Source organism: Haloechinothrix alba, assembly GCF_900188115.1.
Taxonomy (GTDB): domain Bacteria; phylum Actinomycetota; class Actinomycetes; order Mycobacteriales; family Pseudonocardiaceae; genus Haloechinothrix; species Haloechinothrix alba.
The window spans coordinates 112,261-158,210 of the sequence record NZ_FZNW01000014.1; the positions used below are offsets into that span (position 1 = coordinate 112,261).

40 protein-coding genes, 2 tRNA genes, 2 pseudogenes and 1 riboswitch (1 of these 45 running past the window's edge) are annotated in these 45,950 nt (G+C 69.0%); of the genes and pseudogenes, 27 read left to right on the top strand and 17 right to left on the bottom strand.

All coding sequences use genetic code 11. From position 1 onward, the window contains the following. From purM to CHB84_RS14810, 3 genes are all read left to right on the top strand, one after another. Positions 1 to 272, top strand: the 3' end of a protein-coding gene (gene purM, locus CHB84_RS14800) for a phosphoribosylformylglycinamidine cyclo-ligase (RefSeq protein WP_089302195.1). 802 nt of this gene lie to the left of the window's left edge; only the last 272 of its 1,074 coding nucleotides appear in the window; its start codon lies beyond the left edge, outside the window; its stop codon occupies positions 270 to 272. Between the two features lie 172 nt (positions 273 to 444). Then, positions 445 to 1,290, top strand: coding sequence for a M24 family metallopeptidase (locus tag CHB84_RS14805; RefSeq protein WP_217898567.1), 846 nt, complete (start codon positions 445 to 447; stop codon positions 1,288 to 1,290). After that, positions 1,287 to 3,059 (top strand): SDR family oxidoreductase, encoded by a 1,773-nt coding sequence (locus CHB84_RS14810; protein ID WP_089302197.1) that lies wholly within the window; start codon positions 1,287 to 1,289, stop codon positions 3,057 to 3,059. Before CHB84_RS14805 ends, CHB84_RS14810 begins: the two co-directional genes overlap by 4 nt. 97 nt (positions 3,060 to 3,156) lie before the next feature. Here the strand turns inward: CHB84_RS14810 and CHB84_RS14815 are convergent, their stop codons facing one another. Next, positions 3,157 to 4,518: a TrpB-like pyridoxal phosphate-dependent enzyme gene (locus tag CHB84_RS14815; protein WP_089302198.1), complete on the bottom strand. Its 1,362-nt coding sequence runs from the start codon at positions 4,516 to 4,518 to the stop codon at positions 3,157 to 3,159. 158 nt (positions 4,519 to 4,676) lie between these two features. On the opposite strand from CHB84_RS14815, the gene CHB84_RS14820 reads away from it, so the two are divergent. Together CHB84_RS14820 and CHB84_RS14825 are read left to right on the top strand one after the other, a co-directional pair. Next, positions 4,677 to 5,987, top strand: coding sequence for an alginate O-acetyltransferase AlgX-related protein (locus CHB84_RS14820; protein ID WP_089302199.1), 1,311 nt, complete (start codon positions 4,677 to 4,679; stop codon positions 5,985 to 5,987). Between the two features lie 340 nt (positions 5,988 to 6,327). Next, positions 6,328 to 7,086: a hypothetical protein gene (locus tag CHB84_RS14825; protein ID WP_089302200.1), complete on the top strand. Its 759-nt coding sequence runs from the start codon at positions 6,328 to 6,330 to the stop codon at positions 7,084 to 7,086. An 88-nt stretch (positions 7,087 to 7,174) separates the two neighbouring features. Here CHB84_RS14825 and CHB84_RS14830 read toward each other — a convergent pair whose 3' ends face one another. The 5 genes from CHB84_RS14830 to CHB84_RS14845 are packed head-to-tail and all read right to left on the bottom strand — an operon-like array spanning position 7,175 to position 15,001. Next, positions 7,175 to 8,275, bottom strand: a complete 1,101-nt coding sequence (locus tag CHB84_RS14830) for an acyltransferase family protein (protein WP_176439975.1) — start codon at positions 8,273 to 8,275, stop codon at positions 7,175 to 7,177. Continuing rightward, positions 8,272 to 9,336, bottom strand: coding sequence for a hypothetical protein (locus CHB84_RS22970; protein WP_176439976.1), 1,065 nt, complete (start codon positions 9,334 to 9,336; stop codon positions 8,272 to 8,274). The genes CHB84_RS14830 and CHB84_RS22970 overlap by 4 nt, the downstream gene beginning before the upstream one ends. Then, positions 9,326 to 10,006: a hypothetical protein gene (locus CHB84_RS14835; protein WP_089302202.1), complete on the bottom strand. Its 681-nt coding sequence runs from the start codon at positions 10,004 to 10,006 to the stop codon at positions 9,326 to 9,328. The genes CHB84_RS22970 and CHB84_RS14835 overlap by 11 nt, the downstream gene beginning before the upstream one ends. Next, positions 9,988 to 13,794: an FkbM family methyltransferase gene (locus tag CHB84_RS14840; protein WP_089302203.1), complete on the bottom strand. Its 3,807-nt coding sequence runs from the start codon at positions 13,792 to 13,794 to the stop codon at positions 9,988 to 9,990. Before CHB84_RS14840 ends, CHB84_RS14835 begins: the two co-directional genes overlap by 19 nt. Beyond that, positions 13,787 to 15,001, bottom strand: coding sequence for a hypothetical protein (locus CHB84_RS14845; RefSeq protein ID WP_089302204.1), 1,215 nt, complete (start codon positions 14,999 to 15,001; stop codon positions 13,787 to 13,789). The genes CHB84_RS14840 and CHB84_RS14845 overlap by 8 nt, the downstream gene beginning before the upstream one ends. Before the next feature lie 636 nt (positions 15,002 to 15,637). Between CHB84_RS14845 and CHB84_RS14850 the strand changes: the two genes are divergently transcribed. Continuing rightward, on the top strand, positions 15,638 to 16,930 hold the full coding sequence (locus CHB84_RS14850; protein ID WP_089302205.1) for an acyltransferase family protein: 1,293 nt from the start codon (positions 15,638 to 15,640) through the stop codon (positions 16,928 to 16,930). Between the two features lie 15 nt (positions 16,931 to 16,945). Here the strand turns inward: CHB84_RS14850 and CHB84_RS14855 are convergent, their stop codons facing one another. Beyond that, positions 16,946 to 19,324: a Tex family protein gene (locus tag CHB84_RS14855; RefSeq protein ID WP_089302206.1), complete on the bottom strand. Its 2,379-nt coding sequence runs from the start codon at positions 19,322 to 19,324 to the stop codon at positions 16,946 to 16,948. A gap of 162 nt (positions 19,325 to 19,486) precedes the next feature. Here CHB84_RS14855 and CHB84_RS14860 point away from each other — a divergent pair, with 162 nt between their 5' ends. Then, positions 19,487 to 20,347, top strand: a complete 861-nt coding sequence (locus CHB84_RS14860) for an enoyl-CoA hydratase-related protein (RefSeq protein ID WP_089302207.1) — start codon at positions 19,487 to 19,489, stop codon at positions 20,345 to 20,347. Between the two features lie 28 nt (positions 20,348 to 20,375). Beyond that, positions 20,376 to 20,999, top strand: coding sequence for a TetR/AcrR family transcriptional regulator (locus CHB84_RS14865; protein ID WP_089302208.1), 624 nt, complete (start codon positions 20,376 to 20,378; stop codon positions 20,997 to 20,999). A gap of 10 nt (positions 21,000 to 21,009) precedes the next feature. On the opposite strand, the gene CHB84_RS14870 is transcribed toward CHB84_RS14865, so the two are convergent. Next, entirely contained in the window at positions 21,010 to 21,459 is a 450-nt protein-coding gene (locus CHB84_RS14870; RefSeq protein WP_089302209.1) for an SRPBCC family protein, read from the bottom strand. A 131-nt stretch (positions 21,460 to 21,590) separates the two neighbouring features. On the opposite strand from CHB84_RS14870, the gene CHB84_RS14875 reads away from it, so the two are divergent. Next, the gene (locus CHB84_RS14875) at positions 21,591 to 23,510 is read left to right on the top strand and encodes an FUSC family protein (protein ID WP_176439977.1); all 1,920 of its coding nucleotides are present in this window, start codon (positions 21,591 to 21,593) and stop codon (positions 23,508 to 23,510) included. 42 nt (positions 23,511 to 23,552) lie between these two features. On the opposite strand, the gene CHB84_RS14880 is transcribed toward CHB84_RS14875, so the two are convergent. Together CHB84_RS14880 and CHB84_RS14885 are read right to left on the bottom strand one after the other, a co-directional pair. Continuing rightward, a complete protein-coding gene (locus CHB84_RS14880) occupies positions 23,553 to 24,524 on the bottom strand; it encodes a prephenate dehydrogenase (RefSeq protein ID WP_089302211.1) in 972 nt (323 codons plus the stop codon). A 6-nt stretch (positions 24,525 to 24,530) separates the two neighbouring features. After that, the gene (locus CHB84_RS14885; protein WP_089302212.1) at positions 24,531 to 25,766 is read right to left on the bottom strand and encodes a M20 metallopeptidase family protein; all 1,236 of its coding nucleotides are present in this window, start codon (positions 25,764 to 25,766) and stop codon (positions 24,531 to 24,533) included. Positions 25,767 to 25,837: 71 nt separating this feature from the next. Here CHB84_RS14885 and CHB84_RS14890 point away from each other — a divergent pair, with 71 nt between their 5' ends. The 12 genes from CHB84_RS14890 (at position 25,838) to CHB84_RS14945 (ending at position 35,061) form a co-directional block, all read left to right on the top strand. Beyond that, positions 25,838 to 26,320, top strand: a complete 483-nt coding sequence (locus tag CHB84_RS14890; protein ID WP_089302213.1) for a tRNA adenosine deaminase-associated protein — start codon at positions 25,838 to 25,840, stop codon at positions 26,318 to 26,320. 5 nt (positions 26,321 to 26,325) lie between these two features. Beyond that, positions 26,326 to 26,805 (top strand): nucleoside deaminase, encoded by a 480-nt coding sequence (locus tag CHB84_RS14895; protein WP_089302214.1) that lies wholly within the window; start codon positions 26,326 to 26,328, stop codon positions 26,803 to 26,805. Between the two features lie 100 nt (positions 26,806 to 26,905). Continuing rightward, positions 26,906 to 27,163 carry a CsbD family protein gene (locus tag CHB84_RS14900; protein WP_089302215.1) on the top strand — a complete coding sequence of 86 codons (258 nt, stop codon included), beginning with the start codon at positions 26,906 to 26,908 and terminating at the stop codon, positions 27,161 to 27,163. Between the two features lie 83 nt (positions 27,164 to 27,246). Further along, a tRNA-Ser gene (locus CHB84_RS14905) sits at positions 27,247 to 27,333 on the top strand. Between the two features lie 201 nt (positions 27,334 to 27,534). Further along, on the top strand, positions 27,535 to 29,235 hold the full coding sequence (gene ilvD / locus CHB84_RS14910; RefSeq protein WP_089302216.1) for a dihydroxy-acid dehydratase: 1,701 nt from the start codon (positions 27,535 to 27,537) through the stop codon (positions 29,233 to 29,235). A 191-nt stretch (positions 29,236 to 29,426) separates the two neighbouring features. Then, complete coding sequence (locus tag CHB84_RS14915; RefSeq protein ID WP_089302217.1) at positions 29,427 to 29,870, top strand: DoxX family protein; 444 nt, start codon at positions 29,427 to 29,429, stop codon at positions 29,868 to 29,870. A gap of 101 nt (positions 29,871 to 29,971) precedes the next feature. Next, a complete protein-coding gene (locus CHB84_RS14920) occupies positions 29,972 to 30,424 on the top strand; it encodes a limonene-1,2-epoxide hydrolase family protein (RefSeq protein ID WP_089302218.1) in 453 nt (150 codons plus the stop codon). A gap of 81 nt (positions 30,425 to 30,505) precedes the next feature. After that, a complete protein-coding gene (locus CHB84_RS14925; RefSeq protein WP_089302219.1) occupies positions 30,506 to 32,395 on the top strand; it encodes an endonuclease/exonuclease/phosphatase family protein in 1,890 nt (629 codons plus the stop codon). A gap of 45 nt (positions 32,396 to 32,440) precedes the next feature. Next, positions 32,441 to 33,253 (top strand): ESX secretion-associated protein EspG, encoded by an 813-nt coding sequence (locus CHB84_RS14930; protein ID WP_141134704.1) that lies wholly within the window; start codon positions 32,441 to 32,443, stop codon positions 33,251 to 33,253. 92 nt (positions 33,254 to 33,345) lie between these two features. Continuing rightward, the gene (locus CHB84_RS14935; protein ID WP_089302221.1) at positions 33,346 to 33,843 is read left to right on the top strand and encodes a hypothetical protein; all 498 of its coding nucleotides are present in this window, start codon (positions 33,346 to 33,348) and stop codon (positions 33,841 to 33,843) included. Next, complete coding sequence (locus CHB84_RS14940; RefSeq protein WP_089302222.1) at positions 33,843 to 34,409, top strand: DUF3558 family protein; 567 nt, start codon at positions 33,843 to 33,845, stop codon at positions 34,407 to 34,409. The genes CHB84_RS14935 and CHB84_RS14940 overlap by 1 nt, the downstream gene beginning before the upstream one ends. Before the next feature lie 82 nt (positions 34,410 to 34,491). Continuing rightward, positions 34,492 to 35,061, top strand: a complete 570-nt coding sequence (locus tag CHB84_RS14945) for a DUF3558 family protein (protein WP_089302223.1) — start codon at positions 34,492 to 34,494, stop codon at positions 35,059 to 35,061. 66 nt (positions 35,062 to 35,127) lie between these two features. Here CHB84_RS14945 and CHB84_RS14950 read toward each other — a convergent pair whose 3' ends face one another. Then, on the bottom strand, positions 35,128 to 35,433 hold the full coding sequence (locus CHB84_RS14950; protein WP_089302224.1) for a hypothetical protein: 306 nt from the start codon (positions 35,431 to 35,433) through the stop codon (positions 35,128 to 35,130). A gap of 80 nt (positions 35,434 to 35,513) precedes the next feature. Between CHB84_RS14950 and CHB84_RS14955 the strand changes: the two genes are divergently transcribed. Further along, positions 35,514 to 35,894, top strand: coding sequence for a MerR family transcriptional regulator (locus CHB84_RS14955; protein ID WP_089302225.1), 381 nt, complete (start codon positions 35,514 to 35,516; stop codon positions 35,892 to 35,894). A gap of 235 nt (positions 35,895 to 36,129) precedes the next feature. Next, the gene (locus tag CHB84_RS14960; protein ID WP_089302226.1) at positions 36,130 to 36,777 is read left to right on the top strand and encodes a class I SAM-dependent methyltransferase; all 648 of its coding nucleotides are present in this window, start codon (positions 36,130 to 36,132) and stop codon (positions 36,775 to 36,777) included. Positions 36,778 to 36,881: 104 nt separating this feature from the next. On the opposite strand, the gene CHB84_RS14965 is transcribed toward CHB84_RS14960, so the two are convergent. The 4 genes from CHB84_RS14965 to CHB84_RS14980 form a co-directional block, all read right to left on the bottom strand. Beyond that, positions 36,882 to 36,969, bottom strand: a tRNA-Ser gene (locus CHB84_RS14965). Between the two features lie 457 nt (positions 36,970 to 37,426). Then, complete coding sequence (locus tag CHB84_RS14970; protein WP_089302227.1) at positions 37,427 to 38,245, bottom strand: ABC transporter ATP-binding protein; 819 nt, start codon at positions 38,243 to 38,245, stop codon at positions 37,427 to 37,429. Further along, on the bottom strand, positions 38,242 to 39,276 hold the full coding sequence (locus CHB84_RS14975) for a FecCD family ABC transporter permease (RefSeq protein ID WP_089302228.1): 1,035 nt from the start codon (positions 39,274 to 39,276) through the stop codon (positions 38,242 to 38,244). The genes CHB84_RS14970 and CHB84_RS14975 overlap by 4 nt, the downstream gene beginning before the upstream one ends. A 15-nt stretch (positions 39,277 to 39,291) precedes the next feature. Next, positions 39,292 to 40,350, bottom strand: coding sequence for an ABC transporter substrate-binding protein (locus CHB84_RS14980; RefSeq protein WP_245818763.1), 1,059 nt, complete (start codon positions 40,348 to 40,350; stop codon positions 39,292 to 39,294). A 61-nt stretch (positions 40,351 to 40,411) separates the two neighbouring features. Then, positions 40,412 to 40,609, bottom strand: a riboswitch (cobalamin riboswitch). A 146-nt stretch (positions 40,610 to 40,755) separates the two neighbouring features. Here CHB84_RS14980 and CHB84_RS14985 point away from each other — a divergent pair. The 3 genes and pseudogenes from CHB84_RS14985 to lpdA all read left to right on the top strand — a co-directional run. Continuing rightward, a pseudogene (locus CHB84_RS14985) lies at positions 40,756 to 41,275 on the top strand (ABC transporter ATP-binding protein); the annotation flags it as partial. A 184-nt stretch (positions 41,276 to 41,459) separates the two neighbouring features. Then, a complete protein-coding gene (locus tag CHB84_RS14990) occupies positions 41,460 to 42,221 on the top strand; it encodes an ABC transporter permease (protein WP_089302229.1) in 762 nt (253 codons plus the stop codon). A gap of 63 nt (positions 42,222 to 42,284) precedes the next feature. Further along, positions 42,285 to 43,685, top strand: a complete 1,401-nt coding sequence (gene lpdA / locus CHB84_RS14995; RefSeq protein WP_089302230.1) for a dihydrolipoyl dehydrogenase — start codon at positions 42,285 to 42,287, stop codon at positions 43,683 to 43,685. 33 nt (positions 43,686 to 43,718) lie between these two features. On the opposite strand, the gene CHB84_RS15000 is transcribed toward lpdA, so the two are convergent. Together CHB84_RS15000 and CHB84_RS15005 are read right to left on the bottom strand one after the other, a co-directional pair. Continuing rightward, on the bottom strand, positions 43,719 to 44,636 hold the full coding sequence (locus CHB84_RS15000; RefSeq protein ID WP_176439978.1) for an alpha/beta hydrolase: 918 nt from the start codon (positions 44,634 to 44,636) through the stop codon (positions 43,719 to 43,721). A gap of 392 nt (positions 44,637 to 45,028) precedes the next feature. Beyond that, positions 45,029 to 45,325 (bottom strand): hypothetical protein, encoded by a 297-nt coding sequence (locus tag CHB84_RS15005; RefSeq protein ID WP_089302232.1) that lies wholly within the window; start codon positions 45,323 to 45,325, stop codon positions 45,029 to 45,031. 464 nt (positions 45,326 to 45,789) lie between these two features. Between CHB84_RS15005 and CHB84_RS22450 the strand changes: the two are divergent. Next, a pseudogene (locus tag CHB84_RS22450) lies at positions 45,790 to 45,950 on the top strand (IS3-like element IS987 family transposase); the annotation flags it as partial.

Consider the following 45,950-nt stretch of genomic DNA (forward strand, 5'->3'; position numbering starts at 1 on the left):
GCCTGGTCGCCATCCTGGAGAGGGACAGCTGGACCCCGCAGCCGGTCTTCGGGATGATCGCGCAGCGTGGCCGCATCGAGCCCGACGAGATGGAGCGCACCTTCAACATGGGGGTGGGGATGGTCGCGGTGATCGCCGCCGAGGACGTCGACCGCGCCCTCGCCGTGCTCACCGCGCGGCACATCCCGGCGTGGGTGCTCGGCGACATCCGCCCCACCGAGGAGTCCGACAGCGACCGCGCGGTTCTCCGCGGCGACCACCCCCGCTTCTGACCCGCCAGGGTGGGAGCCGAATGTCACGTTCGGCTCCTTCTATGGAACGGAGGTCACCTTCGGCTCGCACATCGGTGGCGGATTTCTCGACATCACACGTGTTCCGGGGCTAACCTACTATCAGTATGTTACTGATGGTTAGCCCGATGAGTCCCTGATGAGCGGAGCGCCGATGCCGAGTACGCAACTGGACTTCTCGGAGCGTGATCTCGAGCGGTTTCGCGAGGTGCAGCAGCTGGCGTACCGGTGTGCTGAGGAGACCGCCGCCTGGCTCGAGCCCGGTGTCACCGAGCGGCAGGCCGCCGCGGAACTGCGCCGCAGGCTGGTCGCAGGCGGCGTCGAGGACTTCTTCCATGTCCCGTTCGCGTGGTTCGGCGACCGCACCGCGTTCCGCGGCTTCCGGGTGCCGTTCCAGTTCTTTCCCAGCAACAGGGTGCTGCGCGAGGGTATGGCGTTCGTCCTCGACTGTGCGCCCATCATCGACGGCTACACCGCCGACATCGGCTACGGGGGCAGGGTCGGCGAGAACCGGATCTGGGACCGGCTCTGCGCCGACCTGCGTGAGTACCGCGAGCTCATCCTGCGGCTGGTGCGGGAGGGTCACGCGCTCGACGAGATCTACAAGCAGGTCGACGCCCTGATCGCACGGCACGGTTTCGACAACCGTCACCAGGTCTACCCGGGCCGGGTGATCGGCCATCAGGTCACCCGGCAGCACGCCATCGGCCCGAAGGGCGTCACCCTGTTCGGTTTCGGTATCCGGACGCTGCAGACGCTCGGACGCGAGCTGATCTCCGAGCGGCTGCACGGCCGGTCGCCGCTGTGGGCGGACAAGCACGCCTCGGCACACGCACCCACGCCAGGGCTGTGGGCGGTCGAGCCGCACATCGGCTTCCGGGATGTCGGGATCAAGTACGAGGAGTTGCTCGTGGTCACGGGAGACCCCGGCAACCCGGCCTACTGGCTCGACGACGATCTGCCGCACGTGCGGCGCTGGCAGGCGATGGAGGTCGCATGAGTACAGCGGAACCGGGCCGTACGGAGGTGAGCTGGATCGTCGAGTCGGCCGGCGCCCGGCTCGCGGTGTACGAGCACGGCGACCCCGGCAACGAGACGGTGCTGCTCGTGCACGGCTACCCGGACACGCACTCGGTGTGGGACGGGGTGGCGGCGCTGCTCGCGGAGTCGTTCCACGTGGTCACCTACGACGTGCGCGGAGCGGGGCGGTCCTCTGCGCCGCGCGCGAGTCGCGACTACCGGCTGGACCTGCTTGCCGCCGACCTGTTCGCGGTGGCCGACGCGGTGTGCCCTGACGAGCCGGTGCATGTCGTCGCGCACGACTGGGGGTCGATCCAGTCCTGGGAGGCGGTCACCGATCCCGGTGCCGAACGGCGCATCGCCTCGTTCACCTCGATCTCCGGTCCGTGCCTCGACCACGTGGGTCACCAGGTGCGGCAGCGGCTGTCCCGTCCGACCCCGCGGAACCTGGGCAAGCTGGTGAGCCAGCTACTCCACTCCTGGTACATCCTGCTCTTCCAGCTACCGCTGCTGGCACCTGCCGTGTGGCGGCTGTGGCTGGCGCGCCGCTGGGCAAGCGTGCTGGAGAGAGTGGAGGGAGTTCCGCCGACGGCCGGGCATCCGGCACCGACGCTGCGCTCGGACGCGGTTCGCGGCATCGCGCTGTACCGGGCGAACATGCTGGGTCGGGTCGGACGCGGTCCACGGGAGCGCTCGACCGGGATTCCCGTGCAGCTCATCCAGCCGTCCGGGGATCACTACGTCACCGAGGCGCTCACGGAAGGTGTCGAGCGCTGGGCACCCCGGCTGTGGCGGCGCACGGTGCAGGCCGGGCACTGGGTCCCGCTGACGCATCCCGAGGCGGTCGCACGGATGGCCACCGAGTTCATCAGGCACATCGGCGGCGAGCCCGCATCCCGGACGGTGCGGCGCGCCCGGGTCGGGGTACGCCGGGCACCGTTCGCCGACCATCTCGTCGTGGTGACCGGAGCGGGTAGCGGCATCGGCAGGGAAACCGCGCTGACCTTCGCGGAGGCCGGTGCCGAGGTCGTCGCCTCCGACATCGACAAGGGAGCGGCGCGGCGCACGGCCGAGCTGGTCGAGGTGCTCGGTTCCCGCGGCTACGGATACGGCCTCGACGTGACGGACGAGAGCGCGGTGCGGGACTTCGCGGGCGAGGTAGCAGCGCGGCACGGCGTTCCCGACATCGTGGTGAACAACGCCGGTATCGGGCACGGCGGCCCGTTCATGGCGACCACCACGAAGGACTGGCACCGCGTGCTCGACGTGAACCTGTGGGGTGTGATCCACGGCTGCCGGGCGTTCGGGGAACGGATGGTCGAGCGTGCCGAGGGCGGCTACATCGTCAACGTCGCATCGATGGCCGCCTACCTGCCGACACGGGACCTGCCCGCCTACGCGACCAGCAAGGCAGCCGTGTACATGCTGTCCGACTGCCTGCGCGCCGAACTGGACGGGCACGCCATCGGGGTGTCCACCATCTGCCCAGGCGTGGTCAGCACCAACATCACCCGTACAGCCACGTTCGCCGGAGTCGGCGAGGCGGAGCAGGGGCGCAAGCGCGACCGTGCCACCGGCCTGTACGCGCGGCGGAACTACACACCGCGGCGGGTCGCCGCCGAGATCGTGCGCGCTGTGCAGCGCGGCAAGCCGATCGTGCCGGTTACCCCGGAGGCGAAGGTGACGTACCTGCTGTCACGGGTCTCGCCCGCGACGCTGCGCGCCGCAGCCAAGCTCGAGGTCTCGTAGCCGGACGACAGCACCGGAAGCCACGAAGCGGCAGCCGCCGCCTGCGTGGGACCCGCGCGGGAGACGGCCGCGCGGGTCCCACGTGAGCGGAACCGGGTCAGCCGCCGGCAGGGAGCCCGGCCAGCGACCGTTCGAGGTCGGACTCGGACAGCTCGTTGTCGGTCATCGCGCCGGACAGGTACGCACCGTAGGCAGGCAGGTCCAGGTGCGCGTGCCCGCACAACGCGGTGAGAATGGCCTTGGACTCGCCGGTCTCCTTGCAGCGCAGGGCTTCCTGGACGGACGCGGCGAGTGCGTGTGTGGGTTCCGGAGCGGGGATGACCCCCTCGGTTCTGGCGAACTGCACGCCCGCCGCGAAGCACTCCTGCTGGCCGATCGCTTGCGCGCCGATCAGCCCGAGCTCGTAGATGTGCGAGAGCAGGGGGGCCATGCCGTGGTAGCGCAGGCCACCGGCGTGGATCGGGTCCGGGATGAACTCGTGACCGAGGGTGTGCATCTTGAGCAACGGCGTGAGCCCCGCCGTGTCGCCGAAGTCATAGGCGTACCTTCCCCTGGTCAACGTCGGGCAGGCCGCGGGCTCGACGGCACGGATGTCGACACCGGACCGCCCGGCGAGCTTCTCGCGCAGGAACGGGAACGCCAGCCCGCCGAAGTTGGAGCCGCCGCCGGTGCAGCCGATGAGCACATCAGGGGTGTCCTCGGCGAGCTCGAACTGCCGCAGCGCCTCCTCGCCGATCACCGTCTGGTGCATCAGTACATGGTTGAGCACGCTGCCGAGCGCGTAGCGGGCGCCCTGGTCGGCGGCTGCCATCTCCACCGCCTCGCTGATCGCGATCCCGAGACTGCCCGTGGAGTCGGGATGCTCAGCGAGCACGGCACGCCCCGCCTCGGTCAGCTCGGAGGGGCTGGGGTGCAGTGTCGCGCCGTAGGTTTCCATCATCAGCTTGCGGTACGGCTTCTGGTCGTAGGACGCCCGTACCTGCCACACCTCGCAGTCCAGCCCGTATGTGGCACAGGCGAAAGCGAGCGCGCTGCCCCACTGCCCGGCGCCGGTCTCGGTGGTGAGCCGCGTGATGCCCTCTGCGGCGTTGTAGTACGCCTGCGGGACAGCCGTGTTGGGTTTGTGCGACCCGACGGGGCTGACACCCTCGTACTTGTAGTAGATCCTGGCGGGCGTGCCGAGCGCCTTCTCCAGCCTGCGGGCACGGAAGAGCGGGGAGGGGCGCCACAGCCGGTACACGTCGAGCACCGCACCCGGGATGTCGACATAGCTCTGGTCGCTGACCTCCTGGGCGATGAGCTCCTGCGGGAACAGGGGCGCCAGGTCGTCCGGCCCGGCAGGCTCACCGGTCCCCGGGTGCAACGGGGGTGGCGGAGGCTCCGGCAGATCCGGGGCGATGTTGTACCACTGGGTCGGCATGTCGCTCTCGTCCAGCAGGTACTTCGTGCGACCAGGCATCGGACCTCCTCCAAACTCCGCGGTCGGGTGCGAACAATGTAGCGCGTGGGGCCGTGCCGCCCCGCGAACAGTGCCGGTTCGGTTCGCAAGGGGATGCGGCGGGCCGTTCCGTGCCGACCCCGCCCGCCCTGGCCGGTCCCACGCTACGCTGTACCTCGATGAACAGGGGGGCGAACGGGACGCTGCCACCGGTCCACGAATCCTGGCTGCCGCGCCAGCACGTCCTGTACCGGCCACGGCATGCGACAAGGCAGTGGCTGGCGCTTGCCTGCGCAGCCGTGTTCTTCGCTGCCCCGGTACTGACCTACGGGCTCGGCGCCCGTGCCGCCGAGATCGAGAACCGGGAGCTGACCGAGTTTCCGAGCCCGTCGGCCGGGTGGGGGTTCTTCACCGGTATGGCGCCGTGGGCGGTCGACCACCTGCCGTTCCGGGACGAGGCCATCACGGTGGCCGATACGGTCAGCAGGGGGCTGTTCCGGGAACCGCCCCCGCTCGGCGACGGTTCGCAGGGCGTGCCGCTGCCCGGCGACCAGCAGCCGGAAGAGGACGCGCCCGATGAGGACGCGGCCGGGAACGAAACCGGTGGTCACGCCGCGCCCCGGGTTGTGGAAGGCACGGACGGTTGGCTCTACCTGGGCGTCGAGATCGACAGCAGGTGCGATGCGCAGCACGATTTCGACGAGATGCGCGCGCGGTTGCACCAGCTCCGCGAGGGGGTCGAGGCGAGCGGCCGTGACTTCGCGCTCGTGGTTGCCCCGGACAAGCTCACCGTCGTGCCCGACCACCTGCCGGAACCGTACGCGGGGCGGGACTGTGTCACCGACGTGAACCAGGAGTTCTGGCGCCGGATCGAGGCCGAGGACTATCTTCTCGACCTGCGTGCGGAACTCGAACGGTGGGGGAAGGTTCTCGGCGTGCCGGTATACCCGCACCTGGACTCGCACTGGGGCGACGAAGGTGGTGTGGCTATGGCGCGGGCGCTGGCCGAGGCCGTCGAACCGGGCATCAGCAGGCAATGGGGGATCGAGATCGACGGGCGCTGGAGCGGCCCTGCCGACCTGCCCCCGATGATCGGCCGTAGTGGTGAGGTGGATGGTCGCAGCTACCGTCTCGAGCCGGACGGCGAGCGTGACCGTACCCGCGACGTCGACGAGGATTTCCGCACGCCTCTCGATATCAGCTCCACTGCCCTGCCGGGAATGGTCGACCGGCCCGCGATGCTGCTCGGCGACTCCTTCACCATCCGTGCCCTGCCCTACCTGGCGGCCTCTTTCGCGGACCTGACCGTGCTCCATCACGACAACCTGCGCGAGGACGGCGGGCAGGCCGTCGCCGACATGCTGGTGGACAAGGAGATCGTCGCCGTGCAGGTTGCCGAACGCACGCTGGTCCCGGATGATCACGCGATCGTCGATCCCGACATCATCGATACCGTCACGAGGACGCTCGCGGCCAACCCGATCGAATGAGGCACGCTGTACCGGCCGCCGGCCCCGGATCCGGCGATTTTGGTCCCGTACGCTGCAGATCTCGCGCGAGCATCGGTCACGGTAGCGACTTCTACGGCGCGCAAACCCCATTCCTTGCTATTACGATACGTTGTCTTTTCTGCCGGGAGTGTCACCTGATTGGGTGGGGCAAATACGTGCATATATCCGTTCTGTTAGTGTGCGCTCGTGCTTGCGGACCCTGGGGTGTAGTGCACACTTTCACGGCTATCTGGGGATATCGCGAGGGCGCTTCAGCGAAGTGCGAAACGGGGACGTTCGTCTTCGAGGATCAGCGATGACCACGAGAGGATCAGCATCAATGAGAAAGCGAACGATCGCGGGTGGCAGCGCGTTGGGCGCGTCGGTCGCCGTGGCGGCGCTCGTCGTAGGCGCTGCGACGGGGTCAGCTGCTGTGGGCAGGGGGACCTCGCTGGCTTTCGGCGTGCACGCGGCGCTGTCCGGCATCGATGAGCCGAGCCCGCTTGTCATGTCCACTGACGGCGAGGAGGACTCGGCGGGTGCTGGGGAGTTCTCGCTGGGCGATGGCGGCGAGGTCCACGTCGAAGGCGTCATGGCCGGCGACGACCACGCCTCTGCCGAGGTGAGCTACGCCGAGTACGACGTCGGCGAGTCCGGCTCCATCTCCGTGACGAACCTCGAGGTCGAGTGTGTCGGTCCGGACAGCACAGCGACGGCCGACAGCTTGACGATCAATGGCGAGGACGTCGCCCTTCCCGCCCCGGGTGAGGTGAAGTACTTCACCGATCTGGAGCCGGAGTACGGGGTCGTCTTCCACGAGCAGGGCGAGGTCGCTGAAGGCGTCGATGCCGCCAACGGGCTGGCCGTCTACGACTCCGAGATGAACTACGTGTTCGCGATCGGCGGTGTCGCGTGCGGTGGACCTGCCGAGGAGGATGGGTCGGACGAGTCCGATGAGCCGGAGGACGTGGTCGACCCGGAGAAGCCGCTGGACCCGAACAAGCCGGATCCCGAGGACTCCGAGAAGCCTGAGAACACCGAGAAGCCGACGGCTACCCAGCCGGTCCCGACCGAGACGAAGCTGCCTGTGACGGGCTGACGACTCGGCACGTTCACGACTCGGGCCTGGCCGATGGATATGGCGGCCGGGCCCGAGTCGTGTCGCCGGCCGTGCCGGGACCAGCCGGTCAGCCGGGACCGGAACCGGCTCCTGCCCTGTCGGGCGCGCGCGGCTTCTCCCGTGCGCGCACCCACCGGTCGACGGGCACCTCGAACCACCTGTGCGCCGCTTCGACGACTGCCACGAGCACGACCAACGCGATGACAAGCGCGGCTTCGGTGCCGATCACGGGAACCAGCTGGTCGAGCACCGGGTACAGGCACAGCGGGTGGAGCAGGTAGATCGCGTAGGTGCGCCGTGCCCAGCCCTTGATCACAGGTGAGGTGCTGAGCCGGTCGCGGACTCCGAGCACGAGCACGACGATCGTGATCATCAGCGCGACCAGTCTCGGGTGCGCGTCGCCGGTGTGCAGGTGTTCGCCGATTCGGTCTGCCCAGACGAAGAGCATGAAGTGCACCGCGCCGAGCGCGGTTCCCGCCCCCGGATGCACCTTGCCCTGGTGAACGAGTGCGATCAGCGCCCCGATGCACAGTATCGGCAGGTACGCGGCGATCAGGCCGAGCCGGTGGACCGCGACGTCTTCCGAACCGGTCCCCAGGGACAACCCTGCGGTCGTGATGGCTGCTGCGATCGCGAACGGCATCCATGGATGCGTGCGAAGCAGCGTGGCCGTGACTCCTATGTAGAGATAGAAGACCACCTGGATCAGCAGTGTCCACGCCAGACCGAGCAGCACGACCTCGGGTGTGGTGAAGAAACCGAACAGGGTCGCGGCGAGGATCAGATCGGCGAGGTTCACGCTGTCCTGCCCGCTCTCTGGAACGTACAGGCCGAGGTTGATCAAGCACCATACGGCGAACGTGGTGGCGAACAGGAGCGGTAGGATCCGGCTCGCCCTGCGGCGGAGGAACAGCGGACCGGACTCCCTGCCCGCGACATGCGTGATGACGAGTCCGCTGATCAGGAAGAACGCGGCGACTCCGACGAAGGACAGCCGAGGGTTGAGGTTCAGCGGTGCGGTGACGTACCGGTCCACCCCTGTCGAGAGCCACCAGTCGTGGCCCCGGGTGGCGAACCAGTTCGCGGAATGCGTGTAGACCACCACGAGGGACGCGAGGACACGCAGCAGGTCCAGACCGTACATACGGCCGCGATCGGCACCGTTCATGTTCGCACCGCCGTCATCAGCCGGAACAGTCCTTCGGCCGTTACCACGGTGCCCCCGACCGCCAGCGGGAGTGCCACAGCGAAGGCGACATCGTCGAAGGCGAACAGGATCGGGTACCCGACCACGCCGATCAGCAGGAAGAGCGGGTATGTGCGGTCGGCTGCCCAGCCGACGATCGTGGAACGTCCCAGCCTGGATCCCCTTGCCAGGGACAGCAGCAGGATCAGAACCGCGTACACGATGGTCAGCGCGTACAGCCAGCCGGCAAGCTCCGGGTAGATGCGCTCGCCTGCGATGACGACGGCGAGGCAGCCGAGGCCGGCAGGGGCGGCGGCCCATCCCGGTACGCCGCGTTCACGGACGGTCCAGATCAGCTCGCCGAGCAGCGGGACCGACAGGTAGACGGACAGCAGCCCCAGCTCGGCGACCCGGCCCCCGGCCGCCCAGCCTGAGACGACCGCAGTGACGACCACCGCGAGCTGGACCGCGACGGATGCCAGCGGCACCCGGGTCGACAACGCAGCCGTGGCCAGAACCAGCAGGCAGAACAGGGCCCCGACCACGATGACCCAGCTGAGCCCGAACAGCGTCTGCTCGGCGACCAGGCCGTCGACCAGGGCCAGGTTACTCAGATACGCGCTTATAGCGGGATCCCCCGGCGCGCCGTCCGTGAACGGCCGCGCACCCGCCAGGAGCAACAGCCAACTCAGCGTCACGACGAGCGCGAAGGGAAGGTAGCCGCGCACGAGTAGCGTGGCACACGCGCGTCCTGTGCCGAGCCGCGAAACCGTGTCGGCGGCCGTGTAGCCCAACGACAGCAGCAGTAACGCGACGCCGAGCATGCCGAAGTCCTCGCCGATGCCGAGCGGGAAGTTCAGCCATTCACGAGCCAGCACGACCGGCCGGGGCGTCGCCTGGTACCGGGACGGCCAGAGCGCGACAAGATAGCTGTAGCCGACCAGCACGATCCCGAGCGCCAGCGTCAGCCGGATTCCCGGCATCGTGGTGGGCGAACCGGAAACGGCCGTGCCGGAGCGAGGCGCTGCTGTGTCACTGGGCATGGGGTGGCAGCACCTCCATCTGGGCCGTCAACACCTCGATGAACTTCTCCCGCGTGGCCTCGCTGTCATCACCGCGAAAGCCCACCCGTACGAGCGCGTTCCCGCTGGCGTAGTGCGCGCGACCGCCCGGCCGGGCATCGGCCGACTCCGGTAACACGCCTGCCGTCACCTCGGCCCCGGCGTCGACGGGTACGTCGAAACCGTAGCCGCGCTGCAGTTCTGCCAGGGCGTGCGCGCCCTCGCCCGCGCGTGCCGCGTCCGGCGTCCTCGCGAGCAGAATGGTTGCCTTGCCCTGGTCGAAATTCGCCACGAGCAGCCTGACCCGCTCGGTACTCGCGCGCACGTACTCGCGCTCTTCCTCGTCGGTGAGCATGCCGACCCCGTGCAAGTCCTCGACGGTTCGCACGCGTTCGAGGTTCTCCTGTGCGCCGCCGATCTCGGCAACCGCGAGCGGGTCGGACGGGTAGCGTCCCGCCTCCCCTGAGGACTGCGTGCCGACGCTGCCCGCGAGCGGCAAGTGCCGCCCGGAGACCCACCACGAACCGAGCCCGAACACGACGATCGTGACGAGCACGAGAACGTGCGTCAGCACTGTCCGCGTCCTGCCGAGCCTGTCCCCCGGTACCGGCACCGTCGCCCCCATCGTCGGCATCAGCTCGGTCTCAACCACAGGGTGTGGAATCCGGTGGCCGATGTCCGCGCTGTTCGGATCAGCTCCTCGTCGCTTGAGTCGACAGCAGCCGGCCCGGCGTCGCTGACCACGAGCGGTGTGTACCCGAGCTCGCGGTACCCGGTGAGCACTGTGGCCGGGTCGTCGCCGAGCTCGACGATCTCTTCGGGGCTGAACTCGCACACGATGTTCGGACGGTCCCTGCGCACGATGCCGGCCAGCCCGGCGATCGCGCGGTGGTCCCGGCCTTGCAGGTCGAGCTTGACCAGGCTGACGGTCGCGCCGTCCACATCAGCCATGCCGTCGAGTCGGGCGGCGGGTACGCGCGGCCGCTCCCGGCCGCCCGGCTCCTGGCTGAGAGGGTGAACCCGGTGGTCGCCACTGTTGGCTTCCGCCGCACGTACCAGCTCGACCTCCCCGTCGGCGTTCCATGCTGCGAGGTGCAGCGCCTGTACCCGTGCGGCTGCCGTCTCGGGGAGGTTGACCGCGATGTTGCGCCTGAGCAATGCGAAGTTGTCCCGGTCTGCCTCGACGGCGACGACGCCGACCCCGTCGGAGCAGCTCTGCAGGAGCTTGAGCGTGTGATATCCGACATGCGCGCCGATGTCCAGGAAGGCACCGGGCCGTTCACGGATGAGCCGAGCCATCAGCTCGGCTTCACGGACTTCCCAACTGCGGTGATGGGTGATCCATTCCCACATCACCTCGTCTCGGGGTAGCAGCAGCGCACCGGCGTCGCACAACACGACGTCTGCATCGTCCGGCACGGGCGCGTGTAGCGATCTGGCGGCATCGTGTACGGCGGCGACATCCTGCTCGACCCGCGCGAGCGCGTGTTCGTCCCGGTCCGCGCGGCTGTCGCGTTCCTGGAACATCCGGTGGGTGAGTCGCTCGTGGTCTTCCAGCCGGGCAGCGAGGCCGGAGATCGCCGGGCTCGGCGGAAGCCGGTCCAGTGTGGAGCGCAGTTCCGCGAGGCCCGACCGGAGGTCGGCGAGCGCTCGTTCCGTGTGCGGGCGCCATTCCTCGACGGCACGACGGAGCGAGCCCAGCTCCGCACGGGTGCGCTCGGAGTGCTGCAGCGCCGGCCGCATCGCCCGGGCGACCTCGTCACGGACAAGGGCCGTGAGGTCGCCGGTCCGAGTCTGGCTGGCCTCGATGGCTTCGATCCTCGCCAGCAGCTCTGTGGCGGTGTTCTCGACGCCGTCGGCGAGTGCGGACATCACGGTTCGCTGGTGCACATCGTAGTGATCGATCGCGCGGATGACGGCCTTGCGCATGGCTGGTGCCAGCGGTGTGCGGGAGGGGGCCGATGTGTCCGGCCGCCAGTGCAGCGCTGCCTTGCCCGCACGGAGCGGATGGATCGGGTCGGACGGCGCGGTGGGTAGCGTGCCGCGCTTCCGCTCGCGCCACGTCTCGTACGCGCGCTCGAGCTCGGTGCGCAGCCACTCCGCAGCGGCAGCCGGTGGGCGGGAACGCAGGATGTGCTCGCGGGCGACCTGCCCCTTCTTCCGTGCCGTAGCGGGGTCGTCGGCGACCGAGCGCATCGCCGTTGCCGCGGCGTCGATATCGGGTTCGGCCCAGAGGGCATCGGCATGGTAAGGAAAGTTGCCCTCCCCGACAGCCACCAGGCGGTACGGGACCAGCCACCCCGAGCTCTCGTCGACGAACTCGGACGTTCCCGAGTAATCGGTCGAGATCACCGGCAGACCGTGTGCCATCGACTCGGCGAGCGTGAGCCCGAACCCTTCACTGCGGTGCAGCGAGACATAGCAGTCGCAGGCGCGGTACAGCTCGTCCAGCTCGGCCCTGCTGAGGTAGCGCTCGATCAGGTCGATCCGGTCGTCCTCGGCGGTCAGGACGCGAAGCCGTTCGGCGCTGTGCGGGTTGATGTCCCCGTTGATCGCCTTGATGACCAGGCGAACATCGTCGCGGTCACCGAATGCGCCGGTGAATGCCGACACTACGCCCCAAGGGTTCTTCCGCTCCCCGACGCTGTTGAAGTCGAACGTGAACAGGAATGTGGTCGGCTGCCCGGGCGCCCCCTCTTTCCTGGCCGGTGTGCCCGGGTCGCGTACCGGGACGGGAATCGTCTTGACCGGTACGGGTGAGTGTGCCGCGATCGCGTCCGCGCAGAACCGGCTGATCGTCCAGACTTCGTCGACCCGTTCGAAGGCGGAGTGTTGCCAGGCCGGGAAGTCCTCGAGCTCCCATGCCCAGAGACCGATGGTGTAGCGGTCGTGCTCGAGCTCGGGGTGGTTGTTCAGTAGCACCGATGTCTGGTCCGCGTTCACCGCGAGCAGGCTGACCGGGAAGCGTGGGTGGTCGACCGTGCCGGTGTGCGTTGCCTGCGTCCGGTTCGACAGGGAGCGCTCCTCGACGACGGAGACGGACTCGACACCCGCAGCGGTGATGGCGTCGTGCACGATCCGGCCCATCTCGCCGAGGCCGAGCTCCGCCGTAAGGTAACCGGCGATGTTCACCCCGAACGTGTCCTCCGGCGCGGCGAGGTCTCGCGGTTCACCGGGTGTTGCCCACTCGGGTAGCTCGTTCTCGGCGACCCCGGACGTGGCGCACCAGGAACGGAACGCCTCCGCATCCTGCCCGCTCGGATGCGGGAACGCCAGCTGGAGATCCGTTCGGGACCGCCAGACGGACAGCGCGAGCCGGTGTATACCGGCGGCGGCTTGCGCGTTGTCCTCCGGTGAGGTCAGCCAGTGACGTAGCGCGGAGCCGGAGTCGTTGTCGAAGGCGTGCGGTGGGGGCTTGTCACCGGTGCGTTCCGCCGCTATCCAACCCGCGCGGAAGAGCCTGCGTACTTCAGGGGTGATCGCAGTACCGTCGGCGAACTCCGCGAAGCCGTACGGGACGGCTTCGCCGTTCGCCGCGTACCCGGCCAGGCGCAGCGCCCGGGCGTAACCGTCGCACAGTTTCCGCACCAGCGGGTGTTCGGAGAGCAGGACCCGTGGCCTGCGCGCGCAGTGGGCGGACAGTTGCCACGGTCGTTCCGGCCGGTACCCGCTGAAGTGGAAGAACCGCAGCGGGCTTCCGCCCGCTGTGATGATGCCCTCCCGGGAACGCGTCAGCGGCCGTTCGTGCAGGTTCCAGTACGCGACGTTGAATCCGGGGTCGCGAAGCACGGTGTGCGGGAACAGGGCGGGTACCTGGTCCACCCAACGCTGGTCGGTGAACAGCTGGCGCTCGGGAGCGACGATGGCGTCGTGCCGCAGCCGCTCGGCCCAGAAGTCGAGGAATTCCTCCGATCCCTTTCCGGTCGCGATGAAGCCGAGGTTGAACACGCCCGTACCCATGATGACGGTCTCGTCCGGTTCCTTACCGTCCCTGGGAAGCGGGTTGATGAAGTGCGGCGTGAGCACCAGCTGGTGCTCGGTGGCGAGCCCGGCGACCTCCGGCATCGGCGCGTACACCTCGATGTCAGGGTCGAGGTAGATCACCACATCGGTCGCGCGGCACGCGCCGCGCAGCTCGCGGAGGAAGAACGGCTTCACTGCCGTGGCGAGCTCGGTCACCGAGTAGGCCGTGGCCATCCTCAGGTAGTCCTGCTCGTCGATGCCCAGGGCTCCCGGCCCGACTACCCGGTAGCCGTCCTCGCTGCGCTCGCCGGCGGCCGGGTCGTGGGGCGCGAACCGGTCGATGACGGCGATGACGAACTCGTGTCCGGGATGGTGAGCCAGGTAGGAGCGCGCGAGAACCCGGGCCGCGGGAAGGTAGTTCCGGGCCACCACGGTGCATGCCGTGACCCGGGGCGAGTGGTCCGGTGGTTCAGGCATCGGCGGGCATGGCTTCCAGGGCCGCGTCCAGCGCGTCCTCGTAGTCGTCGCGTGCGGTGGACGCGCCTTCCGAGGTCACGATCTCCAGCCGGACGATGACGTCCTCACTGGCATAGTGGGCACGGATCTGGTTCTTGTCGTCGTCTCCGTACTCGGTGGCCAGGATGCCTTCCGGCTGGTCGTCCACCTCCTCGGCGCCGTTGCCGAGCTGGATCTCGCGCAGGCCCTCGGCCGCTTCGGCCGCGTCCTCCTCGCCGGACGACTCCACGAGCAGCATGATCGCCGTACTGTCGCTCGGAAGGTGCTGGACGTTGAACCGGACGTCGCGCGCGCCCGCTTCCTCGTAGACTTCGAGCTCGTCGTCGAGCAGGTAGTTCAGCTCGGGGAGGTCGTCGAATCCTTCGATATGGGAGTGATCCTCCGCGGAGCCGGCCAGCTCGGGCAGGGCGAGCTTCTCCGGTTCGGCAGGCGGCTCCTCGTCAGGCGGTTCCGGGTTGGCGGTTCCTGTCGGACCGTCCTCGTCGCCGCCGTTACCGAGGAGGAAGAACGCGCCGAGCCCGATGCCTGCGAGCACGAGCAGCGCAAGTGCGCCGGCGAGGACCGTGCCGGTGCGACCCTTACCGTTGCCTTTGCCCGAGCCCTGGAACAGCTCGGGTCCTTGCCGGACCCAGTCGGCTTCCGACGAGGGCGCCACGGGCGGGAACTCCGAGCCACCCCACGGCGGGCTGGAGTCGTCGTCCGGCGCGTTCCAGGGCGGCTGCTGGGGTGCGTACTGCTGCTGGGCGAAACCACCGGGCGGTTGCTGCAGGTGCCCCTGCGAGACGAACTGGGTGCGCTCGGCACCGCTGTCCGGCGGCGGTACCGCCCGGGTTGCCTCCTGCGAGGATTCCTGGTCCGGCTGCCGGGTCTGACCCTGTTGCTGGGGTGTGCCTTGCGGGGACGACGACGGCGCCTGGAACACCTGGGTGGCGTCGGACGGCGTGCCGGTGCCTGCCTGAGCCTGGTCGGTGCCGGACGGGTTGGTCCCGGCCTGCTGCCCACCGCTCGCGTGCTCCTCTTCCGGGGACTGCGCGGTCTGCTGCTCCCCGGTGCCGCGTGTGACCGCGGAGTACAGGACCTGTTCGCGCCGTTTGGTGTAGTCGTCGGCCGAGAGTTTGCCCGACGAGTAGTCCTCGTCGAGTTTGCGCAGCTCCTCCTGCCAGGTCACGCCCTGGCACCCCCCTTCGGGATACGTTGTCCGCAGCGAAGCTCCGCTCCGGCGTCACGGCGCGAGCTCTCGCCATTGCTCATGGCGCGGCTTCGCAGGGGATCATGCATTCGGCCCCCACGCACGGCGTCATGAGCGGGCCCAGCACATTGTGCACCGTACGCTCCCCGGTCGTGTCGCGGAGTACCAGCTCGTAGCACGTCGGGTATCGACCCTCCTGCGCGGCATAGGACTTTCGCGTATGTTATCGGCGTACTCGACATGGGCGACCTTCGGTGCGTCCCTCGGGGCATACCTGCGGGAAGCTCCAGCGATAAGCCCCGGCGGAAAGCCCCAGTCTGCATGGGGAGCCGGAGCACGGCGATAACGTGGCCGTAACGGTCGCCGTGCCGGTCGGGCCGGTACTACCTGCCGGGGTGGCTGTCACGCACCACGGCGCTGCCGTCCCGGACGGTCGCCGGGTGCCGCGCGAGCCGTCCCTCCGCCCGCCGGTATCATCGCCGATCTGGATTCGAGGGTTCGCGACGACTCTCCGCCGCCGGCGACGAGCGTGCCGGGTTCGTTGCGGTGCCTGCGGTCACGTGGCGAGGGAGGGCACGGCGTGAACGGCACGATGACCCGTGGGGGAGATCGGGTATGAGTGGGCGGTTACCTGACGCCAGGGGACGCATCGCGTTCATCGACATCGGCCGGACGATCGCGGCGTTGCTGATCTTCTACGTGCATGTCGACGGCTTCTACGTTCGCGAGGTGTACGGTTCGACGCTGCTCGATCGGGCCTTGCAAAGCACGTTCGCGGAGCCGTTCGGCTTCGAGGAGTACGACTTCGCCGCGGCGGGCCTGGGGTTTTTCTTCCTGGCCAGCGGGTTCGTGGTTACTCCGATCGTGCTGAAGATGGGTGCGCCGCGGTTCGTGTTGAATCGCTTCTTCCGCCTCTACCCGCTCATCGTCGTCACGGTCCTGCTGAGTGCAGCACTGACCGCGGTCGGCATCCGCGTCATGCTGACGGGCTCGGTACCCGACGTCACCGTGGGAACGGTTCTCAGCAATATCGCGCTCGTCAACTTCTCGACAGCACCGTACGAGCCGCTGGTCGCCGTCGCCTGGTCGCTCGCGATCGAGATCCTCTTCTACGCGACTCTCGTGCTCGTGCTTCCCGTACTGCGGCGGTGGCTCTGGCTGGCGATCGCGGTGCAGCTCGAGCTGGTGTTCATTGCCGTCCTGCTGCACAACCAGCTCGGGGAAGGCTACGTGTACTTCGCCTCGCAGATGGCCTACGTGCTTGTGCCGATCATGGGACAGATCATCTGGGCCGGGTGGACCCGGAAGATCCCGGCCTGGGGCGCGCTCGCGTATCTGGGCGTGTCGTGGGTCCTGTACGTATGGGCGGACCCTGTCGGGACGATGCACATGAACTACGGCCTCCGTACCGAGCCGGTCGCCATCGCTGTTCTGGCGTTCCTGGTCGGGCTCGGGTTCGAGAGGCACCTGCGGCAACGCCGGTTCTGGGCCGAAGGGTCCGAGCGCGTCTACTCGCTGTACCTGATTCACGGAGTCGTCGCGATATCGGTGATGCACACCCTGCACGGGGCCATGCCGGTGTGGCTGGTCTTTCTGGTGGGCGTGCTGGTGACGTTCGCCGCTGTCGAGGTCTCGCACAGGCTTGTCGAGCAACCCAGCCACAACCTGGGGCGCAGGCTGTCCGGCAGGCCGACGTACGGCGACCGGCGAGTCTGTGGTGACCGCAACCGTGTGACCGGTCGGCATTCGGCAGGCGAGGTGGAGCCGGCGCGGTCACCGGAACCCACGGTAGCCGCGGAGTCCTTGCCGGGTGCGTCGGCGAGCGCGACCCAGCCGGAGTCACCCGGGACATCGGAGTCGCCGGAGGCGGCGCACCGCGGTCACGAGGTGGACCCGACGCGCGGGTGACCGCGGCTCGTCGCCCTACCCGAACCCCGCCTGGCGCAGGGCGTCGGCCATGCTTCCCTTGGGCGTGTCGTCGCGCCGGCCGCCCCCGCGTTGCTTGCCCCGCTGCCCGTTCTTCCCGGAACCGCCCTGCTTACCGCCGCCCTGCTTGCCGCCGCTCTGCTTGCCGCCCTGCTTGCCGCCGCCTCGGGGTGCGGGCTTGCCGCCTGCCTCGTCGTCGAGTCGCATGGTCAGCGAGATGCGGTTGCGCGTGGTATCCACCTCGGTCACCTTGACCCGGACGACATCGCCGGACTTGACGACATCGCGTGGGTCGGAGACGAACTCGGTGGACATCGCCGAGATGTGTACCAGCCCGTCCTGGTGCACGCCGACGTCGACGAAAGCACCGAACTTGGCGACGTTGGTGACGGCACCCTCCAGGACCATGCCCGGCTCGAGGTCGGAGATCTTCTCGATCCCCTCGGCGAACCGGGCAGTGGTGAACGCGGGCCGGGGGTCACGTCCCGGCTTGTTCAGCTCGGCCAGGATGTCGGTGACGGTTGGCAGTCCGAACCGCTCGTCGACGAACCGGTTCGGGTCCAGGGAGTTCACTGTGGACTCGTCCCCGATCAGCTCCTGGATACCGACGCCGACGGCGTCCAGGATGCGGTGGACGACCGGGTAGGCCTCGGGGTGCACGCTCGACGCGTCCAGCGGGTCGTCGCCGCCGGAGATGCGCAGGAAGCCCGCGCACTGCTCGAAGGCCTTCGGCCCGAGGCGGGGAACGTCGGTCAGCTCCTTCCGGGAGCGGAACCGCCCTTGCTGGTTGCGGTGCTCGACGATGTTCTCGGCCAGCGAGGACCCGATTCCCGAGACGCGGGCCAGCAGCGGGGCCGAAGCGGTGTTGAGGTCGACTCCCACCGCGTTCACGCAGTCCTCCACCACGGCGTCCAGCGACCGCGACAGCGACGACTCCGGCAGGTCGTGCTGGTACTGGCCGACGCCGATGGACTTCGGTTCGATCTTGACCAGCTCGGCGAGGGGGTCCTGCAGCCTGCGCGCGATGGATGCCGCTCCGCGCAGCGAGACGTCCAGCTCACCGAGCTCGGCGGCGGCGATCGCTGATGCCGAGTACACCGAAGCCCCTGCCTCGGAGACCATCGCCTTCGTGAGCCCGCGCTCGGGGTGGCGCTTGATCAGGTCAGCGGCCAGGCGATCGGTCTCGCGGGAGGCGGTGCCGTTGCCGATGGCGACCAGCTCCACCTCGTGTGCCCGTGCCAGGCGTTCCAGCGTGGCGATCGCCTCGTCCCAGTTGTTCTGCGGCTGGTGCGGGTAGATCGTGTCGGTGTCGACGACCTTGCCCGTCGGGTCGATCACCGCGACTTTCACGCCGGTGCGGTACCCGGGGTCGAGGCCGATGGTGGCGCGGGTGCCGGCGGGTGCGGCGAGCAGCAGGTCACGCAGGTTGCCCGCGAAGACCCGCACGGCCTCCTCCTCGGCAGCCTGCCGCAGCCGCGCGCGCAGGTCGATACCGAGGTGCAGCAGGATCTTGGTGCGCCACGCCCAGCGCACCGTCTCGGTCAACCACCGGTCGGCGGGCCGCCCGCGGTCGTCGATGCCCGCGTGGGCGGCGATGCGCAGCTCGTAGTCACTCGGGCCGTCCGGTTGTTCGCCGGGCGCCTGTGGCGCCATGGTGAGATCGAGAACGTCCTCCTTCTCCCCGCGCAGCAGCGCGAGGGTCCGGTGTGACGGAAGCTTGGTGAAGGCCTCGGAGTACTCGAAGTAGTCGGCGAACTTCGCGCCGGACTCCTGCTTGCCCTCGCGCACCCGCGAGACCAGGTAACCGTTCGCCCACATGCGCTCGCGCAGCTCGCCGATCAGGTCGGCGTCCTCGGCGAAGCGCTCGACCAGGATCGCCCGCGCGCCGTCGAGCGCGGCCTTGGTGTCGGCGACACCCGCCTCGGCGTCCACGTAGTCCTGCGCGGTGCCCTCGGGGTCGTGGCTCGGGTCACCGAGCAGGGTGTCGGCGAGGGGTTCCAGGCCCGCTTCCCGTGCGATCTGCCCCTTCGTGCGGCGCTTGGGCTTGTACGGCAGGTAGATGTCCTCGAGCCGAGCCTTGGTCTCGGCCGCGCGGATGCGCGCTTCCAGCTCGTCGTCGAGCTTGCCCTGCTCACGGATGGAGTCGAGGATCGTCGTTCGCCGGTCTTCCAGCTCACGCAGGTAACGCAGCCGCTCGTCGAGGGTGCGCAGCTGGGTGTCATCCAGCGACCCGGTGACCTCTTTGCGGTAGCGGGCGACGAACGGGACGGTCGCCCCGTCGTCGAGCAACCCGGCCGCCGCGGCGACCTGGCGCTCGGCCACCCCCAGTTCCTCGGCGATCCGCTGGTGTATCGACGGTGTGCCCACGGTCGTCATCGATCCTCTCGCAGTCCTTCTCGCGGTCCGGCTTGCACAGGCGCGCGTTCGCGGCCGGGAACGGTATTCTCGCCGAGACCCGCACCGCCCTGTCACCTGGCCCGGCGATTGGCAGGCCGGATGCAATTGACTTAGTGACAATAGGTCGGCATGGTGTGTGTCATGAGCTACACCGAAGTCGCGTACTCCGTCGCGGACCGGATCGCCACCATCGCGCTGAACCGTCCACAGGCACGCAACGGGTACACGATCACGATGTCCGACGAGCTGGAGGACGCCTTCAGCCGTGCCGACTCCGACCCTGACGTGCGTGTCGTCGTGTTCACCGGGGAAGGTACCGACTTCTGTGTCGGTGCCGACCTGTCCGCGGGCTCGCTCGAGGTCGCCGGCGATGACACCGGCGGCGGCGGTGAAGCGGGTGGTGAGCAGTCCTGGCAGGAACCGGCAGGGCGCTGCTCGAGACGGATCTTCGCGAGCAACAAGCCGGTCATCGCCGCCATCCGGGGTGCGGCGGTCGGAGCGGGCTCGACGATCATCCTGCCCGCCGACTATCGCCTGGCCGCGACGGACGCGCGGTTCGGCTTCGTGTTCTCCCGCAGGGGTATCTACCCGGAAGGCGCATCGACCTGGTTCCTGCCCCGGCTCGTCGGGCTCGGCACCGCGCTCGACTGGATGGTCTCGGGCCGGGTGTTCGGCGCGGAGGAGGCCGCCCGCGCGGGGCTGGTGCACCAGCTGCACGAACCGGAGGACGTGCTCGACAAGGCCTACGAGCTGGCACGTGACCTCGCGGACAACACGGCCCCGGTATCGGTCGCCGTGATCAGGCAGATGCTGTACCGGATGAGCCCGCTGGACTCCCCTGACCCGGTGCACGAGGTCGACTCCCGGCTGATTGCCGAGTGCGCTAGTGACCCGGACGCCGTGGAGGGGATCATGGCGTTCTTGCAGCGGAGGGCCCCCGAGTTCAGCGGGACCGTGGACAAGGACATCCCGGCGTGGCTGCCCTGGCGCGAGAAGCCCTGAGGTCGACGATGCGGCAAAATGGCACCTCATGAGTACCGAGACGGTCCCACGGTGGCGGCGGCTCGAGCCGGACGAGCGGCGCGAGCAGATCCTCGAGTGCGCTATCCGCCAATTCGGGGAGCGACCGTACGCGGCGGTGTCCACCAGTGACGTCGCCCGTGAAGCAGGCGTGGCGCGCGGGTTGATCAACCACTACTTCGGCTCCAAGCGCGGCCTCTACCTGGAGGTGGTGCGCCGGATGGTGATCGTCTCCGATGAGCACGTGCCGAAGCTGCCTGCGGGCTCGTTGGAGGAGCAGGTCGACGCGGCCGTGGACTGGCTGCTCGGGGCGATCGGCGTGCACGGCAAGACATGGATCGCCGTGATCGGCGCGGAAGGGGTCGGGGACGACCCCGAGGTCGAGCGCATCCTGGCCGAGGCCGACGAGCGCGCGGCGGAGTACGTGGTGCAGGTGGTCGGGCTGGACGACGTGGCTTCGCACGGCGCGGAGCTACGCGCGCTGATCCGTGCCTTCGGCGGGATGGTCAAGGCGGCGGGCAGGGAGTGGATCAGCAAGGGCACGTTGAGCAGGGAGCAGGTACACTTCCTGCTCAGCCAGCAGCTCATCCACCTGACACGGGAGATCTTCCCGCGTCTGCGTCAGCTGGGCTGACCGCGCGGCCCTACAGCCGTTCGGCCGCGCGAGCCAGCTTGCCTGCCAGGCTCGCGATCATCGCGCGTAGCAGGCGTGCCGTCAGCGCACCGGTACCCGGCAGGCGTTCGGTGAAGCTGCCGCTCCACGTGATGTCGGTTCCACCGTCGGCGCGCGGGGACAGCTGTACGTCACCGCGGTAGTCGCGCATCGGGGACGGGGTGAGGAGCACGTACCCGTGCAGCTTGTCCTGCTCGTGCGCGACGGTCTGCTCCCGCAGGCCGAGCGGCCCCAGCCCGACCTTGCGGATGGCGCCGACTCCGCCGGGCTCCGGGTCGCCCTTGGTGATCAACGATGACGTCGGGACGATCGGCTTGGCCCACTCCGACCACCGGGAACCGTCGCTGAGCAGGTCGAACAGGGTGGCGGGATCGGCACCGCTCGTCCGCTGCACCTCGTAGGTGAATGTTCGCCCAGCCATCGGGATCCTCCCGTGCTCGAATCGTGCCGTGCTTCTCACCGGCCAGCCTACGGTGTACGCGCGCCGGGGTCGCCGGCAGCCGGGTCCCAGCGTGCTGCCGAGGTGCGCGACTGCCGTGTGAGGATGGCATGGTGCCCACCCCACGCGACCCAGCCGCCCCGCTGTGGCTGGTGCAGTTGCTCCGTGGGAGCTCGGTTCCTGTGCCGTGGGGCCGCGCGTTACGGGCGGTGCTGGCGCTCGCCGTTCCGCTGGCCGTCGCGTTCCCGGCGGAGCGGCCCGAGTACGGGGTGCTCGTCTCGGTGGGCGCGCTACCGGCCGTGCTCGCCGACCGGGGCGGCTCGTACCGGCAGCGCGCGTTCCGGCTCGGATCGTCGTCGCTCGCGGCCACGTTCGGTTTCGCTGTCGGGCTGCTGACCAAGGACGCCCCGCTGGTCTCCGCGGGGGTGGTCGTGCTGGTGGCCATGCTGTCGGTGCTGGTCAGCTCGGTCGGCGACACCGTGTCCATCGCGGGTCTGATGATGCTCGTGTTCACGGTGCTCGGCGCGGGGCAGTACCTGGTGGGAGTGGGGATACCGGCGATACTCGGCTCCTTCCTGGTGGGCATCGCCTGGAGCCTGGTGGTCGGGCTGGCGGGTTGGGCGGTGCGCGGAACCAGCCCGGAACGGGCTGCGGTCGCGCAGGTGTTCGTGGAGCTGTCCGTGTTGCTGTCCGTGCGGGACGCGGACACGGCACGGGCGGCGCGGCACCAGCTCACGATCGCCATGAACAGCGCGTACGACCAGCTGCTGTCCGCGAGGGCCCGGCTACCGCGAAGGGACGCGGCCTACCGCAGGCTGCTGACGCTGCTGTCCGAGGCGACGCCGCTGGTGGAGGCCGCGGTGGCGATGGTCAACTCGGGCCGGCGCGCGCCTCGCCCGGTGATCGATCATCTGATGCACGTCGCGGCAGCGGTACTCGGCGGCACCCGGCTGCCCGAGCGCCCTCCCGTCGAGGAGGGCCCGAGCTCCTCGGTCGCGGACGGCGCGCTGTACGCGGGCCTGGCGCGGCTGGGGCACGGTGACGAGCGCGCACCCCGCCCGCCCGCCTCGCCGCGCGTGTGGCTGCGCGAGCAGCTGGCCGGTCTCACCGCCGACAGGGCCACGTGGCTCGGCGTAGCGCGGCTGGCGCTGTGCATGGCCATCGCCGAAGCACTGAGCCTCGTCATGCCGCTCGGGCATGCGCACTGGATCCCACTGACCGTCGCGCTGGTGCTCAAGCCGGAACTGGGGTCGGTGTTCGGGCGGGCGGTGCTGCGCGGGATCGGCACGGTCGGCGGCGTCGGCCTCGGCGCGCTCGTGCTGCTCGCCTACCCGCACGGCTGGGTGCTCGCGGCGCTGGCGGCGATGTTCGCCGCGGGCGTGGCCATCGGCAAGGCGTTCAACTACGGCATCCTCAGCGCGTGCATCACGCCGCTGATCATCATCCAGATGGACGTGCAGAACCTGGGTGAGCCCTCACTGCTCGTCGAGCGGCTGACGCACACCTTGCTCGGCTGCGCGGTGGTACTGGTGTTCGGGTACTGGCTGTGGCCGGGGGCGCGGCACCGGCACCCCGGGCCCGCGGCCGCCGACGCGATCGATGCGGTGTGCCGTTATGTCGACATCGGCCTGCGCAACGTGGGGCCGGACGCCGACCGGGTGGAGCGCAGGCGCGCGAGGCGGCGGGCCTACCGGGCGCTGGCGAACCTCCGCGCGGCGCTCGCACACGTCCTTGTGGAACCGTCCCCGGCCGGTCGCAGGGCGATCGAGCTGTGGTCGGTGACCGTGGGGCTCGAGCGGGTGAGCGACGCCGTGACCGAGGTGTGTGTCAGCGCCGACCACGGCGGCGCGCGCCCGACCGAGGTCGAGATCGGCCGGTTGACCGCGGCGATCGCCGAGCTCGCCGCCGCTGTACGGCAGGGGCGGGAACCGGAACGGACGCCGTTGCCGGAGGCGCGGGACGGCACCGCGCTCGCCGCGCTGAACCAGCAGGTCGACGCGGTACTGGACACGTTGCGGGGCGCTCACACGTGAGCAGGGGCATCCCGCGCGGTTCGCGCCCGTCCCCGGGACGCGCTACACGGCAGCCGTGGCGACGGTGCCGTCCAGCGCGGTGACCCTGCCACCTTGCGCGCCGAGCGTGCGCAGGGCATGGGCGGCCTCGGGTCCGGCGAGGTCGATCCGCACCTCGGCTCGCTCGCGGGTCCGGCTCTGGGCCAGCTCGGTCGCGCCCCGGTGCCCGCTCATGATCGTCGCGCGCAACGACCCTGTGGAGGCAAGCGCCCCGCGCGCCGCGCCGAGCATTCCGAGCGCCTCGTCGATGGCCGGTAGCAGGGCCTCCCGGTTGCCTTCGGTCATCGCCGTGGTCAGCTCGGGCCGACCGCCCGCGACCCGGGTGCCGTCGGTGAACGACCCCGCGGCCAGCGCCATCGCCAGTGGCCCGCCTTGCGCGCCGACGCTGGCCAGCACCGCGGACAGGATGTGTGGCAGGTGCGAGATGCGCGCCACCGCCGCGTCGTGCTCTGCCGCCGAGGTGGGGACCACGTGTGCCCCCGCGTCGAGGGCGAGCCGGGCGATCTCGGCCCACGGTGTGAGGTCGCCGTCCTCGGCGCAGATCACCCACGCTGCGCCGTCGAACAGCGCGGCGTCACCGGCCGCCCAGCCGGAACGGGTGGACCCGGTCATCGGGTGGCCGCCGACGAACGCCGCGTTCGGCACCAGGCGGCCGACCCGCTCGGACACCGGTCGCTTGACGCTTGTGACGTCGGTGAGCACACAGCGTGGGGCATGCTCGGCCACCGCGCCCAGTACCGCGTCGATCGCTGTCAGCGGGACCGCGAGCACGACGATCGCGTCCTGCTCCGCGGCTCGCCGCAACGCCGCGCCGACATCGGTGTGCACGTCGAACCCGTCGGCGGTGGCGGCCGCGACGTCCTCGGGGGCCTCGGCCGCACCCCACACCTTCCGGCCCGCCCGGGCTGCCGCGCGCAACACCGACCCGCCGATCAGCCCGAGCCCGACCACGCATACGTCTCGCACGCGCGCCATCCTGCCTCATGCACGCGCGTCGAGCGCGAACGCCGCGTACATCGCCACGCCGTGCGGTAGCGCGGCCTCGTCGAACACCACCCGGTTGGAGTGGTTCGCCGGAGCGGTGTCGAGGTCCGTTCCCGGTGGGCAGGCGCCGAGGAACGCGAACGAGCCGGGTACGCGTTCCAGCACGTAGGAGAAGTCCTCCGCGCCCATCAGCGGCTGGGCCATCGGTTCGGCGTGCTTCTCGCCGAGCACCGCCTTCGCCAGCTCGAGTGTCCGGTCCGACTCGCCTGAGGAGGTGACCGTCGGCGGGTAACCGGTCTCCAGCCTGACCTCGACCTCGCAGCCGTGCGCGGCGCCGACGTGCTCGCACACCCGGGCAAGCGTGTCGTGCAGCAGCTTCCTGTTGTCCGCCGAGAGGGTGCGGATCGTGCCCTCCAGCTCGGCGGACTCCGGGATGATGTTGGACGTGGTGCCTGCGGACATGCGCGTCACCGTCAGCACGGCGGGGTCGAACGGGTCGATCTTCCTGGTCACGTTCGCCTGTAGTGCGCCGACCATCTCGGCCGCCGCTGGTATCGGGTCACACGCGCCGTGCGGCGCCGAACCGTGCCCGCCCCTTCCTCTGACCAGCACCCGGAACTGGTCTGCCGCGGCGAGGATCGGGCCGGGCCGGGTGGATACCTGCCCTGACGGGGTATTGCCCTGGATGTGCAGGGCGAAGGCGCGTGTCACACGTCCTCCGGCGGCGTCGAGCACCCCGTCGTCGAGCATGTACCGCGCCCCGTGGTGCCCTTCCTCGCCCGGCTGGAACATCAGCACCACCGAGCCGGGCAGCTCGTCGGTGTGCGCGGCGAGCAACCGGGCCGCCGAGCTGAGCATCGCTACGTGGGTGTCGTGCCCGCAGGCGTGCATGACCCCGTCGACCGTGGAGGCGAAGTCCAGGCCGGTGTCCTCCCGCAGGGGTAGGGCGTCCATATCGGCACGCAGCAGGATCGTGGGCCCGGGGCGAGCTCCGCGTAGTACGGCTGTCACCCCGCTTGTGCTGTCGGCGCAGGTGATCTCCAGCGGGAGATCGGCAAGCTCGTCGAGCAGGGTCTGCCGCGTGCGGGGGAGGTCGAGTCCCAGTTCGGGTCTGCGGTGTATCGCGCGCCGTACCGCGATCGTGCGGTCCTGTAGTTCCACGGCTTCGCTGAGTAACCAGGCGAGGTCGCGCGGAGGGTGGGCACGGTCGCCTTCGGAGTCCGCTCGGTCCATACGGAGTGATCTTGGCACGATTCTTGGTATTCCGGTATGCGTTCCGGCCGTGAGGGGAATACCGTGTGCGCATGGCGGAGCGAGAGTCGATCGCGGGGTTCGCGATCGCTGCCGTGCGGGAAGACGGTAACTGGCAGTGCAGCACGCTCGATCCGAGCGCACTGACCGAGCTGGACGCGGCGCTGACAGAGCTGCGCAAGGTCAGAACCAGCGGTGCCGTGCTCGGGCTGCTCGCCGTCGATGACGAGTTCTTCGTCGTGATCCGCCCGTCGCCGAGCAAGATATCCCTGCTGCTGTCCGACGCGGCTGCCGCGCTCGACTACGACATCGCCGCCGACGTGCTCGACGTGCTCCGCGTCCCGACGCCGGGGGAGGACGACGACGAGGTGTGGTCCGAGGGGGATCTGGATATCCTGGCGGACTTCGGCCTGCCTGCCGACGAGTTGGAGATGATCGCCGCCGAGATCGAGCTGTACCCGGACGAGCAGCTGCAGATGATCGCCCAGCGGTGCGGGTTCGCCGAGGCCCTCGGCGAGGTACTCGACCAGGACTGATTCGGGTGCGTGAGCGCGAGCACGCCGAGCTGGTGCGCGTGGCCATCGATGCCGCTCGCCCGGCTCGTGAGGAGGCCGACGTGCCGGTCGGGGCCGCGGTGTTCGCCCCGGACGGCACCGAGCTCGCTCGCGCTTGCAACGCCCGTGAGGCGCTCGGCGACCCCACGGCGCATGCCGAGGTACTCGCGCTCCGCTCGGCGGCGGCGCGGTGGGGCGACGGGTGGCGGCTGAGCGGCTGCACGCTCGCGGTGACGGTCGAGCCCTGCACGATGTGCGCCGGTGCACTGGTGCTCGCGCGGGTCTCGCGGCTGGTCTTCGGGGCGTGGGAGCCGCGGACCGGGGCGGTCGGCTCGTTGTGGGACGTGGTGCGTGACCGGCGCCTCAATCACCGGCCCGAGGTCATCGGCGGGGTGCTCGCCGGGGAGTGCTCGGCGTTGCTCGACGAGTTCTTCGCTGCTCATCGCGGCGATCCCCCCACGGAGTGAAGATGTCCGTCGCGCCGTGAAAACCGCCGCTCGAGGCGCAATCGTGGAGGAGGACCCGAGCGGCAAGGACGCGGGTCCGTCCCGACAACAGGGAGACGCCATGGGCATCCTCGACAAGATCAGGAACAGGGCCGGGCAGGCCGCGGGCAGCGCCAAGGAGAAGGCGGGCGAGGTCGCGGGCGACGACGAGCTCGCCGACTCCGGCAAGGCGGACCGCCTCGAGGGGCAGGCGAAGGAAGCAGGCAACGAGTTGACGGACAAGGCCGAGGACGCGGCCGAGCAAGCCAGGGACAAGGCAGGCGGAGCGATCTCGGACGCCAAGGGCAAGCGGGACGACAGGTTCGACGACGAGGACTGAACGCATGCCGGGGGATGCCGTTCACGCGCGAGGGGAGCCCCCCTTTCCGGATCCGGCTGAGGCGGGCAGGTAGCCTTGTCGGCGGTAGCGTGTCCGAGCGGCCTAAGGAGCTCGCCTCGAAAGCGAGTGACGGTTGACCCCGTCCGTGGGTTCGAATCCCACCGCTACCGCACGGTGAAACGCCGCCGCTTCGCACTCGTGGAGCGGCGGCGTTTTCTGCTGAGTAGGTGTGGCGTTGGTCGCATCCGCCACCGGATCGCCATCGCGCCTGCGCGCCGGATGTAGAACGACGTTACGATCACAGGGTTATGTCGTTCGAGTGGTGAAAGCCCTCACACGCCATCGCGATACACACCGGAGTCGATGATCTGATGGAAAACAGCGAAGAAGCTCGGGTCGCGCGTGGGCGTAAACCCCGGAGCACGGAAGTGACGGGTGGTTACGAGCGCACGCCCGCGCGAGCGATGCTGCGTGCGGTCGGCATGACCGACTCCGACTTCGAGAAGTCGCAGATCGGTATCGCGTCCTCGTGGAACCAGATCACCCCGTGCAACCTCTCGCTCGCCCGGCTGGCCGACGAGTCCAAGATCGGGGTGCGGGACGCGGGCGGCTTCCCGATGGAGTTCGGCACCATCTCCGTCTCCGACGGCATCTCGATGGGGCACGAGGGAATGCGCGCCTCGCTGGTGAGCCGGGAGGTGATCGCCGACTCCGTGGAGTGCGTGGTGCATGCCGAGCGGCTGGACGGCACGATCCTGCTCGCCGGGTGCGACAAGTCGTTGCCCGGCATGCTGATGGCTGCCGCGCGGCTGGACCTGGCCTCGGTGTTCCTCTACGCCGGTTCGACGTTGCCCGGGCACCTGGGGGACAACGACATCACCATCCAGGACGCGTTCGAAGGTGTCGGGGCCTGCGCGCTGGGCCGGATCAGCACCGATGAGCTGGAGGAGATCGAGCGGCACGCCTGCCCGGGCGAGGGAGCCTGTGGCGGGATGTTCACCGCGAACACCATGGCGGCCGCAGCAGAGGCGCTCGGCATGTCGCTGCCCGGCAGCGCGTCGCCGCCTGCCCCGGACAAGCGGCGGGACAGCTACGCGCAGAAGTCCGGCGAGGCCGTCATCGAGCTCATCAACAAGGGCATCACCGCCCGCCAGGTGCTCACCAGGGAGGCCTTCGAGAACGCGATCACCGTGGTGACCGCGCTCGGTGGGTCCACGAACGCGGTACTGCACCTGCTGGCGATCGCGCGCGAGGCGCGTGTGGACCTGGACATCGACGAGTTCAACCGGATCGGCGAGCGTACCCCGCTGCTGGCGGACGTGAAGCCCTTCGGGCGCTACGTGATGAGCGACATCGACAGCATCGGCGGAGTGCCGGTGGTGATGAAGGCGCTGCTGGACGCGGGCCTGCTGCACGGGAACGTGCGCACCGTGACCGGCAGGACGATGGCCGAGAACCTCGCGGAGATCGCCCCGCCCGACCCGGACGGCAAGATCATCGCCGCGGCGTCGTCCCCGCTGGCCGAGACGGGCGGGCTCACGATCCTGCGTGGCAGCCTCGCTCCGGAGGGGGCTGTGGTCAAGAGCGCCTCGCTGACCCAGGCTGTCACGGAGGGGACCGCGCGGGTCTTCGACGACGAGCAGGACGCGATGGCAGCGGTCACCTCGGGACGGATCAACCCCGGCGACGCGGTCGTGATCCGCTACGAGGGGCCTGCGGGCGGTCCCGGGATGCGGGAGATGCTCGCGGTGACCGCGGCGATCAAGGGTGCCGGGCTGGGCTCGGACGTGCTGCTGATGACCGACGGCCGGTTCTCCGGAGCGACGCACGGGCCGTGCATCGGGCACGTGGCTCCCGAGGCTGCGCACGGTGGGCCGATCGCGCTGGTCGAGGACGGGGACCGCGTCCGGCTCGACCTGAACGAGCGCACGCTGGACGTGTTGGTCGACCCGGACGAGCTGGCGCGGCGCAAGGAGAACTGGAAGCCGCGCGAGCCCCGCTACACGTCGGGAGTGCTCGCCAAGTACGCCAAGCTCGTTGGCTCGGCCGAGGACGGAGCCGTCTGCGGCTGACCCCGCCGTGTCGGCCGTCCCGACCCACTGTGTCGGTCCCCTCGACACCCCGAGTTGGGTCTCCCGGCACCGTGCGTGCGTTGGGCAGGCACCCTGCTTCGGGCTCCCGGCACGGCCGATGAGTTTCGTACGGGTCGCCGGTCTATCCCTGCGAGCAAGCCACCACGGGCTTACCGCACGGGAGGATCGAGATGACCGGGAGATACGACGGGGGTGGCGCCGTGCGGACGCCGCTGCTCGGCAAGCGCGCCAACGTCGCGCTGTGGACCCTGCAAGTTCTCGCAGCGGCATTCTTCGCGCTGGCCAGCGCCTTGCCCAAGCTCATCGCGCATTCCTCGGCAGTCGAGATCTTCGACCGGATCGGCCACGGTACGTGGTTCATGTACCTGGTCGGTGCCCTGGAGCTGGCCGGTGCCGTCGCCCTGCTGATCCCACTGCTGTGCGGGGTCGCAGCGCTGGCGTTCATCGGCCTGATGATCGGCGCGTTCACGTACGAACTGGCCGTGTTGGGCGGGGAGAACGCCGCCACGCCGCTCATCGTGATCGTTGTGATGGCGGTCATCGCGTGGTGGCGCCGGGATCGCACGGCACGGTTGTTCGGCTTGCTCGCCGGGAGGGAAAGGGGACGGGCGTAGCCGTCCGGTTCCCGGAGTGGCCGCCGCGATACCGCAGCGGCACACCGTGCGACGCGGTACGGTCGGCACGGTTGTCCAGTCACGAGCCGCGGGAGGTCAGCATGCCCGAACCGGTCGCTGCGGAGAGGACGCGCGAGATCGCCACGGTCGAGGAGTTCCTCGGTGCGCTCGAGGACTTCGACCTGGAGCGTGCGCTGTCGTACCTTGCCGAGGACGTGGTGTACCAGAACGTGCCGCTGCCGCCGGCAAGAGGTATCGGCGCCGTGAGCAAGCAGCTGCGGCTGATGGTCCGGTACGGCACCGGTTTCGAGGCGCACACGCACCGCATCGCCGCCAACGGCGACACGGTGCTGACCGAGCGCACCGACGTGCTCATCGCGGGAAGCTGGCGTGCGCGGTTCTGGGTGTGCGGCACGTTCGAGTTGCGTGACGGGAAGATCGTGCTGTGGCGCGACTACTTCGACTGGGCCACGGTGCTGGCGTCCAGCGCGCGTGGCTGGGTCGGGGTGCTCGCGAACGCGATCCGTCGACGGGTGGCCGGCAGCCGTTCCTGAGGTGTCGCTCCGGCTTCTTCCCTCGTTCACCGGGGTAGGCGAGGGTGCGTCCAGGACGGTTGTCGAGGAAGGGACCGGGGTGTGAGCACACGAGGTCGGCGCCTGCTGCTCGGCGGTATCGCGGTGGCCGTGCTCGCCGGTGGTGCGATCGCCCCCGCGTCCGGCGGCGTGGCTCGAGCGGGGCTGCTGACCGCCTGCACCTCCGGTGACGCGGGTGTCGATCCCGGGCAGGCGCGAATCGGCGACATCCAGGGAACTACCCGCCTCTCCCCGCTCGACGGTGAGCGGGTCGAGGACGTGCCCGGCATCGTGACCGCACGGCGATCGTTCGGCTCCAAGCGCGGGTTCTGGTTCCAGGACCCGGACGGCAGCGACGACCCCCGCGCCAGCGCGGGGCTGTTCGTGTTCACCGGTGACACCACTCCAGAGGTGGAGCCCGGTGACGAGGTCGCGGTCACCGGCACCGTGCAGGAGTACTACCCGCGGGGTGAGGACGGCGGGCCGTACCCGTCGACGACGGAGCTGATCGACGCGGAATGGACGGTCGCCTCGTCCGGCAACGCAGTTCCCGAACCGGAGCTTGTCAAACCCGACACGGTTCCCGGGGAACTGGCTCCGGCGCCGGGCGGCAACATCGAGGAACTGGAGCTGGAACCGGGCACCTACGCGCTGGACTTCTGGGAGTCCCGCGAGGGCATGCTCGGCGCCGTGCGGGACGTGCCGGTCGTCGGGCCGACGACCGAGTACGACGAGCTGTACGTCACCACGAAGCCCGAGCAGTACCCCAGCCCGCGCGGCGGGACCGTCTACACCGGATACGACAACGACAACACGGGCGTGCTCAAGATCAAGCAGTTGATCCCGTTCAGCGAGCGGCCGTTCCCCGAGGTCGATACGGGCGACACGCTCGCCGGGGTCACCGCGGGCCCGGTCAGTTACGACCGTTTCGGCGGCTACACGCTGCAGGCCACCGAGCTCGGCGAGGTGCGGTCCGGAGGGCTGGAACGGGAGGTCGCCGGCGAGCATGATGCCGATGAACTGGCTGTGGTCAACTACAACGTCGAGAACTTGTCCGGAGTGGACTCTCAGAAACGCTTCGACGCCCTCGCGCGGAGTGTGGTGGACAACCTCGCGACCCCTGACATCCTGACCCTCGAGGAGGTGCAGGACAACACCGGCGCGGAGGGTGAGGGGGACGGCGTTGTGGACGCGGACGTGACGCTCGACCGGCTCGCCGGCGCGATCGTCGATGCGGGTGGTCCCCGGTACGAGTGGCGGCAGATCAGCCCCGAGGAGGGGAAGGACGGTGGTCAACCGGGCGGCAACATCCGGGTCGCATTCCTGTACGACCCGGACCGGGTGACGTTCGTGGACCGTCCCGGCGGGGACGCGACCACTGCGGTCGAGGTGGAGTCGAGTGAGGGGTCCCCGCGGCTGTCGGTGTCGCCGGGCCGGATCGACCCGGAGCACCAGGCATGGCGGGACAGCCGCAAGCCGCTGGTCGGCGAGTTCGATGTGGACGGTCGGAGAGTATTCGTGATCGGAAACCACTTCAACTCCAAACGTGGCGACCAGCCGGTCCACGGGCGGTTCCAGCCTCCGGAGCGGGTATCGGAGGAGCAGCGGATCCAGCAGGCCGAGCTGGTTCGGGGTTTCGTCGACGCGGTGCTCGACGTGGACGCGGAGGCGAACGTGCTGGTCGCGGGTGACTTGAACGATTACGCGTTCTCCCCGGCCGTTGGTGCGCTGACCTCCGACGGCGCGTTGGACGCCCTGATCGAGAAGCTGCCCGAGAACGAGCGCTACACCACCGTATTCGAGGGACGCTCCCAGGCGCTTGATCACATGCTCGTCACGCGTGCGGCGCGCGATGTGGAGTTCGAGGTGATCCACATCAACGCGGAGTTCCACGAACGGACCAGCGACCACGACCCCACGCTCGTGCGGTTCCGGCCGGCGGGCGGCGACTGACGGCGGGCCCATGCGGCACGCGGTACCGTGGCTGCCGGTGGCGAGGTGGTTTCTGACCGTGAGGAGTGGGCGGGAATGCCGGACGAGTTCTCGCTGGAGGCGGCCGCTGTCGAGGTGATCGCCGAGTGGCTCGGAGTGCCGCGTAGCTGGCAACCGTTCGACATACCGCATCGTGGCGTGACGGTGGAGGAACGGCGTGCCTATGTCGGCAGGGTGTGGCAGCGGCTGCGCGAGGACGGGCTGACCGACGGTACGCGGGTCGACGGCGACGTCGAGGCCGCCCTGCGCGTGTGGACCGCGCCGGACCTGCTCGTCGTGGTGCGAGCGGAGCAGGACTTCGACCCGCCGCAGGTGCTCTACCGGGCGGTCGCGGGGCGCGAGCTGGGTGTGTTCTCCGAGCAGGTGGCTGAGTCGATCCGGTTCGCGCTGGTTCCTGCCGAACGGGTGATCGATCACGTGACGGGCATGCTGCCGCCGCACAGGGCGCTGCCGGTCGAGCCGTGTTCGGTGCTGGTGGAGTCTGGTCGGCGGGTCACCGACACCGAGGAAGGCGCCGGGATGCCCACGGTGGCCGAGCAGGCCAGGCGGTACGAGCGGCGGGACAAGGAAGGTGTGCGGGCGTTCTCCCAGTGGCCCGTGGTCCTGTGCGGCGGGTTCGAGCTGTACCTGCGGGACCGCGGCAACCTCGGCCACGTCGGGACGATGCAGTTCTTCGACACCGACCGCGGCCGGTACGTGGTCGGTGTGCAACAGGCCGGGGACGGCAAGACACGGCTGAACTTCATCCCTTCGGACGGTTCGCACGTGGCGCGCTGGTTGCACGAGGAGGTCTCGTTCGCGCGGCGCGCCACGGGTTGACGTGGGGCGTGAGGCTCGTTGGCCGAATCACCCCACGGCGATCCCGGTACCCATTACAGTAGTGACCGGTTCTGTGCGGAGGGTGATATGTCATGGCAGGTGGTGCGAGCTTCAGCGAGGACTCGTTGGCCGGTGACGGGGGTGACAACTCTGGTGCCGGTGCGGGTGCCGAGTTCCTGACGTCGGGATTCACCGCGGATGTCACCGACAGCGAGCAGGTGGAACGTTTCCAATCGGGTGCGGCCCGGTTGAAGGAGATGGCGAGCAACGGTCAGTTCGCGATCAACGAGGAAGGTATGCGGCGCTACCTCAAGGCGATCGACCTGTTCCTGGATGGCTACAAGGATCAGGAGCTCAATCTCCGGCAGCTCACACAACGGGCGAAGCTCGGTTCGAGCCCGTTCGCGATGGAGGTAGCGGATCACAATGTCAAGGTGATCGACGGTGACGAGCAGTCGTTGATCCCGAACCTCGAGAAGATGAAGGCGGCGTTCGAGGATGCCAGGGAGGCGTTGCTCGCCGCCCGGCGGAACTACGACGAGACCGAGGAAGCGTACAGCATGACGTTCCGGAACATGGGGCTCGACTGATGTGCGGCTCACGGACGCGGTTTGCGCAATTGTTCGTTGGGGCGACCGCATTCGTTCTCCTGGTTGCTTGCGCACAGTCAAGTGACGGTAACCCGTCCGCAGAACCGGCGGGCGATGAGAATAGGGAGCAGAACCGGCCGTCTGAGCCGGACAAGGCTGCCGAAGTGTTCGCCGGGGTCGAATCATGCGATCTCTTGGATGACGTGTTGCGCGGCGAAGATTTCCCACCAGGCGAGGAATCGACTGCTGGCGGAGAGAACGCATGTCAGTCCAGCAAGTCCGAATTTGCCGCAGTAGGTCTAAACCTGCAGTCTGACTATGCTTACGACGAGCTGAGTTACGCGCCGGAGAAGATCTTTCCTGGCGATGTTAACGATAGACCTGCCAATCAGGTCAGGGAAGCCATCGGTGCCGAGGGGTCGTGCGATGTGTCGCTTCATGTCGAGCCGAACTCGCGTGCGATTGTGTCGGTCTCATTGCGCGAGAGCGACACCGATGAGGCGTGTGCGTTCGTCGAGGAGCTGGCGGAGCGGTTGGAGCCGATGCTGCCCGGCGACGCTGGCTGAGAGCGGGTTGTGCCGCCCGGCGGAACTACGACGAGACCGAGGAAGCGCACAGCATGACGTTCCGGAACATGGGGCTCGACTGATGCGAGCATCATGGGGACCGGTCGGCTGGTTCGTGGCGGCATCGGCATCGCTGCTGATCCTGGCCGGTTTCACGCAGGAAAGTAGTGGCGATCCGGGCCCGACCTCGGCTGGAGACCACTCCAGTCAGGGTTCGGACGGCGCGGACTCGGATGCCACGAGCGGTGATCCTCTCGACGGGCTGGAAGCGTGTGATTTGCTCGACGATGCGCTGGAGGGTGAAGGCTTCCCGCCGGGTGAGGTGGAGACCGCCGGCGGGGAGAACGGTTGCATGTCCAGTAAGTCGGGCACGGGTACTGCCGGACTGGACCTGCAGCCGGGGTACGTCTATGACGAGTTTGTGTTCGACAAGGAGAAGCTTCACCTGGGAACTGTGAACCAGCGGCATGCGATGCAGATTCGTGATGCCATCGGCGCCGGGGGTAGCTGCAACGTCTCCATGGAGGTGCGTCCCGACTCGCGTGCCGTTGTCGGGGTGAATATGCGGCACGGCGACACCGACGAGGCGTGTGCGTTCGTCGAGGAGCTGGCGGAGCGGTTGGAGCCGATGCTGCCCGGCGGCCCCGGCTGAGAGCACGGTCTGCCGCGGTGCGTCGGGTGGCCCGCTCCCGTGCTCACTGTGGTGCCCCGGTGGTCCTCACCCCTGAAAAGCGCTGACCAGGGCTTGCAGCATCTGCTCGGCGCCGTGTGGTGCGGATACACGCAACCGTACGGCATCGCCCGTGTCGCGGATGTCGAAGTCGAAGAACGAGCAGCACCCCGACTCCTCCCGGACGAACTCGCGCACCAGGTGATCACTCCGGGACGCGAATGTCAGTACCGCGTGGCGGTCGTCTTCCCACTCGTATCCAGCCAGCTCGGCCGCCAGCGCGCGGTCGTTCTCGTCGCGGCGCCTGACGTCCTGCTCGCTCAGCTGGCAGGTGAACGCCTCATCGTCGGTCATCCGGTGCCCCCTGTGTTGTCGTGGCGTTCGCTGATGCCGTGACGGTATTGTTTGAAGTGGACTTCAAGTCAAGGAGCGACATGAGCGGGACATTGTCGATCGGTGAGGTCGCCCGCCGCACGGGTGTCGCGGGTTCTGCGCTGCGGTACTACGAGCGGATCGGGCTCATCGTCTCGGAGGGCCGCGACGGCAGGGGCCGCTTCTACCGGCCCGAGGTGCTCGTTCGCCTGCGGGTCATCGGGTACTTCCGGCAGGCAGGCTGCACGCTCGAGGAGATCGCCGAGCTGCTGTCCAGCGGTGAAGGCTGGCATGCGCTCGCGCACCGCAAGCGCGCCGACCTCGAAGCCGGAATCCGCGCGTTGCGGCAGGCGCAAGAGCTGATCGACGCGGCCCTGGCGTGTGGCTGCGCGGACCTCGAGGGCTGCCCCGTGCATCACGAGTCGGCTGCCGACCCCGCATGACATGATGCCGCGGGCACGTTGCCGTGCGCCTGGTTTGCCGAACCCGCAACGAGAATTGCGCCCGTTGCCGGTGCTCCCGCATGGTTCACGTGCAGGTTGTCGCGATGCCCGGTCAATGGCGGGAGGGCTGGAAGCTGGTGGTGCGCGGCGCTGGCGGTGCGGGGGTTGACCGGGGCGCCGATGCGCGCACCGGCGATCGTCGCCGCGGCCCGCGACCCCACGGGAAGGAGTCCTTGTGTCCGAAGAGTTCGATCAGGCGTTCTGGGAAGAACGCTACCGCGGCCGGACGGTCGCCTGCGGAAGGCAGCCCAATCCGCAGCTCGTGGCGGAAGCCGCTGATCTCGCACCCGGATCGGCACTCGACGCAGGCTGCGGCGAGGGAGCCGACGCCGTGTGGCTCGCTTCGCGCGGCTGGCAGGTGACCGCAGTGGACATCGCCGCAACCGCGTTGCGCCACGCGCAGGAGCACGCCGAGACCGCCGGCTCCGAGATCGCGAGCAGGATCGACTGGCTGCAGGCCGATCTGACCAGCTGGAAGCCTGCCGAGGACGAGTTCGACCTCGTCTCCACCCACTACGTGCACGCGGCGGCATCGCGCGGGGCGCTGTTCGACCGGTTGGCGGCCTCGGTCGTGCCGGGCGGAACGCTGCTCATCGTCGGCCACCACCCATCGGACCCGGCCACCGCATCGCATGCCGCCACGCCAGACGTGCACTTCACCGCCGAGGAGATCGCGGCCGACCTCGAACCCGGCCGGTGGGACATCGTCGTCGCCGAGACCAGGACCCGGTCAGCCACCGGGCACGACGGCTACGAGACGACCGTTCGCGACGCTGTGCTCCGGGCGCGCAAGCGCCACCCGGATCAGCGGCCTTCGGGCTGAGCACCCGCGGATCACCGGAGCGTGTCCGGAGCCCGGCGCGCAGCCGTGCAACGAGAAAGCGCCGGGCGTACCCGTACGGGTTCCCGGCGCTTTCCCTGGTGAGCTGGCGGAGGATACGGGATTCGAACCCGTGAAGGTGTTACCCTTACACGATTTCCAATCGTGCGCCTTAGGCCGCTCGGCCAATCCTCCGCCGAACAGCATACCCGACGTGCCTCGTGCCGCTCCTACGGGGCGGGAGACGCATGCGCGTGATCGCTGGTCGCCACGCCTTCGCCGGCGGTCACGGGTTGGCGTGCCGCGACCGTGAGAAATGCCCGGGCGGCGTGCCCGAGGGTGCCGGCGGGTGGACGACCCCGAAGGGCCGTGACAGCCGCGGGGCGAACGACCGGACGTCGGCGCGTGCACCGAACGTGCGGGACGTGCTCTCCCGGAAACACGGCAGACTGCCCAGAAATCGAGCTCGACATGGCGTGCGGTGATCGTGTTGTCCCTGGTCGGTTCGCCCGGACGTAGTTGGTGGACTGCGCGGTGCCGGTGCCCGACCGGTCGTCGCAGGGGCCTTCCAGTGTTGGTGCGGGATGAAACGTCGTAACGTCCATCGGATCCCGCTGTGCCCCTGCCGGTCCAAGACCGGGTCGGTATGGCGTTATGCCCGATCGGCATACCCGGCGGTCGCGTGCGGTGTCCCGGTCGCGCGCCGTCGCGGCGGCAGGAACTTGATATGCGGCCGGGCGCTGTCCGGCTCGTGTGCGACTGCGCAGTCGACGTCGTAGACCCGCCGGACGAGGTCCTCGGTCAGCACGTCCCCGGGCGAGCCGTCCGCGACGACTTCCCCACCGGACAGCACGAGCACGGCGTCACAGAACATCGCCGCCAGGTTGAGATCGTGCAGTGCCACGACGCTGGTCAGGGGCAGGCGGCTCACCAGGTCGAGCAGCTCGAGCTGGTGAGCGACGTCCAGATGGTTGGTCGGCTCGTCGAGAAGTAGCTCGGACGGTTCCTGGGCGAGCGCCCGCGCGATCTGGGTGCGTTGCCGCTCACCACCGGAAAGGCTGTGCCAGCGGCGGTGTCGCAGGTCGACCAACCCTGCGCACCGGAGCGCGTGGTCGATCGCGGGCCCGTCACCGTCCCGGGAGCCGCCCCAGGCGCTGCGGTGTGGGGTCCGTCCGAGCGCGACGACGTCTGTGACGGTCAGGTCCACCTCGGTGGAGACCTCCTGCTCGACGAATGCCACCCGCCTGGCGAGGTCACGCCTGCTGAGCCCGGTGATGTTCCGCCCGTCGAGCAGTACCGCGCCCTCGGACGGCGCGCGCAGTCCCGCGATCAGGCGCAGCAGCGACGACTTGCCGGAGCCGTTCGGCCCGATGAGCCCGAGCATGCCGCCGACGGGCACCTCCAGGCTCACCCGGTTCACGATCCGCGAGCCGCCCGCCCACCAGGACGCGCCGCGCACCTGGATGCTCATGAAGCCACCTTCCGTCGCGCGAGGATCGCGATGAACACCGGGACACCGACCAGCGCGGTGCCCACCCCGACCGGGATCTCCTCCGGTTCTGCCACCGTCCGCGCGAGCGTGTCCACCCATACCAGCAGCACGGCGCCGAGCACGGCGGTCACCGGCAGGGAGGCCCTGTGCCCCGGACCCACGAGCATCCGGGCGGCGTGTGGCAGGACCAGTCCGACGAACCCGATCACGCCGGACACGGCCACCAGCGTGGCCGTGAGTAGCGCTGTGACGGTGAGCAGCAGCCAGCGCAGGGCGCGAACGTGCACGCCGAGCGAGGCCGCGGAGTCCTGCCCGAACGCGAACGCGTCGAGCGAGCCGGCTCGCGAGAGGCAGACGACCAGCCCCACCAGGGACACCAGTCCGGTGATCACCACGTCGCCCCAGCGCGCGCCGGAGAGCGAGCCGAGCAGCCAGTACAGCACGCTCCGCGTCTGTTCCGCGTCGGCCGAGGTGATCACGATGAACGAGGTGAGGGCGGAGAACAGCTGGGTACCCGCGACCCCCGCCAGGATCACCCGGCTCGTGCCACCGCCTGCGACCGTGGCCAGCACCATCACGAGCGCGAACGCGATGATCGCGCCGAGGAACGCACCGGCCGCCAGGCTGATCGTTCCCGCGCCCAGCCCGAGCACGATCACCAGCACAGCCCCTGTGGAGGCCCCGCCGGAGATGCCGAGCAGGAACGGGTCGGCCAGCGGGTTGCGCAGCAGCGACTGCAGTACCGCGCCGCAGACGCCGAGCCCCGCCCCGCAGATGGCGGCCAGCAGGATGCGGGGCAACCGCAGGTCCATGACGATTCCCGTGCCGATCCGCGAGACGTCGGCGCTGCCGATCCCGAACTGCTCGCCAAGGATCGCGGCGACGTCGGCAACGGTGAGCCCTGCCGGGCCGATCGTGGCGACCACCATCATCGACAGCACGAGAGCGGGGATCCCGACAGCCACGATCCCGGCCGCCCGGCGGGTGTGTACGGCGGTGCCGTCTCGCATGGCCGGCTACCCGGCTCAGCCGTGCAGCTCGACGAGGGTGTCCGCCAGCGACTCGATCCCGTCGACGGTACGGATCGTGATGTTCAGCTCGGAGCCCGTCATCGGCATCCACCGCTGGTCGTCCACGACCGACAGCTCGGAAACGGCGGGGTCGTTCTCCAGGAAGCCGGTTTTCGACTCTACGCTCTGCCCCTCCCCGTCGCGGGTGAGGTCGCCGAGTACGAGCAGGTCCGGGTCCCGGTCGAGCACGTCCTCCCAGTTCACCTGCGGCCACATCGAGTCGACATCGCTGTAGGAGTTGTCGACGCCGAGCTCCCTGGTCATCGCGGCGGGCGCACCGGTGGCGCCCGCCATGTACGGGGCGTCGGTCTGGGCGAACCAGAACATCACCGACGTCGACTCGGGCACGTCGGCGCGCCGTACACGGTCCACGGCCTCGCCGACCCGCTCGCGTAGTTCGTCGATGAGGTCCTCGCCGCGCTCGGGAACGCCGAAGATCTCGGCGACGTCGGCGATCTCGCCGTAGAGGTCCTCGAGCTCGACGGGCTCGTCCAGCTCGGCGGCCTCCGGCTCGCAGCTCGACGGGGACAGGTAGGTGGGGACGCCGAGCTCTTCGAACCGCTCGCGCGGGGCGACGCGCCCGTCGGTGAACATCGCGTGGTAGGCGCCGATCACGAAGTCGGGTTCGGTGTCGAGGACGCTCTCGAATGACGGGGTGTCGTCGGCCAGCCGGGGGACCTGGTCGTTGGCCTCGGCCAGGTCCTCGCGTATCGGGTCGGTCCACGTGGCCGTGCCGACCATGCGATCCTCCAGGCCGAGGGCGAGCATGAGCTCGGTGGTCCCCTGGTTGAGGCTGACGGCGCGCTCGGGTGGCTCCTCCACGGTGACCTGCTGGTCGCAGTTGCTCAGCGTGACCGGGTCGGCGTCGTTACCCGGGTCGGTGATGCCGTCCGATGTGGCCTGGCCTGCACAGCCTGCCAGGGTCAGCGCCGCGACGAGCAGGGCGGCGAGCGGGGTCGCCGCACGGTGGGTGCCAGGCACGCGCATGCCGGCGCGGGTCGGAATGGGTGACATGGTGTCCTCGCTCAGGGCCCGTACGCGGGGCCCGGTCGGTAGCGGTCCGGGACGTGGGCATGTTCCGCCCCGGGAGCCAGCAGGTCTTCGGGCTCGGGCTCATCCGGGCGAGGAACCTTCCCGGGCGCGTGGTGCCCAGTGGTGCGGGTCGGACGTGCCGACCTCCTCGCCCGTTACCCCTACCGCTGCGCGTCAGCTCCGGCCTTCGACCGGATTCCCTGCCCCGGTAGCGGGGGCGACTGGCTCGTAGAGGGATCCTAGTGGCCCGCCGGTTCTCGCGAGTACCCGCTGTGCCCGATGCCACGTGCCGCGGGCGGCGGTGCGGTGCTGGCCATGCCGGCGTCGCGGTGGGGTACTACGCTGCGCGAGTCCGTGCGGCATCGGGTGTCACGGGGCGCCCGGCTCATGAGCCGAACCCAGGGCGGGAGTGGTGTGGCCGAGGAACACGCATTCGCGATCGACGAGGTCGTGCTCCGGAGGGGTGATACGACCGTGCTCGACCGGGTCTCGCTCCGCGTGCCCGTTGGCCGCTGCACGGCGCTGGTGGGGAGGAGCGGCTCGGGTAAGTCCACACTGCTGCGTGTGCTGACCCGGCTGGCGGAGCCGGACAGCGGTGCCGTGTACTACCGCGGTGTGCCGGTGGCCGAGTGGGACGTCCTGGAGCTGCGCAGGCGGGTGCAGCTGGTGGCGCAGAACCCGGTGCTGCTTGCAGGCACGGCCGCCGAGGAGGTGGCCGTCGGGGCCGGTGCGCTCGGCGAGGAGCGGATCGCGGAGTTGCTGGGGCGGGTCGGTCTGGACGCCGGCCTGGCCGGTCGGGAGACGGCAGCCCTGTCCGGCGGGGAGGCGCAGCGCCTGGCGCTGGCGAGGTCGCTCGCGCTGGAGCCCGATGTGCTGTTGCTCGACGAACCCACGGCGGCGCTGGACTCCGAGAGCGCGACGGCGATCGAGAACGCCGTGCGATCGCTCGTGCGCAACAACGTCACCGTCCTGCTCGTCAGCCACGCCACCGAGCAGGTGCGCAGGATCGCCGACCACGCGGCGGTGCTCGTGGCAGGCAGGGTCGCCGACAGCGGCCCACCGGGCGAGCTGACGTACCTGGAGGAGACAGCGTGAACGGGACGGAGCTGGGTTGGCTCGAGGTGGGCACATCGGTGCTGCTGGTCGCCGTCGCGGTGCTCGTGGCAGCCCACCAGCGACTCGGCCTGAGCAAGGACGTTCTCCTCGCCGCAGTACGCGCCTTCGTGCAGCTCGTCGCGGTGGGCATGGTCCTCGTCGTGATCTTCGAGCACGGCGGTGCGCTCGGTGCGCTCGGCTGGGTCGTGCTCATGGTGGTCATCGCCGGGCAGGTCGCCGGGCGTCGCGGCAAGGGTGTGCCGCGCGCGAAGATCATCGCCACGGTGTCGGTGGCCTCGGGCGCGGGTGTGGCGCTGGCGGTGCTGTTGCTGCTGGACGTGTTCCCCGGCAGGCCGTCGGTGATCGTGCCGATCGGCGGCATGATCGTGGCGAACTCGATGCAGGCGGTCGGGCTCGTGCTGCTGCGGCTGGCCGAGCACGTCGACGACTCCCGCGCGGAGATCGAGGCGCGGCTGTCGTTGGGGATGGACTCGGCAGAGGCGTTCGGCCCCCATCGCCGCTCGGCGGCCCGGGCGGCGTTGCTGCCTGCGATCGACGCGACGAAGGTGGTGGGGCTGATCAGTCTGCCGGGGGCGATGACCGGCTTGATCCTGGCCGGGGTGGACCCGCTGACCGCGATCCGCTACCAGATCGTGGTCATGTACATGATCCTCGGCGCGGCCGCGCTGGCCGCTGCGGTAGCCGTGCATCTCGGGCAACGACGCCTGTTCGACCAGGCCCAGCGGCTGCGCGTGTAGCGAGGGTGTGCGGCGCCACTGGCCGCGTACCCGCCGGGAGGCCGTCCCATATGCTCTGTAGCCATGAGCAAGCACTTCGATGTCGTGGTCCTCGGCGCGGGACCCGGTGGGTATGTAGCGGCGATCCGGGCGGCGCAGCTGGGGCAGTCCGTGGCCGTCATCGAGGAGAAGTACTGGGGAGGGGTGTGCCTCAACGTCGGATGTATCCCGTCGAAGGCACTGCTGCGCAACGCCGAGCTGGTGCACCTGTTCCAGCACGAGGCGAGCACGTTCGGGATCTCGGTGGACGGTTCCGTCCGGGTGGACTACTCGGTCGCCTACCAGCGCAGCCGCACCGTCGCCGACGGGCGGGTCAAGGGCGTGCACTACCTGATGAAGAAGAACAAGATCACGCAGTTCGAGGGCTGGGGCCGGTTCACCGGCGCGAACACGATCGAGGTCGCCACCGCCGACGGCGGTACCGAGACGGTCTCCTTCGACAACTGCATCATCGCGACCGGAGCGACGACGAAGCTGCTTCCGGGTACGCAGCTGTCCGGACGCGTAGTCACCTACGAGGAGCAGATCCTGGCCGATGAGCTGCCGGAGAGCATCGTCATCGCAGGTGCGGGCGCGATCGGTGTGGAGTTCGCGTACGTGCTGCACAACTACGGCGTGCAGGTGACGATCGTTGAGTTCCTCGACCGGATGGTGCCGCTCGAGGATCCGGACGTCTCCAAGGAGCTGGCCAGGCGCTACAAGCGCATGGGTATCGAGGTGCTCACCGGAACCCGGGTGGACTCGATCGACGACTCGGGAGCGAAGGTGACCGTCACGGTCTCGCAGGACGGGCAACAGCGCACCCTGGAGACGGACAAGGTGCTCCAGGCGATCGGGTTCCAGCCCAGAGTGGACGGTTACGGGCTGGACACCCTCGGGGTGCGGCTGAGCGAGCGCGGCGCGATCGAGGTGGACGACGAGTGCCGGACCTCGGTCCCGAACGTGTTCGCCATCGGTGACGTGACTGCGAAGCTGATGCTGGCGCACACCGCGGAGGCGATGGGGATCGTCGCTGCTGAGACGATCGGTGGCGCCGAGACGATGGCACTGGACTACGACATGATCCCGCGGGCGACCTACTGCCAGCCGCAGATCGCCAGCTTCGGCTACTCCGAGCAGGAGGCCCGCGAGCGCGGGCACGACATCGAGGTGGCGAAGTTCCCGTTCATGGCCAACGGCAAGGCGCACGGGCTCGGCGACACCACCGGGTTCGTGAAGCTGATCAGCGACAAGCGCTACGGCGAGCTGCTCGGCGGGCACCTGATCGGGCCGGAGGTCACCGAGCTGCTCCCGGAGCTGACCCTGGCGCAGCAGTGGGATCTGACGGTGCACGAGGTCGCGCGCAACGTGCACGCGCACCCGAGCCTGAGCGAGTCGGTGAAGGAAGCCGTCCACGGCCTGGCAGGCCACATGATCAACATGTAGGCAGATGGGGCGCACCGTCGATACACGGCCCTGTCACAGTGCGTCGATGAACCGGCCAACAGCGCGCTCGAACTGGCCGAGGCCCGGTTGCTCCACGGGCAGGTGCCCGGCGTTGGCGAGCACGACCAGTTCCTTGGGCGCGGCAATCCGTTCGAAGAACGGCCGGCTCACGTCGACGGGAGTCCACCGATCCGCGCCGGGGTGGGTCAGCAATACCGGACATGCGGTGAATTGCTCGGGTTCGACCGCCGGTTGTGAGGTCATGAAGGTACGCAGGAAGCGCAACGAGACGCTGTTCCCGCCGCCTGCGGGGTCGGACGCAACAAGATCGTTCAGCCGGGGGTCGTTGGACATGGCTGCCATGTTCACCACCCAGCGGATCGGCAGCTGCACTCGATCAGCGAAGGCAAGACGGCGCAGCATCGCAGGAGCCGCGGTGCCGAGCAACGGCGTTCGCGCGGCAACCCGCCGGACTACCGGGTCGCGGGGATCAAGCAAACACGTGACGATCAAACCTGCCGCTCCGGCGGTCGCCGCCACGTCGTACGCCACCATGCCACCCATGCTCGCGCCGAAAAGCACAATCGGCCGTCCCGAACGCTGCCGCTCTACCTCGACCAAGTCCGCCACACACTCGGCCCACATACCGTAGTCCAACGGCTCGTCAGTACGGGTCAGCCCGTAACCCGGCAGGTCCGGAGCGACTACCTCGGCGCGCGTGCCCCCGATGAGCTTGGCGAACGGGGCCAGCATGCGTCCGTCGCCACCGGCACCGTGCACGAGGACGGCGACGAATCGAGCGTCGGGCGCTTCGAGCCGATCCAGGTGCACGTCGAGTCCACGCCAGTGCCACCACTCCTCGGCCACACCTGGAGCGCCCGATAGCTCGGGTGGGTAGAGCTCGAGGTATCGCCGCCAGTGACTTATGGTCTCGTACGACACAGTCGGCACGGAACCCATCCTCGCAGAAACGAACCCTTACCGGAACTCGGCGCCGGTACGGACAAGCCCGTCACTGTCACACGGCAACATGCCCCAACATTCCCTCGTGAACCACGGCCAACGCCTACGTCCCGGTGACAGGTGGCACGAGTACGCTCCCCACATGATCAATACGTGAGTGGTCAGGAAACCGATGACCATGCGATTCGCGAGCCATAACGTGCATCCGTGGCCGAAGTACAGCGGAATTACTCGATGGTGAGAACGATGGGCAAGTGGGAAGAACGCATTATGGACGTTATTGAAATGGCTCCCGATGGTGCCGCCTAGCTGTGAGCGGACTACGGGACTGTCGACGGCTTGAACGAGGTCGAAACGAACCTGACGTATACGAAGGGTACCTACTGGGCCGGTACCGGTTGCATCGTGTTGAGCAGGCCTGTCACCCTATCGGCCTTCGATGTCGCCTCGCCGAAATAACTCGGGTACCTCTCTTTGACAAGATCAAGGCTGGCGGCACCTACTAGTAAGACATCCACGTCCGCGTCAGTGCTCGACAGCTGCGACTTGTACCTGTGTTCGGCCTCGTTGTACGCACGAGCCGCCGCGAAGTAGTCGGAGAAGGACTCAACGTCAGTCTTGCCTTTGCTCCGATGCTGTACGAGCAAGAACCATGTATCTTCGTCAAACACGGTCACACCTCCCTCGTCAGCCAGTCTCGCGCGGCTTGCGTAGCGCTCCGCAGAGCGGACAACTCTGTGTGCATCATGTCAATACCATCGTCGAGTCTCCGGAAGTAGTGATCAAGCTCTCGAAAGTAGTCAAGCAAGACTTGCGGGCCATCTTCGTGCTTGAGGTCGGTGCCCAGCGACTTGTCAAACTGTTCTACCAGTTCAGCCCACTCTTGCTGACGCTCCGTTCGAAGCTGTAACTCAACCTTGAACCCATCACGTCGGCACTACAAATGCAACGCGCTGTAACCGCCCTGGTGAGGGTCAACATTGTAGTCTCGTACGTTCTCTATCGTCAGCTTGTGCGCCCGCTCGAGCCCTCGCTGCACGCTCTCGACATCTCCAAGATCCGGCAACACAGCGCGACAGCCCGCGATGTCTGAGTCGCCCCGGTGTGTCTGGAGACTCCAGTCTTTGGGAAGGATGGGGTCATGTCAGGGAACACATCGCGGAGGTACCCGCCGGAGCTGCGTGAGCGCGCGGTTCGCATGTTTGGCGAGGTGCGCGGCCAGCATGAGTCGGAGTGGGCCGCGATGACCGCGGTGGCCGAGCTGCTCGGGGTAGGTACGCCGGAGACAGTCCGTAAGTGGGT

Bases quoted from the DNA above. Each gene is read 5' to 3' on its own strand.
- CHB84_RS14805 (WP_217898567.1), top strand. From the start codon at position 445: ATGCCGAGTACGCAACTGGACTTCTCGGAGCGTGATCTCGAGCGGTTT.
- CHB84_RS14810 (WP_089302197.1), top strand. From the start codon at position 1,287: ATGAGTACAGCGGAACCGGGCCGTACGGAGGTGAGCTGGATCGTCGAG.
- CHB84_RS14815 (WP_089302198.1), bottom strand. From the start codon at position 4,518: ATGCCTGGTCGCACGAAGTACCTGCTGGACGAGAGCGACATGCCGACC.
- CHB84_RS14820 (WP_089302199.1), top strand. From the start codon at position 4,677: ATGAACAGGGGGGCGAACGGGACGCTGCCACCGGTCCACGAATCCTGG.
- CHB84_RS14825 (WP_089302200.1), top strand. From the start codon at position 6,328: ATGAGAAAGCGAACGATCGCGGGTGGCAGCGCGTTGGGCGCGTCGGTC.
- CHB84_RS14830 (WP_176439975.1), bottom strand. From the start codon at position 8,275: ATGAACGGTGCCGATCGCGGCCGTATGTACGGTCTGGACCTGCTGCGT.
- CHB84_RS22970 (WP_176439976.1), bottom strand. From the start codon at position 9,336: ATGCCCAGTGACACAGCAGCGCCTCGCTCCGGCACGGCCGTTTCCGGT.
- CHB84_RS14840 (WP_089302203.1), bottom strand. From the start codon at position 13,794: ATGCCTGAACCACCGGACCACTCGCCCCGGGTCACGGCATGCACCGTG.
- CHB84_RS14850 (WP_089302205.1), top strand. From the start codon at position 15,638: ATGAGTGGGCGGTTACCTGACGCCAGGGGACGCATCGCGTTCATCGAC.
- CHB84_RS14855 (WP_089302206.1), bottom strand. From the start codon at position 19,324: ATGACGACCGTGGGCACACCGTCGATACACCAGCGGATCGCCGAGGAA.
- CHB84_RS14860 (WP_089302207.1), top strand. From the start codon at position 19,487: ATGAGCTACACCGAAGTCGCGTACTCCGTCGCGGACCGGATCGCCACC.
- CHB84_RS14865 (WP_089302208.1), top strand. From the start codon at position 20,376: ATGAGTACCGAGACGGTCCCACGGTGGCGGCGGCTCGAGCCGGACGAG.
- CHB84_RS14870 (WP_089302209.1), bottom strand. From the start codon at position 21,459: ATGGCTGGGCGAACATTCACCTACGAGGTGCAGCGGACGAGCGGTGCC.
- CHB84_RS14880 (WP_089302211.1), bottom strand. From the start codon at position 24,524: ATGGCGCGCGTGCGAGACGTATGCGTGGTCGGGCTCGGGCTGATCGGC.
- CHB84_RS14885 (WP_089302212.1), bottom strand. From the start codon at position 25,766: ATGGACCGAGCGGACTCCGAAGGCGACCGTGCCCACCCTCCGCGCGAC.
- CHB84_RS14890 (WP_089302213.1), top strand. From the start codon at position 25,838: ATGGCGGAGCGAGAGTCGATCGCGGGGTTCGCGATCGCTGCCGTGCGG.
- CHB84_RS14900 (WP_089302215.1), top strand. From the start codon at position 26,906: ATGGGCATCCTCGACAAGATCAGGAACAGGGCCGGGCAGGCCGCGGGC.
- ilvD (WP_089302216.1), top strand. From the start codon at position 27,535: ATGGAAAACAGCGAAGAAGCTCGGGTCGCGCGTGGGCGTAAACCCCGG.
- CHB84_RS14915 (WP_089302217.1), top strand. From the start codon at position 29,427: ATGACCGGGAGATACGACGGGGGTGGCGCCGTGCGGACGCCGCTGCTC.
- CHB84_RS14920 (WP_089302218.1), top strand. From the start codon at position 29,972: ATGCCCGAACCGGTCGCTGCGGAGAGGACGCGCGAGATCGCCACGGTC.
- CHB84_RS14935 (WP_089302221.1), top strand. From the start codon at position 33,346: ATGGCAGGTGGTGCGAGCTTCAGCGAGGACTCGTTGGCCGGTGACGGG.
- CHB84_RS14940 (WP_089302222.1), top strand. From the start codon at position 33,843: ATGTGCGGCTCACGGACGCGGTTTGCGCAATTGTTCGTTGGGGCGACC.
- CHB84_RS14945 (WP_089302223.1), top strand. From the start codon at position 34,492: ATGCGAGCATCATGGGGACCGGTCGGCTGGTTCGTGGCGGCATCGGCA.
- CHB84_RS14950 (WP_089302224.1), bottom strand. From the start codon at position 35,433: ATGACCGACGATGAGGCGTTCACCTGCCAGCTGAGCGAGCAGGACGTC.
- CHB84_RS14955 (WP_089302225.1), top strand. From the start codon at position 35,514: ATGAGCGGGACATTGTCGATCGGTGAGGTCGCCCGCCGCACGGGTGTC.
- CHB84_RS14970 (WP_089302227.1), bottom strand. From the start codon at position 38,245: ATGAGCATCCAGGTGCGCGGCGCGTCCTGGTGGGCGGGCGGCTCGCGG.
- CHB84_RS14975 (WP_089302228.1), bottom strand. From the start codon at position 39,276: ATGCGAGACGGCACCGCCGTACACACCCGCCGGGCGGCCGGGATCGTG.
- CHB84_RS14980 (WP_245818763.1), bottom strand. From the start codon at position 40,350: ATGTCACCCATTCCGACCCGCGCCGGCATGCGCGTGCCTGGCACCCAC.
- lpdA (WP_089302230.1), top strand. From the start codon at position 42,285: ATGAGCAAGCACTTCGATGTCGTGGTCCTCGGCGCGGGACCCGGTGGG.